Here is a 57671-nt window from a genome sequence, read left to right as displayed (position 1 = left end):
ACGAGCAAATACGGTTAAAGCGCGTCTAGATAAAGGGGAGTCATTTGTATCATTGGCCAAATCAGAGTCAGATGACCCATCAGGAGAGACGGGTGGTAGTATTGGTCGCTTTAATCCTTCTGTATTCGGTAATGACGCTACAGCTGTTGAAAAAGCTTTAGAAGGATTGAGTGTTGGTGATATCACAGCACCTATCAAGACTAGCTTTGGCTATCAGATATTTACGGTAACCGAAGACAATGGTAGTAAAATACCGACTTTAGAGAGCATGCGTGATGATTTAACAGCCAAGGCGACAGAGTATAAGCGTCAAGAAATGTATGCTGATAAAGTGACAGCAATTAATGACATGGCAGCAGATGGCTTTAGCATTGAAGACATTGCTCAACAAGAGAACGTGACATTGAAACGTCTCAAAGATTATCGCAAAGAGAACAACAAATCAGTACTGTCGCAACCTGCAGTGATCAAACAAGCTTTTGATGAGTTTACCATTCAGGATCAAGCAGTGACTGCTGGTATCGAAGTGGGTAACGGTACAGTATGGGTACAGCCAAGTAATTATCGTCCTACCAAAACGCTTGCTTTATCTGCCGCTACGCCAAGAATTACCCAGATACTACGTCAACAGAAAGCCACAGCATTGGCATTGAAAGAAGCTAAATCCTTAGTCGCGGGTATCAAAACGTCAGCTGATATTAGCAAGCAGCCAATCAGTCTTCAGTCATTGGGTGCAGTGAATCGTCAAACGACGCTATTGACAGAAAAAGAGCGTGGATTGGCTTTCAGTCAGCAAGCGGCTAATAATGGTGTAGTTGCTGTCGCGAGCGAAACTGAAACGGGTGCTACTCTGTTGGTTGGTGATCGTATTAAGACAGAGCCACAGTCGCCATTATCTGATGCACAAAGAGCGCAAACGGCTAGTATTATTCGTGATAACTTAGGTCAGGATCAGTTACAAGACTATTTAGATTATCTACGCTTGGTGTATAAAGTTGAGATTAACGAAGCTAATATGTCGAATGCGCAAGGGCGCTAAAAATCAGGAATTGAGGGTAATATGATGTAATTGCTAAATCATATTTTCTAAATACCCTTATTAAATTTGACGTACAAAAAAGCCACTATCTATAGTGGCTTTTTTAATGGCTATTGCTTTTATTATAATCATAAGAATGTAGCATTAACAGCAGTATACAATTTAGTACGGCTATTAATGCCAGTTTTCAAAGTGATACCAGACAGTTTAATGGCGGAAATGGCGCATACCAGTGAAGACCATTGCAATGCCATGCTCATTGGCTGCAGCGATGGTTTCGTCATCACGCATAGAGCCACCTGGCTGGATAATAGCAGAGATGCCTACGGCAGCAGCGTTATCGATACCATCACGGAACGGGAAGAACGCGTCTGACGCCATAACAGCACCTTCAGTCGCTAATCCAGCATGCTCTGCTTTGATAGCAGCGATACGAGCTGAGTTAACGCGGCTCATCTGACCTGCGCCAACACCGATAGTGCGTTGACCTTTGGCATAGACGATGGCATTAGATTTGACGTATTTTGCTACGTTCCAGCTGAACAGTAGATCTGCAATCTGTGCTTCAGTTGGTTGTACATCAGTAACGATTTTTAGATCATTGGCAGTAATCAAACCAAGATCTTGCTCTTGCACGAGTAGACCACCATTAACGCGTTTATAGTCTAGCTGAATATCGCGTTGATCTGGTGCTGGTAGCTCGCCGCATACCAATACACGTACGTTTTTCTTAGCCGCAGTCGCTTCAAGCACACCATCTTCGATACTAGGTGCAATGATAACTTCTACAAATTGGTTGTCGATAATGGCTTTTGCTGCTGCAAGCGTCAATGGGCGGTTAAAGGCAATGATACCACCGAAAGAAGATTCAGGATCGGTACTGAAGGCTGTGTTATAAGCAGCTACTTGGTCATTATCAACTGCCACGCCGCAAGGGTTTGCATGCTTGACGATAACGCAAGCAGGCGTACTAAAGGCTTTTATGCACTCAAGAGCTGCATCAGTATCAGCGATATTGTTATAAGACAAGGCTTTACCTTGAAGCTGCTTGGCAGTTGCTATAGAGGCTTGCTTGCTCTTTAGTGGCTGGTTTTCTATATAGAAGGCAGCGTTTTGATGTGGGTTCTCACCGTAGCGTAGGTCTTGGACTTTTTCAAGTTGTACATTGAACGTACGTGAGAAGTTTTCTGCTTCCTGGTTTTCGTTCACACGACTACCCAAGAAATTGGCAATCATACCGTCGTACTGTGCCGTATGCTCAAAAGCCTTCACTGCCAAGTCATAGCGTAGAGCTGTTGTCAATGCAGTACCATCACCTAGAGCGGTAAGGATGCGGTCATAATCAGCAGGATCAGTCACGATACCTACATGGGCGTGATTTTTGGCAGCTGAACGAACCATGGTAGGGCCGCCGATATCGATGTTTTCGATAGCATCGTTCATCGTGACATCAGCACGAGCAATCGTTTCAGCAAACGGATATAAATTCACCACCACCAAATCAATACGGTCAATGGCGTGCTCACTCATGACAGCATCGTCTTTACCACGGCGTCCTAAGATACCACCATGAATTTTAGGGTGTAGTGTTTTAACACGACCGTCCATCATTTCAGGGAAACCGGTATAGTCTGATACCTCTGTCACATCAACGTTGTTTTCTGTGAGTAACCGATAAGTACCGCCAGTAGAGAGTAAGCCAAAGCCTGCTTTAATAAGGCCCTGAGCAAATTCAACGATATTAGATTTATCGGAGACCGATAACAATGCAAGTGGGGTAGTACTCATAAAAAAACTTCCATAAAAAAAGCCTGACGTAAACGTCTGGCAAGGTGATGAAGACAATTATTGCAAACAGTATCACAATGGATAATGTCAGGAATATTAAATTGCCATGCATAATGATGGTTGTTAAAGATAAGTGCGCTCATAGAGCAAGGGCTACATTAAGTCATAAGTTTTGAGTTTTTTGCGTAAAGTGCCACGGTTTAGACCTAGGATTTGCGCACATTTGGTTTGATTGCCCCGAGTTTTTTCAAGGACGACAGATAAGAGCGGTTCTTCTATTTGTTTTAGGATGAGCTCGTATAAGTCGGTGGGTGTCTCATCGCCTAGCATCGCAAAATACTGTCGTACCACACGCTCAACATGTACTCGTAGCGGCTCATGCGTATTACTCGCATAGCTGTCTACTGACGCATTAAAGTGGTGAGTCGGCTGAGGGTGGTTTTCTTTATTATAATCGGCAGGATGCTCAGAGCTTGTAGCAAAATGATTGGCATAATGCTGTGCATGAGGCGCCATAAGATAATGTCCTTGGGATTAGGGAGAATCAAACCATAAGATATTGTGAGTATTATATCAAATTAATGTCGTCTAGCGCTGATATATTGGCAGTTATCTTAGTATTGGCGCTATTTACGAAAGCTCATTCTCAATAGTATGAATACAAACCTCTCTGACTGATAAGCATTAACTCAATGTTATAAGCTTCAATTTAGCTCAAAACTTAGTACAAAGGGCTAATGCTAACATCACGGATTTGTGTATTTGCAACGGGTATAGTAAAGAGTATCTGACGGTTACTGTCTGCAGCCAGTTGACTTTGCTTACTTAATAGATAGTCAGCTGGTGTAGCAATAAACTCGCCAATCAAAGCATCAGCACCATAGACGCTGACTTTAACATTTGGATATAGCTGAGTGCTTGCGCTTTGATTGTTTAATGTAGCACTTATATCGCTGAAATTACCCGTCGTTTTTATTTTGCTAGATCTATGATTGGCATTAGTGAGTGTCAGTGCATTTATATCGGCACTGGGTAAGCTACACGAAATAGCTGAACATATTGCTTGGAGTTTTTCAGCATGAGCAGGGTTTTTTACTAAGGTCTCTAAGTTAAAGATGACATATTGTGCAAAGAGTAATAGTGCCAATACCAAACATCCGAGTATCCACAATAACGATGCTGCTGAGCGTTTTCTGGACGTTGGTATAAATTGCTCTTGAGACTTTCTCATACGCTCGTCAATGGTTTTGTCTTCGTCTTTGAGTGGTACGCCCATATTGAGTAACAGTTGTGATAAGTCTGTATCGTCTTGTAGTATGTCTTGGTTTTTGTTTTGATCTTTAAGAAGCTTTTCGAGCCATGAGTTGTCAGTCGTATCATCGATATTAGCGTGAATATCATTAGAGACGGCTGAACTGATGCTTTTACTGGTTGTTTCAGAGGTGGTGCTTGATGGTTCATCAGATGCTGTTGAGGTATGATTGGCTTCGTTTATTTGATCTAACCACGCATCCATAATGTCTAGAGAGTCGTATTCTACAGAGGTGTCGTCTAATTCATCGGTATCCATGTCATCATAGATTAATATATCAGAGGAGATTTTTTTGGAAGGTTGTTTGTTGAGTGATGGTTTTGTGTCGTCAGAGCTCTTTTTATTGTGAATTTTAGATGTTTGTATAGAGTGCTTATTTGGAGTCGGCTTATCACTTTTAGGAATTATCGCCGTATCTACTTGAGAGGCTGATATCTTAGAAACATCAGGGTTTACAACAAGATGTTTGTTGACTAAAAAGCTTTGATGGCACTGATCGCAGATGACCATTGCATTGTCTTTATTGAGCTGATCTTGCTGTATTTGCAAGCAATTTTTGCAATGAGGGCACTGGGTCTGTATTGGCGTAGTCATAGGGTCGAATCCAAAAAAATATGGTTATCAATACCGCTTAGCCACTCAATAAAGGCTGCCTATGATGCTAATGCCATCATTCAAAAGCGTTTAAAAATCTATGAGTCATGAGCACGGATAGAGTGGCGTCAAACACAGGGTATCTGACTGCCCTCTATCGTAACAGATGTAATTAAATGTTGCTAGCCTGTAAATGTACCAGATAGACGTTGCCAATGTTGGTCTTCTTGCGCTGTAAAAGCATGTTTTGCATCAAGGGCAAAATAAGGCTGATAAGCATCAGTGACTTGGTCAGTTTGCGACTCTATCAAGCCTGCTAGTACGATTCTACCTTTTTGCGTGATTAAAGTCGCAAAATAAGGGGCTAGGCCAATTAATGGTTTTGCCAAGATATTTGCGACGATAACGTCTACTGGCAAGACAGCATTCTGTGAACAGTAATCTGTAAAATCTTCTGGTAAGAATGCTTGTAGACGGTCACCAACATCATTGCGTTCTGCATTTTGATTGGTTGCCAATACTGCTTGTGGATCGATATCAACTGCATAAACTTGGCGTGCACCCAATAGTAAAGCAGCAATGCCCAAAATACCTGAGCCACAACCATAATCAATGACCACTTTATCTTTTAAGTCTTGCTCTGTTAGCCAATCGAGACATAAGCGCGTGGTCGCATGATAGCCAGTACCAAAGGCCAGTCCAGGATCCATAATAATATTGGTCGCGTCAGGGTTCGGTGGTGTTAGCCAATTGGGTACGATCCATAGGTTATTGGCACATTCGATAGGATGGTAGTTACTCATCCACTCGCGTTCCCAGTCTTTGTCATCGACAGCACTCAGCCAAACACGGGTAGCTTGTACTTGAGCGGCGATTTCATGACTCAACTGCTCGACAGCCTGACGGTTGCCAGCATCAGTAGTTGCATCAAACAGCCCTGTTAGGATAACTTCATCCCATAGAGGCGATTCACCAGGTAATGGCTCAAACAAAGGCTGGTCACCTGCATCATCCAAGGCAATAGACAGTGCGCCTGCCTCTAGTAGTAGCGCCTCAGCCAAATCGACGTTTGCTTTTTCACATTGTAAATGTAGTTGTTGCCATGCCATAACGATAACCTTAAGCTAAATTAAATGTATATTTTGGATAAATGATGGGGTGTAGAATATAAAAAGTGAATAGATTACAAAGTTATAAACTTGGCATCTATCCACTTAGATATGTTTTGATATTAACGTAATGCTTGTTTTGCCTCACTGACGACACGTGAGTTACCTTGTGCCTGTCCTGACTGCAAAATGATTTGCCATAGCGCGCGTCTGCGATTGGCATCTTGAGAGACACTAAGACCACGGCGTGCCATTGCTTCTGCTTTACGAGGTTGGTTCTTTTTCAATGCCACTTGTGCTAAATAGAAATATACCGCTGATGATTTGGGTGCTAGGCGCTGTGCACGGGTAAAGCTGCTTTCAGCATTGGTCAATTGACCTGTTTTGAGCTGATTGATACCTGTCTGCATCAAACTGCGAAATGCTGGCAGGTTGCTATTGTTACTGGTCGCTTGTTGCGTTCGTTGCTGTGAGTTGCTTCTAGCACGTTCTAACAGTTCGCTATGTGATGGTATAGATGGCTCAGGGACTACGTACTCTTCACGAGAAGGAATAACGAAGACAGTATCAGGCTGAGTCGGTATAGGGTTGGATGGTACAAACACCGGAGACTCTTGAGTCAGTGGATTTGCCGATTCAACTGAACTATCAGGCTCGATTGGGTAATCGTTGCCATCATCCTCTTCATAGATAGGGTTCTGAGTCTCAGTAGACCTAGTAGGCGCAGACATGTCAGGCATTTGCGACGATGGGACAGTTTGAGAAGGGGCTGTCGTCATCGTAGTCGGCGCAGTCTGACAAGCGCTCAAACCCAACATGCTGATAAGTGCGCTGGTTACCAGTACAGCATTGGCTGAGGTAGGCATTTTAGGACTACCAATAATGGCTGGCTTGACTGACGTAGCGTGCTTCAGAGATAACAACATGTTGAGACCTTTTGTAATGTTTAAAAGCAATGTTAGAACCATTCAACGGCACGATCATACCAAGTATCGGCATCTTGCTCATCACTATTTTCTTGGCTATCGGTATCAACGGCTTCACCATTTGGAATCTCAAAATTGCCTTGTTGGTTTTGCAACTGTGATTGTTCGCGTGCACGGTCTTGTTGATATAGGCCAAGCGCACAACTGCTGGCTTCTTTTGGTAGATGCGCTGACAGTACTGGCAGATAACGGGCATCAGTACAACGCTCATTAGATAACTTACCTGAGTTGTTCTCCAACCATAACCATTCAATACCTTCAGGCTCTGGTAGCGACACAGGCGTCAGCTTGAGACGGTCCATATAATCAACCCAAACTGGTAATGCGCCACTACCACCGCTTAGACCGATAGGTTTGTTATCATCACGACCAACCCAAACCACACTGACGTAGTTGCCACTATAACCGGCAAACCAAGCATCTCGAAAGTCGTTTGTGGTACCTGTTTTACCCGCCAAGTTTAAATTGCTACCAAGTGATTTTGCACGTTTAGCAGAACCAGTTGCAACCACTTGCTGTAGCGCGTAATTCGTGAGGTAATTGGTCTCAGGCGGGATGCTGCGCTGAGTATTGAGTCCAGTACGTTGCAAGATACGGCCGCGATCATCTATCACCGTACGAATACTATGAATAGGGGTGCGAAAGCCGCCAGTTGCAAAGACTTGGTATACACCAAGCATATCCATCGGGCTAAGATTGACAGAGCCTAGCAGTGCTGAAGGATATGGTGGTATGTCTTCTTTTACACCCATACGCTTCAACTGTTTGGCAAAGGTATCAATTCCAAACTCCATGCCCAAGCGTACCGCCGCTTGGTTATATGATTGTGATAGCGCAGTGGTAAACGGTACATAACCATGATCACGATTGTCGTAGTTCTTTGGGTTCCATTTAGTACCATCGCTTAGATTGACTGTAATTGGCGAGTCATCTACCGAGCTTGCGAGATTGTAGCGTCCGCTTTCGAGCGCTGTCATATAAATGACTGGCTTTAACAATGAGCCGACTTGACGCTTGGCATCGACGGCACGGTTAAAGCCGGTAAACTCACTGCCACTACCAACCACAGAAACCAGCTCGCCAGTTTCAGGATTGGCACTCACTAGAGCACCTTGCAAATCTTTGGTTTTGCTGCTCTTGCGACGTAGCTCACCCAGTTTTTTATCAACGGCTTTGTCTGCTGCCAACTGCGCAATTGGGTCTAACGTACTGATAATAGTGAGACCTTCGTTTTTGAGATCATCAGAATAATAAACAGTATTCAGTTCACGTTTGACGATATCCAAAAAGTCAGGAAATTGACTCTTACCATCAACGGGTTTTTCCACGATATCAAGCGGTCGTTCAATCGCTTTATCATAGTCTTCTTGGCTAAGTGACTCTACAGCCAACATATTGCCCAAGACAATGTTACGGCGCTCTTTTGAGTCATTTGGGTTGCGACGTGGATTATAGATACTTGGGCCTTTTGCCATACCCACAAGCATGGCTTGTTGATCTAAGCGTAGCTCTTTGAGTGGTTTGCCAAAATAAAACTGTGAGGCCAAGCCAAAACCATTAATAGAGCGCTTACCATTCTGACCTAAGTAAATCTCGTTTAGATACGTCTGTAGAATTTCGTCTTTGCTGTAATGCAATTCAAGTAGTACAGCCATTAATGCTTCGTTGGCTTTGCGTTTTAGCGTACGGTCTGAGTTGAGATAGAAGTTTTTGATCAACTGCTGAGTAATGGTCGAGCCGCCCTGTCTAGAGCCGCCAGAGAAGTTATTTATTACGGCGCGTGCGATACCGCGTACAGATACCCCTTTGTGCTCGTAAAACGCACGGTCTTCCGTGGCGATCAACGCATCGATGAGCGGCTGTGGTACGTCATCTAATGAGACGACCATACGATCTTCGTTACTATCTGGGTAGATACCACCAATATTGACAGGCTCTAAGCGAATGATGCCGCTCTTGGCAGGTAAGGTACTCTGCACCGATGAAATCTTATTACCATTAATAGTCATTTTGATGACTTGCTCTTTGTCCACATCATTGGCGCTATAAGTGAAGCCACGCGTGTGGATAAAGTAGGTATTACCTGATTTATGATAAGTACCAGTGCGATCATAAGCTTTGTTGCTTTGATAATTAAGCAGTTCTAGCCAAGTTTTCATCGTATCGGTATCGACACTAGCACCTTGATATAATTCAAGTGGCTGCGAATATACTTTGGCAGGAATATCCCAGCGCTTACCCTCAAACTTATGGGTAATGGTACGATCAAGTTTGATTAAGTATAGCGCGAGCAGCACCATACCCGCGATAATAACAATTAATATAAGACTACTAAATACCAAGCCGCGCTGCTGTGAAGGTAGCGTGCTGACAATAGGCCTAGCAGACTGTGGTAACTGGGTATTTGGTAGCTTGGAATTGGATTTTTGCACTGATATCGCACCATTTTGGGATAAAAAACTGCTTCATAATGACGCAAAATGACAAATTTTTCAATCTATCATCGTCAAAGTAGGCATTCATTGGTATTAAACTATGAGCATTGAGACTGCTTACAGCACTTGCTTATAGTATAATCTTTATTAAAGTATTCACATGAATATAAACGCATCAAGAGCTTTTAATTGCTTTTATAGATGCCATATAGAATAGTCGTTCACGATAGCAATTTAATCTTGCTACAACGATGTGTTTTTTATGAATTATCCGCTGTTATTGTTGCGTGTTACTTTATGCTAGCAAAGCCAAGAGACCTTTAAAGTTGCTGTTTTATTTTGTTTTATAACCTAAGTTCTATAACCTAAGCATTGAGTACTGTTAATGATAGCAAGCTGCCCGCGAAGCGAATTTACTTGAAACGAACTTGAAACGAATAAGGTTCGAGCAAACCTGTTTAAAGGAAGTAAGCGCGATTATGTCTAGTGTCCCTCCATCAATAGCTTCTACCCCAAACCATCATTATGAAGACAACTCGATCATTGAAGGTCTAGTGCTGCCACTTGCGGGCGATTGCTTTCATTGCGGTGATCCTGTACCGCAGCCACCATTCTATGCCGAGATATTGGGTCAATCACGTGAAATGTGCTGTATGGGCTGTCAGTTGGCAGCGCAGAGTATCGTAGAGGCTGGGCTTGAGCAATATTATCTGGATCGCTCGGAGATTAGTCGTACGGCAAGCTTGCCTACTCAAATGACTCGCCTTGAGGCTTATGATCATGACGAGATAAAGCAGCAGTTTGTGTATGCGCAGGATGGTATGTCGGTGGCAGAATTGTCTGTCAATAATCTGCGTTGTGCGGCGTGTACGTGGTTGATTGAATCACGTCTCGACGAGTTAGATGGTATCAGTAAATGTCAGGTGAATTTGACCAACCAACGTATGCGGGTAATTTGGAATGAAGATAAGCTACCGATTAGCCGTATTCTGGCCGTTATCAATGAAATCGGCTATGAAGCCAAGCCTTATCGTCAAGACACGCATGAGGCCATGTTGGCACGCCATACTAATCAAATGCTGCTGCGCCTTGGCATTGCTGCGCTGGGTTCGATGCAAGCAATGATGTATGCCGTGGCGCTCTATTTTGGTGAATATAGCGATATGCTGATATTGCAGCGTGATTTTTTGCGTTGGGTCTCATTGTTCGTCAGTACGCCAGTATTCTTTTATGCTGGACTACCATTTTTTACATCAGCATGGTCAGCGGTTCGCGCCCGCCAAGTCAATATGGATGTGCCTGTCAGTATTGCGCTAATTGTGACCTTTTTCGCCAGTTTATATGCCACGATTACTGGGCAAGGGGAAACGTATTACGATTCAGTCAGTATGTTTATTTTCTTCTTATTAGCAGGCCGTTACATCGAGCATAATGCTCGCCTAAAAGCGGCGACTATGGCCAATGATTTGGTGGTGGTTGAACCGGTGTTGGTTCAAAAAGTTGCGGAAGATAAAGAAGCTGCTAAGCGTATTTTGCAACAGATTTCGCAGAATATGCTCAATCAGACGGCTAGCAGTGAAGAAGATGGAACTGCTGATATTTCACGTGATAATGTGAATGTGGACGCTATAAGCAACCAAAAATTATCAAGTGCTATGCCTAATTTTATGAAGAGCATAGATGATAATGTTCATGAGCTAACCGCACGTATCGCCCAAGACTGGCAGCAATCACGCAATCAGCGATTCTCTTTATCAAAACAAGAATCAAAACCAGAGTCAACAACAGACGTCAGCGTCGAAGATAAAAGTAGTACACAAGACAAAAAAATGGTGACCGCTCACAGCTTGCAAGTGGGTGACATCATCATGGTAGAAGCTGGATCTGAAATTATCAGTGATGGTATTTTGCTCAGTCCAACCGCTACAGTCTCGCAAAGCCTGCTAACGGGCGAGGGCGACTTGATTATTAAATCTCAAGGCGACTATATCGTTGGTGGTGCGCAAAATGACAGTCAGCCATTTGAGATGCTGGTCACCGCACTACCAGAAGACAGCCAGATAGGCTTGATAGATAGACTTATGAACCGCGCCATGAGTGAAAAGCCAAAACTGGCACAGCAAGCAGATAAGCTGGCACGCTGGTTCGTGGCACGGATTTTAGTACTGTCTGTCTTGGTGTTTATTGGTTGGTATATCGTTGATCCGAGCCAAGCCGTTTGGGCTACCGTCGCAGTATTGGTCGCAACTTGTCCTTGTGCATTGTCTTTGGCGACACCGATTGCGCTTACGGTATCGACGAATCGGTTGGCGAGCTATGGGTTTTTGACCACGCGTGGACATACGCTACAAACGCTTGCTGAAATCACGCATGTGGCTTTTGACAAGACAGGCACGCTGACTTATGGTAAGCCGAACCTACTCAATATCGAATTAACTGATCTTCTGAGTCAAAAAGAGACAGAAGGTTTAGCATTATCAGACCAAAAAGATAAAGTCTTAGCCATCGCCGCTGCTTTAGAAGTGGGTAGTCGCCATCCGATTGCCCATGCATTGCTGACTGCTGCTTATCAACTGCACCTGCCAGCCACGCAAGCATTACAGCATTATCCAGCGGGTGGGGTAGAAGCAATGATCGATGGTGTGTTATATCGAATTGGTCATGTAGATTTTGCCTTAGACAATACCAATGATGCTAGTGCAAATAATGATATAACCATTGATTTAGTAGCGCAGCGTGCTAGCTCAGCGGTGGTGTTATCTTGTCAAAATAACGATTCAGACGATTGGCAGGCGTTGGCGTGTTTTTACTTTAATGACAAGGTGCGTGACAGTGCTAAGTCGATGCTTGATACGCTGAAAGCGCTAGGCATTGAGTCTGTAATGCTGACTGGTGATCCAAGTCCACAAGCGTTAGTAATGGCGAAAGGTTTGGGTATGAAGTCTGCCTATAATGGTCTATCGCCAACCGATAAGGTTAATCATATTCGAAAATTGCAGTCTGAAGGTGCAGTAGTGCTGATGGTTGGTGACGGTATCAATGATGCACCTGTACTCGCAGCAGCAGATGTCTCGACCTCAATTGCTGGCGCGGCAGATTTAGCTCAAGTATCGAGCGATAGTATTATCTTAAATGGTCACATTGAAGCCATTACTGCGGCCAAACGTATCGCTGATAAGACAGAACGCATCATCAAACAAAACTTCCGCTGGGCACTGGTATATAACAGTATTGTGTTGATACCAGCAGCTTTAGGCTATGTACCACCATGGCTCGCTGCTATTGGTATGTCACTCAGCTCATTGTTTGTGGTCTTAAATGCCTTGCGTTTGAAGCGTGCTTAGGGTAATTGCAGTCATACCATAATGAAGACCTAAACGCTTTAAGTTGTTTCTGTTCGCATGCAGCAACTCTATAAGCGTTGTACCTATTATTTGACTCATATCGTTTATCTTATGCATGTCGATTAAGAAAATAGCAGACATAAAAAAACCCTCATCAAATTGATGAGGGTTTTGGCAAATGCCATAATCGAATTAATAATAATTCAAAAAATTTACTACTAAAATGTGGCTCTCCAACCTGGGCTCGAACCAGGGACACACGGATTAACAGTCCGTTGCTCTACCAACTGAGCTATTGGAGAATAGGTTGTAAGTATTAAATACGCTTACAACGAGCTTAGAAAGTCTCTAACGAGTTCTTGCTAAGTGGGGCGTATTCTAGCAAAGATAAAAAATACGTCAAGCTTTTTTTGCATAATTTTCAAAGTTTATTCTTTTAAGTAGGTAATAAGGCATTATTCGAGGTGGTTTCCCAAAGATTAGTCATTGATAGGCGAATAAAAAAGACACCACATACTCTCTATGTGGCATCTCCTCTAAGCGCTATTTTAATCTATCAATATATTTCTGAGCTTATCGTCTTTGAAATTTATTCAGCAACGTCTAAATCAGCCACTGCTTGCTCGATACGTGATAAGGCATCTTTTAGCGTGGCTTCATCCGTGGCGTAAGAGATACGCATGTAACCACCAAGGCCGAATGCATCACCAGGCACGACTGCCACGCCAACCTTGTCTAATAACCATGCTGAGAACTCCGTGCATGACGACAGGCCAGCCGCTTTGATTAGCGGTACGATATTTGGATATACATAGAATGCGCCATCAGGGCGCAGGCAAGTAATACCTTTAATGGCATTTAGACCATTCACCACCAAATCACAGCGCTGTTCAAATGCCGCTACCATTGGTTCTAATACGCTTTGGTCGCCGCTGATAGCCGCTTCTGCAGCGACTTGGCTGATAGAAGCTGGACATGAGGTGGATTGTGATTGCACCTTTTTCATGGCACCGATTAGTTTAGCAGTGCCACCCGCATAGCCGATACGCCAGCCTGTCATCGCATACGCTTTCGAGACACCGTTCAAGATGATCGCACGGTCTTTTAACTCAGGTGCTGCATTTAAGATATTGTAGAACTTGTCGCCCGTCCAGCGGATATGCTCGTACATATCATCTGAGGCTACATAGACTTGTGGATGTTTTTTCAAGACTTCAGCGATGGCTTTTAGCTCATCTAACGTATAAATCATACCCGTTGGGTTAGACGGACTATTCAATACCAACATTTTAGTTTTATCGGTGATAGCTGCTTCTAACTGGTCGGCAGTAATTTTGAAGTCTTGCTCAGCAGGGCATTTGACAATGACGGGTACACCTTCTGCGATGATGACCATGTCAGGGTAGCTGACCCAGTAAGGCGCAGGAATGATAACTTCGTCACCTGGATTGATAAAGGCTTGAGCAAGGTTAAAGAATGATTGCTTACCACCAGCCGATACTAGGATTTCGTTTGGCTCATAGCTGATGTCATTGTCACGCTTAAATTTTTCAATAATAGCTTTTTTTAGCTCTGGTGTGCCATCAACAGCAGTGTACTTGGTAAAGCCATTATTAATGGCGTCAATCGCTGCTTTTTTGATGTGCTCTGGTGTATCAAAATCAGGTTCGCCAGCGCCTAAGCCGATAATATCTTTGCCCGCAGCTTTCATCTCTTTGGCTTTATTGGTAATGGCCATAGTCGGTGACGGTTTGATGTTGTTGACGCGGTTAGACAATTGTATCTCGCTCATGAGGTATCCTTTTTGTATTAGAGTAGAGTGGGTGAACAGCTGATATTGATTGTATAACGTGCTCCATGCAACCAGTACACGATATTGTGGGCGTGTCGAATATGAGGTGGTTTTTTAAACCGTTGAGACTATAAATAATACTCAATAATAAATGTGCTTCGACTGTAATATTGTAGCATCTAGGTATTTTGCTGTCCCAAGACACCAAGACGTATATTCAACTCAAACCACATCTGATTAATAGTTATTTAAATAAACTAATAGTGGTTAAATTTTGCCAAATAGCTGTTTAACGGCTCTATGTTATTCGAACTGTGTTGTCTGCGCTGATTCTCTCGATTAACTACCATCTATCGAATTTTCACCAATCTTTTATAGAATGAGAGAAATATCTTAATAATAGGAATTAATGTCATTATTCATAGCATTATCATTGGCTAGATAAACCGAGTGTATTTGTACTTCTATGCCCATTTTAATTGCGAAGACACAACAATAAACCTGTATCGACACACTATAATTATTTAGATTTCTTAAATAAAATAGGCATTAGCTTAATGAAATGCGATTAATGTTATCTACCAAAAAACAATAACAACTGAGTATGTAACATCTGGCTAAGCACTGACTTATACATTATAAAAGAAATAATAAAGGATACTGACAATGACAAACTTTCCCAAGAAACAACATATTCTCATTACTGGCGCAACGTCAGGTATCGGCAACCAATTAGCCAAAGATTATTTGTTAGACGACCATCATGTCTACGCTGTTGGCCGTGATGATACCGCATTGGCTGAGCTAAAATCATTGGGGGCTGAGACCATTGATTTAGACCTTATGGATCGAGAAAAAGTAATAGAAGCTTTTGAGAAGATTGATGTGATTGACTTAGCGATTTGCGGGGCTGGTATGTGCGAGTATTTAGACATGCCAAACTTTGATAGTGCGTCATTCATGAAAGTGATGTCCGTCAATATGGGGACATTATCGCACGCTATCGAAGGCGTTTTACCTAAGTTAATCGCCTCAAAAGGTCGCTTGATTGGTATTGGTTCAGCGTCCGCTTATGTGCCTTTTGCCCGTGCCGAGGCTTATGGCAGCTCAAAGGCGGCCATTCATTATCTAATGAAGACTCTACAAATTAGCTTAGCGCCACATGATGTATCAGTCAGCTTAGTCGTGCCTGGTTTTGTCGAAACACCAATGACCAAACAAAATGACTTCCCTATGCCATTTATCCAGACGCCAGCGCAGGCAAGCCAAGCCATCCGAGATGGTATAGCGAGCGGGCACGATGTGATTGAATTCCCGAAGAAGCTAACCTTGCCATTGAAGGCGTTGGGTACATTACCAGATCTAGTGTGGCAGCAAGTCAGTGGAAAGCTTAATAAAACATAACTGATACTAGGGCGTGTCTTCAATTCACCCGATAGTCATCTAGATGGGCTAAAAATGGCTAAATCTTGCCAAACATCGTCAAATAGCTAGTTAATATCCCGATATTATCTGCGCTATTTTTCTTGTTTGACGGCAATTTATCTCATTTTTATCACCATTTTTGAAATGAAGACACGCCCTAAAGAGTCGTTCAAAATAAATCGCTAAAAACAAGTCGTTAAAAACAGATCGTTAAAAACCTACAAAGGAACGCATGTATGTCGTTTATCCGCCGTAAACGTAAGAACACAGAAATAGTCTCTAACGAAGCCAGCAACGTTTTGAAAAGTGCGTCTAGCGTCCAAGCCAAAAAGCGTATCGCTATTATTGGTTCGGGTGTGTCAGGATTGACTTGTGCTCATTACCTCGTGGCACAACATGACGTAACAGTGTTCGAAGCCAATGATTACATCGGCGGGCATGTGAATACGATTGATGTGGCACTCCAAGATGGCAAAAAAGCAAAAACGGGCAATGTGGAAACCAGTGCGATAGACACGGGATTCATTGTTTTTAACGAGCGTACCTATCCTAACTTTTTTCGGTTGTTATACGACTTAAAAGTACCGTTCCAGTCGACAGACATGAGCTTTTCGGTAAAAAACATTGCACGTCATTTTGAATACAACGGTCATACGCTTAACACTTTATTGTCACAGCGTAAAAACGTGCTCAATCCAAAATTTTGGCGATTTATTAAAGATATTATACAGTTCAACAAGCATATCAAGCAGCTACGCCAAGATTACGAAGTGGCACGTGCTCAAGGGCAAGATGTCAGCGTCTTCACCGAGCAAACACTTGGTAATTACCTTACACAGAAAAACTACGGCAATCTATTCACAGACAACTATCTGCTGCCAATGGTTTCAGCTATTTGGTCAACCAGTCTGGATGAAGTACAAGATTTTCCATTGGTGTTTTTTGCGCAGTTCTTTGATAACCACGGCTTGCTCGATGTGGTCAATCGTCCGCAGTGGTTCACGATTAAAGGCGGCTCAAAACAGTACGTCAATAAGTTAGTGCCACGCTTTATCAAAGCGGGCGGCGAGGTACGAGTAAACAGCCCAGTACAGTCGGTAGTTCGTGATGGTGAGCAAGTATTATTGACGGTTCAAGACAAAGGTAACACTGATAACAAGATCGAAAATTTTGTATTTGACGAAGTTGTCTTTGCTTGTCATGCAGATACTGCGCTGAAGATTTTAAAAGATGCCAGTACAGAAGAGTCTGAAGTGCTAGGGCATTTCCGCTTTACCAAAAATACCGCCGTACTTCATACCGATATCAGCGTTCTACCTAAGAAACCGTTGGCATGGGCAAGTTGGAACTACCTCATTGATGAAACAGCATCGGGCAGCACGACGGAGATTGAGCAAGCTGCTGAAAGCGTACAAAGCCCTGCTAAGCCCGTACTGACGTATCATATGAATATCCTGCAGCGACTCACCAAACAGCATAATTATCTAGTGACGCTTAATCCAGAAACGGTTGATAAAAATATCGATGACAAGCAAATCATTGAAAGCATTGATTATAGCCATCCAGTATTTGATCTCGCGATGATTGACGCACAAACCAAATGGTCGAGCATCTCTGGTAACGGCTTGCATACGCATTTTTGCGGTGCCTATTGGTTCAATGGTTTTCATGAAGATGGTGTGCGCAGCGGTCTACGTGTCTGTCAGGCATTGGGTCATGATATTACGATAAAAGACGACGTTGACCCGGCTCACTTGCCTGATGCTGATAGTGCACACACGCCATTCCGTTACAAAGACATGCCGGTAAAGGCGGATACCAAGTCACGTAAACTTAATAAGCGTGAAGTCATCAGAGCGACCACCAATCAGGAGTTGGTTGAGTATGCCGAGCGTTTACAGTCTACCGTCATAGATGGTGGACAGAAGAAAAAACGTGGCTTATTTGGTTATCGTAACTCGAAGTAATTTTAGAATTAAAATAGAAAACACCACTAAAGAGAGTGCTATGTCTAACGAAGACTACTCGTCTAACAACGCCTTACCACATCAGTTGTTCTATGGAACAACATGGCACAGCCGATTACTGCCAAGTGTAAATAAATTTGTCTACCCGTATCGCTATTGGGGCGTGAATATCAGCGCACTAGCTGCAGGGCAGGTACTTCCTGAAGTAAGCAAAAATATTTTTGCCAAAAATAGTCTAATAAAGAAATCACCATTCAAACGACTTTTAGCAAAAGGATTGCCATTATTTTCAGCAAATAAAAAAGCCTTGCAGCAGTTTTGCCCAGATGATTATTTGCAGAAATTAGAGGGTTTAAGCGGCAATGAAGATAACGACAACGACGGTACCAATGGCAATATTGATTTGAATCCTACTCAAGCACTCAGCCATCGTCTGCGTGATGCTTTCGTTGAGTATTCAGGTGGCGCACCGACTGGCGATATGATCGGTTTGCTAGTCTGTCGTAATGCAGGCTTGTACTTCAGCCCAGTCAATTTTTATTTAGGATTTGATGCGCAGCAGGCGCCAACGCATCTGCTAGCTGAAGTAACCAATACGCCATGGGATAAGCGTCATTGTTATGGGTTTTTACTCGATGGTGAGGAGACGGAGTTCTGTCATGATAAAAATTTTCATGTCTCACCTTTTAATCCCATCGATCAGCTTTATCGCTGGCAGGTTAAGGTAAAAAAACAGCCGGATAACTGTTTGCAGGTTCGTATCGCTATTAATATCAGTGATGAGCGTGGTGAAGTGCTAAAAACAGGCATAAAAATGTCAGGTGTACCAATGACTGACGCCTCTATCCGAAAAAGCTTACGACAAAATCCAGTGATGAATCTGACTTCTTTGACTCGTATCTATTGGCATGCTTTTAAACTTTATGCCGTCAAAAAAGTCCCTTATATTAATTATGATGAAAAGCTAGCAGACAGCCAACAGCAAAAATAAAACAGCTCAAAAGACAGCTATTAGCAATTCAAAGCCATTAGCTATTTATAGTCATTAGAAATCCCAAAATTTCATGAATGTTAGACCAACCAAAAAAGCATTTAGACAAGGATAAATACACGATGCCAGCCAGACTGACCGATCGAGCACCTGTTTCAACATTAGAGAAATTAACTGCACAGATGAGTAAAGTGGTCAATGAGAGCGCTGTCTTAAAACCTGTCAGTGGCGGGGTTAATAAAGTGGCAAGAAAGTTGATATTTCGCGCGTTGCAGCATATACAGTTTGGCAGCCTTACCGTCATCGAATCTTTCGGTAATCAAGCACCTAAGACTAGCTGTTTCGGCAGTGAGTCTACTACTGTAGCCAGCAGCTCGGCAGTGGGTCGTCACTCTTTGCATGTCACCTTGACCATCCATGATCCTGCTGTCTATCGTCAACTATTACTTGGCGGCTCTATTGCGCTAGCAGATAGCTATATCAACGGCGAGTGGGATACGGATGATTTGACGGGTTTGATTCGGTTAGCGGCTCGTAACTTGGCTGTATTGAATAAACTGGAGAATCGCTTTGCAGGTGTCAGTAAAGCCTTTGAAAAAGCAAAGCATCAACTGCGTAGCAATGATAAGTCTGGCTCCAAGTCAAATATTTTAGCCCATTATGATTTGGGCAATGACATGTATCAGCGTTTTTTAGATGACACGATGATGTACTCATCAGCGGTATATAGTACGCCCGATGTGTCTCTTAGCGATGCCCAACAGCATAAACTGGCGCTCATTTGTCAGCGTCTACAATTGACTGCTGATGATCATGTGATTGAAATCGGTACCGGTTGGGGTGGTTTTGCTATTTATGCTGCCAAACATTATGGCTGTAAAGTCACCACAACAACTATCTCTGATGCGCAGTATGGCGAGGCACAGCGCCGAGTCGAAGCAGCTGGGCTGTCTGATAAAGTAACGTTACTCAAGCAAGATTATCGTGAGCTGACAGGTCAGTACGACAAGTTAGTAAGTATCGAGATGATTGAAGCCGTCGGGCACGAATACTTGCCGACGTTCTTTGCTAAATGTAACAGTTTGCTCAAGCCAACAGGGCTGATGGTGTTACAAGCAATCACTTTTAACGATCAAAATTATCAAGACTATGTAGGGTCAGTGGATTTCATCCAAACGCATATATTCCCAGGTGGCTGTCTGCTTTCAAACCAAGAGTTGACTACTCAATTCACAGAGCAGACCGACATGGTTATCAAGCAGCTTCATGACTACGGCTTTGATTATGCGCATACGCTCAGAGATTGGCGTTTAGCATTTATGTCGCAGCGTGAAGAGATAGTTGAGCTTGGTTATGATGAAGCGTTTATCCGCCTGTGGAACTTTTACTTTTGCTACTGTGAAGGGGGATTTTTAGAGCGGACTATCGGAGTGGTGCAGTTGACAGCAGTGAAGCCAAACAACATCGATATAATGCATTTCTCTGATTTGCCAGCTGCCGTCTTAAATCATAAAACAGTTTTGAACGATGAGACAGTCTTTAATAATGAAAGCATGGCAGACACCGCGACTGTGTAAATGTTTTGATATGGATATGGTTTCGTTTTAGCGCTCGTAAGGTCTTATAACGCATTAACCGTTTGAGACCTACGTGCTGAGATGTTTTATATTGTTTGAGTAGCGCGTCTGTCAAGGAACCCAGGATATCGTGTCACCGCTAACGCCTCATCGACATTATAATTTTCTACGTTTTTATTCATTTTATAAGAGGTAATATCATGGGTTACGTTTTCATTTATCTCGCCGCTGTGGTTATCTTTTTAGGTGTCGATGCTGTTTGGCTGACGACCATGAAAGGAGCCTTTTATGAGTCGCGTATCGGTCATCTATTGGCTGATGAGCCAAACATGATGGCTGCTGGCGTGTTCTATATGTTTTATATATTGGCGCTTTGTATCTTAGTGCTGTATCCGCAAATCAAATCAGGCGCTTCAATTGGTCATATTTTCTTGCTTGGTGGTTTGATTGGACTGATGGCATATGGAACGTATGATTTTACTAACTTGGCACTGTATAAAGGCTTTACCTTAGATACCGCATTAGTAGACTTTGCTTGGGGTGGGATTTTGACGGGTTCAGTCAGCGCTACTGTTGCATGGTTGGCTTATCGCTTTCATTGGCTCAGCTAAATATTATTAGGTCATCAAATCTGTCATACTGGCATGCAAATATATACAAATAAAAATTTCTAAAAATAAGGATTATCATGCCGCAATCTAACACCAGCACATCTGCTCAAAAAGCTCCTTTGAATAGTGAGCTATATATGTCGATACTCATGACACCTGATATGGCAAATTTTATTGGGAATGTGCATGGTGGTGATTTGTTAAAGATGCTTGATCAGGTGGCTTATGCCTGTGCCAGTCGCTATAGCGGTAACTATGTAGTGACACTGTCTGTCGACCAGGTGATGTTTCGAGAGCCTATCTATGTGGGTGAACTGGTGACCTTTGCTGCCAGCGTCAACTATGTGGGCAATACGTCGATGGAGATTGGCATTCGTGTCGAAGCAGAAGACGTACGTGCTCGTACTGTTCGTCATACCAATAGTTGTTACTTTACGATGGTCGCTATCGATGATAAGGGTAAGCCAACAGCAGTGCCACCACTTGAGATTAAAAACAACCTGCAACAGTGCCGTGCTGATGCTGCGTTAGATCGTAAAAATTTGCGTATGCAAAGCTCGCATCGTCCAAGCTGTGAGTTAAAAGAGATGGTTGGTTAGTGAGCATGAGTATTAAAGTAATAGGAATATAGGTAGGGGGTTAATTTACTGTTCCTATGTTCCTATGTATGTATCTGATTATCGTAAAATGATTACCCTGAGTCGATTATCTCGTTGAGTATCAAATATCTATGTTTAACACGTTTGTATCGAGGCTACTATGAATCTGAAGCCGCCAAAAGCCAATTCGCAAGACACTCCTATCGCTCAACCAACAACACGAATCGCACGTGGTGTTGGTATGGATATAGTGGACTCTAATAATGCCACTAGTGAAGGTGAGCAACACTCTGGCTCATTGACGACAGTACTGATTGCTGTTGGGGCCAATCTTATCATTGCCATTGCAAAAACAGTCGCGGCAGTTATGACAGGTTCTGCTTCTATGATAGCGGAGTCCGCGCATTCTTGGGCAGATGCAGGCAACGGTACCTTGCTCATTGTCGCAGAAAAAAAGGCAGTCAAACCTGCGGATAGCAGCCATCCATTGGGTTACGGCAAGGAATCTTATGTCTGGTCGATGATTGCCGCCTTTGGTGTGTTTATGGCAGGCTCTATCGTCTCCATCTATACGGGTATCACCGAATGGAATGCGGCGGAGAGTGAGACCAACTATACCATCGGTTTTATTATATTAGCGGTCGCGTTTGTGCTCGAAGGTTTTTCGTTAGGGCAGGCTTATTTACAAAGTAAAAAACATGGTGAAGCAATTAATGTCAGTGCCATCGGTTATGTGATCAATACATCTAACCCAACGTTACGTGGTGTGTTCTTTGAGGACTTGGCCGCTGTCATTGGCTTGGCGGTTGCTGCTGCTTCGATGGGCATGCATGCTTATACTGGACAGCCATTTTGGGATGCATTAGGCTCTATTATCGTTGGCATATTGTTGGGCGCTGTAGCCATATTTTTGATTAGCCGTAACCGTGACTTTCTGGTTGGCTACAAAGTATCAGAGCAGATACATGGCTATGCGTTAAGTGAGTTACTGAGTCATGCAGATATTGATAGTGTCTCGTACTTACATCTAGAGTGGGTAGGACCCAAAAAAATATTTATGGTGGCGGCAGTAGACATCGCCGGTAATCAAAAAGAGAGAGAAATCGCTCATAAGTTTGAAGCTATCGAAAACCAATTTCGAAAAGACCCATTGTTTCAAGAAGTTATCTTGACACTATCCGTACCAGATGCAGATGTTTTGCTCTTGCCAGACAGTCCGCTAGAAACTTAATCCATACTCATAAAGCGATCACCATATGAAAACTATGCTAAAGAATACTGTATTTGCTGTCTCGTTGAGCATTAGCGCTGTTGGCTTAATGACCGTGCCTACTTTATCTGCACAAGCAGCTGTGCCAACGAACGAGTCTCTATTAAAACTCATCAAGGTCACTAAGGTCGTTGAGATGATGAATGACATGTCTAGTGACAGTGGCATCACAGATCAAGTGACGCAGTCGATGTTATCTTCGCTACCTATTAATAATTTGAGTACAGATCAGCGCCAACGTTTAGAAGGTATTGTCAGTAAATATAGTAAAGAGATGACAGACAATAGCGACAGGGACAGCGTGAATCAACAAGTTATCAAGGTTTATATGGAGACAGCGAAACAGCACTTTGACCAAGCAGAGGTTGATGCACAGATAGCATTTTATAGTAGTAAAGCAGGTCAAAGTATTATTGATAAACAGCCTGCTATGATGAAAGATTATATGTCAAAAGTGATGCCTATCGTTATGGAGTCTACGATGGAAAAGGTGCAAGATATTATGCCAAGAATGGCTGCAGATATTAAAGCCCTTAAACTTGAAGAGTAATGTAGAGCGTTATTAGCCTAGACTCATTCATTCCAAAAATCGTTCATATAAAAGTCTATAAGCATAAAAAAGGTCGCCAATTACGGCGACCTTTTTTATGTCTTAAACTTACGTCTCAAACGCTCAGTAAGTTATCTGCTTGTTACTTGCTAGGGTTACTTATTAAGGTTACTTACTAGGGGCATTCGCACCGATGAACCATGCATCTTTGTCAATGATACGACTGGCTTCTGTAAACAAATCAGCAGTATCTTCGTCACCTGCATCGCCAGCAGTAGCGATTGCTTTACGCAATGTTTCGGCTACTTTCTTGTAGCGGCTAGTCAACTCGCGGACATGTTGATCGACTTCAGTGATATCAGTTGGGTAATCGTCTAGGATAGACTCTTTTACCACACGACTGGCCAAACCGTTTGGCTGACCGCCCAAAATGACAATACGTTCGGCAATAGTATCTGACACTTCAAGGATACGGTCCGATGTATCATCTAATAACTGATGCACACCGATAAAGCCAGTACCTTGTAGATTCCAATGACACTGCTTACCATCTAGCGTTAAATCGATGACGTTGGCTAAATTTGCATTTAACAGCTCTACCATGTTTTTGGCTGTTTCGTCTGATATTCCACTTGCGTAACGTTCTCTCATATCTTACTCCATTATGTATTTTGTTTTATTGAATTAAATATTTAGCTTATTGTTATTTGATAGATTGTATCGGTACTGCTTGTTGATTCGTTATAAATAATAGCAGCTTAAATCGTTATTGGAACCCTCAAGCGTTAGGCTTTGTTAGGTGGTCGTGTAAGGAGTTTGTTAACCATGAAAAGCTTTGTAAATATAGCCAAAATCATGTGAGTTTTTTATAACTGTCTTAGATTTTTTGCCAAAACAGGCGTATACAATATCGGTCTTATGCACCCATATATAAGCTAGTACTGGTATCCACTAGCATTGTATTCAGCCCATGATTGTCCTTTAAAAACCGACACTCAGACCCCATATTGTTATAAACCTTACCTCATTATAAGAATTAGGAAGAAAGCCATTATGCGTATGCCTGAACCGCGTTCATCGCGTCAGTTAAATCAATTGGCCACTCAGCTCCAAGGCGAAGCTGAAATTAGTGGTGTCAATGCGTCAGGGACGCAAATATCAAGTCGTGCCTTTGAGATGGTCACGGATTTTGAGCCGGCAGGGGATCAGCCACAAGCAATTAAAAAGCTAGTCAACGGTATTAACTCGGGTATGGATGAGCAGTTGCTATTGGGTGTGACGGGTTCTGGTAAGACGTATACCATGGCGAAGGTCATCTCTGAGACACAGCGCCCAACCATTATCATGGCGCATAATAAAACCCTTGCTGCTCAGCTATATGGTGAATTTAAGTCATTCTTTCCTAACAATGCGGTTGAATACTTCGTCAGTTATTATGACTACTATCAGCCTGAAGCTTACGTGGCGGCGAGTGACACTTTTATCGAAAAAGACAGTGCCATTAACGATCACATCGATCAGATGCGTCTATCAGCCACGCGTGCTCTATTAGAGCGTCGTGATGCGATTATCGTGGCGTCAGTATCTTGTATATATGGCTTGGGGGATCCCGAAAGCTATCTAAAAATGCTATTGCATGTGGTCGTGGGTGACAACATAGATCGTACGGCGACGATTAAGCGCCTAGTTGAAATGCAGTATATGCGTAACGAGTTGGATTTTGGGCGTGGTACGTATCGCTTGCGTGGTGAGCTGCTAGATATCTATCCGGCTGAGTCTGAGCAGTTGGCCATACGTGTGCATTTATTTGACAATGAAGTGGAGAAAATCACTTGGTTCGATCCATTGACGGGCAAGACGGTACGTAGCGTGCCACGTATTACCATTTATCCAAAATCGCATTATGTGACGCCGCGTAATAAGCTAGAAGCTGCTAGCCATACCATTCGCGAAGAGTTAGAGCCACGACTGGAATATTTCCGTGAGAATAATAAGCTGATTGAAGCACAGCGTCTCAAAGAGCGTACCCAGTATGATCTTGAGATGATACAGCAACTCGGCTACTGTAACGGCATCGAAAACTATTCGCAGCATTTGTCTGGTCGTCCGTCAGGGGAAGCGCCGCCGACGTTGTTTGATTATATTCCAGAAGACGCACTGTTGTTCCTTGATGAGTCACACGTGACCGTCTCACAAATTGGCGCCATGTATAAAGGCGATAGATCACGTAAAGAGAACTTGGTCAATTACGGTTTCCGCCTACCAAGCGCAATGAACAACCGCCCGATGAAGTTTGAAGAGTGGGAGCGTATCAAGCCGAAAACCATTTATGTGAGTGCCACGCCAGCCTTATATGAGTTAGAGCACAGCGAGCAAGTCGTTGAGCAAGTCGTGCGCCCAACGGGTTTGATTGATCCAGAGATTGAGATACGTCCCGTATTGACGCAAGTTGATGATGTGCTATCAGAGATTACCAAACGCCGCGAAAAAGATGAGCGTGTATTGATTACCACGTTGACCAAGCGTATGTCAGAAGATTTGACCAGCTACCTAAAAGAATACGATGTCAAAGTCGCATATTTGCACTCTGATATCGATACTGTCGAGCGTATGCAAATCATTCACGAGTTGCGTACGGGCGTGCATGATGTACTGGTCGGTATCAATCTATTGCGTGAAGGTTTGGATATGCCTGAGGTGTCGTTGGTAGCGATATTTGATGCCGATAAAGAAGGGTTTTTGCGTTCTGAGCGTGCTTTGATTCAGACCATTGGACGCGCCGCGCGTCATATCAATGGTAAAGCTATTCTGTATGCAGATCGCATCACTAATAGTATGCAGAAGGCTATAGACGAGACGGACCGCCGCCGTGAAAAACAAGTGGCGTTTAACCTAGAGCATAACATCACGCCGAAGGGTGCGCGTCGTAGTATCACGGATAAAATTGATACGGGTGACGATCAGAATACCAATGACAATCAAGTTATTCCAATCAAGAGCAATCTGCCGGATGTCGATATCAGTATTTTGCGCAGCCCTGATTTGCTTGCCAAAGAAATCAGCCGTCTTGAAAAGCTCATGAAACAGATGTCTCGTGATTTGAAGTTTGAAGATGCAGCGAAGACGCGTGACAAAGTATTAGAGTTAAAAGCACATTTAATTTAAGGTGTGTTTTGGCTTTTGCTCAATAATATAAATGATGAGTTGCATATTCTGTGGCTCATTTTTTTATGCATCATTTGATATCAGAATCCTTGTAATAATAATCGATGCCACTTACCATATCAGCACTTATGCAAGTGAGTCTTTCCATCCATAAATCATATCATTCCAAATAATGAGAGCAGTGACTAACAGTCGTAAGAACTTTCAGTCGCAAGCATTTTGTCTAATAGACTTTGCGAGTCTAATACTGACACTGCGAATTCAATATTTGGTATGAGTATTAACTAGGCGTATTTATATTGTGCTTACCAATAATTTAATAGAATTAAACTCTAACGAAAACTCACTAGGTATGGCAAACTCTGCCAAGCAAGCCGTTATCGATTCTTTAAACTTCGGGTTTCGTTATCCGGACGAACAACGTGCTGCCCTTATCAGCCGAATTGCTGATATAAACGGCGTTACGGAAAACCAAATCTCTCTAGGCTGCGGCTCTAGCGAAAACATCCGTACGGTTGTACAGATGCTGAAAAACAAAGCCTTTAGGGAAGGCAAAAACTTTCAAATAGTCGTACCGCATCCAACGTTTGCCTATGCTGAATTATATGCGACTTCTATTAATGTGCCTGTGGTAAAAGTTCCGTTAACGCCTGAAAGCTATTCTCTTGATTTACAAAAAATACAAAAAGTGGCTGATGACTTTGACGGAATAAGCTTGTTTTATCTCTGCAATCCTAATAATCCTACTGCGACGATTACCGCAACCGATAAGCTGAAAGATTGGGTAGTGGCGGCACCAGACCATCATTACTTCTTATTGGATGAGGCCTATTCGGAATACGTCACTGACTCAAGCTTTGAAAGTGGTGTTACTTGGATAAAGAAGCAATACTCAGACAATATCGTCGTGGTGCGGACATTTTCGAAACTGTGTGCGCTCGCGGGCATGCGTGTCGGTTATGCAGTCGCTAGCCCTAAAATGGTTGCTAAACTAGAGTCATTTATATCAATTGATAATACCAACTTATCTGGTGCTGTGGCAGCGTTAGCGACATTAGATGATGAGAAGTTTTTGGCATTGAGCTTGCAAACTGCCAACCAGTCCCGTCAGCTAGTCGAGCAGACATTAGATGAGCTTGGTCTGCGTTACTTACCATCGCAGGCCAGCTTTATATTCCATGAAATAAAAGGTGACGTACAGACCTATATCGATAGAATGCGCGAGCATGGCATTGCCGTCGGTCGTGAGTTTGCGCCTATTACTGGTTTCAATCGCTTGACGCTTGGCAGACCTGATGAAATGGCAGTATTCGTCGAGGTACTCAAATCATTTCGTGAGAAAGGTTGGGTGTGATTTTCATTGGGTTAAGCGGTTAGTTTACATCTAGTTTTTACCAACCTTAAACGCAGTTTTACACATTACCCCTTAACAAACATCCGTCCTTCTAATAGGATAAGCAAACACAGTGTATAGCTGTTTTTGACTTATCAAGATCAAAAAATATCGAATAACAAGGACATAATTATAATGGACGTTAAAGCATTATTTAAAAAGGGCATAGAAAAACAGTTACTAGATGTAGATGACTATATATTTAAGCCTGAGCTAATAGAGATGACGGTTGAGGAAGGGGAATTGACCTGTGTGCTAAATAGCGATGGTAGTGTCAATATTTTTTATACTAAGGCAGGAATTACTGATGTCAGAGCCGCGGCTCGAAAGCATCCTTTTACTTCTTTTGCGACTGAGCTACATCATGGAATTTATGATGATGTCATCGACGATGTCGTAGGTAACGTAACTGATATTATAGACAGTCATTCTAAGTATTTCCGTCGCAGTAAAGTCTTGCCTCTTACGCCTGCATTAGGAGGCAGTGATGCCGTTATTACAGAGGCTGATAAATACTAGGTACTGGCTTTAACTGATTTTGATCATTCAATTGTTATTATGATTTATAACATTGATAAGAAAAGGGCTAGGTTATTGATGATAACCTAGCCCTTTTTTATTCGTCTACATATCGTTAATAAATGATTTATTTAACGAGACTGGTATAGCAGCTTTGTAGTGATTTAGCGACCACGTTAGCAACCAATTCAGTGCGATAGCTTGAGTCTATTGCTGCATTACCCAATTCAATCATGGTTACTTGTTGAGGGGCTTGCTCACTGACGCAGCCACAGACGTTGGTTTTAACAGTTTCTTGCTGCGCATCAGTCATCGCAACACTAGCAACGCGCCATGCATTTTGTTTTTCGATTTCGCTGCGGCATTGCGTATCAATGGCTGATGTAAATATATTCATACCAATACTACTTGCAGTCGTCATGGCTGTGCCAGCGCCCGTAGTCGTGCTAGTACCTGTTGATGTACAGCCAGCTAGAGCAAGAGTGGCAAGCATAGCGGTCGAAGCTAGAAGTTTTTTCACAGAGTTTTCCTTTAAGGTTTTATGATTTTTCAAGATTAATGTTTGATATGAATTAGGGAGTGTTGACTATTCAGCAATATCACTGACAGTATCTATCTGCGAATGTTCAACACGACTTAATGTTTGCTAGTCGGAATTAGTCTTCTCTTTAGCAAGTCGTATATTATCAGCAAAATACGTTAATAACACTATCAATGCTTACTTAAGGAAAATCAAGCCACTTTTTATGTTAATCCAGCCACGCATAAGGATGGTAATAAGCGTAGACTTTGTAACCAATATATCCAGTAATCATTAGTAAACTACCGACGACAAATTTGATTTTGGAATATAGTAAAAAATACTGATCTAAATAGATTTTAACTAGAGGTAAAATCTCATATGAATCGTAAGTTACTTATCTTATGTGTCTTAATTGCTTTGATACCTAGCCTGTTTTTTATAAGAAGCATATATGTAATGTCTGACCATCATATACAGCAATGTCATTGGAAAAGCTCTGGATCAAAAGTCATGGGAGATGCATTTAGTTTTGATAACTATATTCGGCTTGAAGGTAATGTAATTTACTTAGGTAAGCAACCAACAGCACAAATAATGCTTAGAAAGTATCGTCCATATGCTGATAACATCATTATAGTTAGCGATATAGATTATTCTGAGTTGGAGATATATTATGAAAAAGGCTGTTATTAAATAGCGAAATCAAACGCATATATGCGCTGCTAAGTTGACATAAAAAAACCAGCAAAGACAAATAGTCTAAGCTGGTTTTTGATACTACTTAATGATTAATTTTATACATTCTTGCCATGCTGCTTTTGCTGAATCTCTTTAGCTAATTTGTAGCATTCATTGATATGGTCATTAGCAATTTTTTTGAAAATCATATAACCCATGGTTGCTGCAACCATTTGACCACCCAATGGAATAAATTTTGTCACTTGCTTGGCAGCGATACGACCACCGAAGCCTTGTACTGTCTTTTTCACGATACCACGTGTCGCCATTAGACCTGCGAAATCAACAGTACGGTCTTTTAAAGCGCCCCAATGAACGGCTCGTGACTCTAAATCAACAGCTGACTGACGATCTTCAATTAAACCAAAGCGCTCACTGATATCAGGCAATAGCTGGGTAAGCATGCCAGCATCCACAGCGACATCAAAGAAAGGCACAGGAACGATGGCAACACCAGCAGAGTACTTAGCGCGTTTTTTGACCAGCTTTTGACATTCTTTTTTTGTTTGTTCGAGGTCTAAGCTAGGATCTATCGTATTTGGTAGTTTTTCAGCGTTTGGTGTGGTTTTCATAAAGGTTCCTTATAAGTAATTGAAGTAAGTAATTAAAACAAAGCACTCTAAAATATCGAATTATAGTTTTAATGAATAACAAGTATCTCAGTTGCTATCTATTTTATGGATTTATAAGAGGCATACAATCATTGCTTTGTAGCAAAATGCATAAAAATACAGTCACTATGCACCGTTTTTGTAAACTGGCTGTCTTATAAAGTATAAATATAGTCTAAGAATGACCTGTAATATATAGCTGCTTAAATAGGATTGATAGTAATGCAATAACAAGAGAAATGATAAACCGTTCCGCTCGAAATGACCATTGTGACCTTTTGCTAAAGCCAGTAGAATACACCCATGCTAAATTTAACCCCCCGTTATACTAGCACTCGCATCGACGAGTTGCCCACCGCGCTGCAGCCACTTGCTGCTCAATCATTAACGCTTGCCCACCTATATGCTGGTCGAGGTATCACTGAGCCCGATGAGCTTGAGACAGGACTATCAGGTCTACTGCCTGCAGAGATGCTACATGGCGTTACTGAGGCAGTGCGCTTGTTAGATATTGCCATTGATGATGGTCAACGTATCCTGATTGTGGGCGACTTTGACTGTGATGGCGCAACCAGTACCGCACTGATGATGCGCGCGCTCACAAAGATGGGCGCAGTCGTTGATTTTTTAGTACCTGATCGCTTTAAATACGGCTATGGTCTGACGCCAGAGATTGTCGAGTTGGGTATAGAGACTTATCGACCCGATATGATAGTGACGGTGGATAATGGTATATCAAGTCATGAGGGTGTGGCTCGTGCACAGGCCGATGGCATCACTGTCATTATCACTGACCATCATCTGACGACCAAACAGACGCCACCTGCTGAAGCTGTGGTCAATCCCAATCAGCTTGGTTGTGACTTTACCAGTAAGGCGCTGGTTGGGGTGGGCGTGGCATTCTATGTGCTGGGACGCTTAGCCAAGCTGCGCCGAGAGGCTGGCAAGTCCACCGTACAAGTCAGTCAATATTTGGATTTGGTGGCGCTTGGCACGATTGCTGATGTTGGAGTGTTAGACAAAAATAATCGTATCTTAGTACATCATGGGTTGAATGCTATTCGTCAGGGTCGCTGTTGCCTAGGTATCTTAGCGTTACTTGAGCAGGCAGGCCGTGACCCTAAGCAGTTGCATGCACAGGACTTTGGTTTTGTTCTAGGCCCACGTATCAATGCAGCTGGGCGTATGGACAATATGCGCATCGGTATTGAGTGCTTATTAACGGAAGACTGGAGTACGGCACAGAGATTGGCGCAAGAGCTTGAGCAGTTGAACCGTACCCGTCGTCAGGTAGAAGGTGAGATGCGGACGCAAGCAGATAATATTGTGGAAGCTTTGGCAGTGGAGACAGATAACGATATAGATGCAGCCAGTGATGTCATCATCCAAAGTAAGCCTGAGAAGAAAGCTGTTAATGGTGCTAAAAGAAGCATTGTGCTATATCAAGACGATTGGCATCAAGGCGTGATTGGTATTGTTGCGGGACGATTAAAAGAAAGTAATTATTTGCCTACCATTGTCTTCGCGCCAGCAGATACGGCTCGGACAGGTGACGAGGACGCTATAAAGGGCTCCGCACGGTCTATCGCTGGCGTGCATGTTCGTGATGCGATTGAGCAAGTAGCTGAGCGTTATCCTGAGTTGATTACTCACTTTGGTGGTCATGCGATGGCAGCAGGTTTAACGATTAAGCGTGGCAACTTTGATGGGTTTGTGACAGCTTTTGATGAAGTCATGGCAGAGATGAATGATGACGTTTTCGCTGAGCAGAAATTCACAGATGGGGCATTGCAGGCGAGTGACTTTAGCTTATGGTTTGCTGAGCACTTAGCGGATGCTAGTATTTGGGGTCATGGCTTTGCACCACCGATATTTGATGGAATATTCGAAGTGCTAAGTTTTAAGGTTTTAAAAGACAAGCATCTAAAACTGTCGTTGCGCTATCCGGATGTGCAATATCCAATTGAAGCGATTTACTTTAATTTCGATAGCGATGTATGGGATTACCGTGCCGAACAAGTACATTTATTATTTCAGCTAGACATCAACGAATGGAATGGCAAACAAAGCCTACAGCTGATGGTCAAAGACTTGGCACTGGTCGAAAAAACCTAAAACAATGAGCCTATCGAAAGCATTGCGTCTTAATACTTCCATTCCAGTGTTGGAAATTGCCAATCGTAGCGTATTGCCATCATGCGTAAGGTAAAAATCGTACTCATGGTGGCGATATCAGTAATCCAATCTGTCACGCCTAAATTGCGTAAGACAAAGTAAAGGATACCGCCAGTCAGGGCTGCAGTAATATAAATCTCTTGCTGTAGTACCAGTGGAATCTCATTGCAGATCATATCGCGGATGATACCGCCGACGATAATGGTAATAACCCCAAGTAACAATGCCACGGGTACATTCGTGCCCATGCTATCGGCAACCTTGATACCGATTAAGGTAAACGCTGCCAGTCCAATGGTATCTGAGAGTTTGAGAAACTTATCAACGCGTCTAGAGTTGGGATGAAAAAATATCTGCATCACGAGTGACGATATCGTAATAACCGTCAAGTAGCTCATGTCTACCATCCAAAATAATGGATGACGATCCAAAATCACATCACGGACCGTACCGCCGCCAATGGCAGTCACGATTGATACCAATAAGCAGCCAAAGACATCAAAGTTCTTGTGCTTGGCCAGTATCGTGCCTGAAACGCTGCAAGCGATGATGCCGATCATATCAAACACAAATATCAGCGAGCGTGGATCAAACGTAGTAATTAGTGCTTTAGGATCCACAGAGATGGCCAACATGAGCAAGTCTCACTAGTTTCTGATGATGATAAATCGATATGATGAGTGCTAAATCTATAGCCACTCTTACTTTAAGTGGCCAAGCGACTAAGCAGCTAGGCGACTAAGCGGATAGAAGGCAAGTGCCAATCAAACTTAAGCGCCAACATACGTACTGCAAAGATGATAAACAGCATGATAAACTCATTAATACCAGAGGACACGCCGAATTGTTGCAAAATCAAATAAGCCACAGAGCCTGCAATGCTAGCCGTGATATAAATCTCACGCTGCAGCACTAAGGGAATCTCATTACAGATAATATCACGGAGCATACCGCCAATCATGGCCGTCCATACACCCATCATAATAGCAATAATAGGCGACATATCTTGTGTCAACGCGATTTTGAAACCAATCACGCTAAAGGCAGCCAGCCCAATGGCATCGAACAGCTTTAATGCCTTATCAATCTTATGATATAGATGAAAGAATATTTGTAAAATGAGGGATGTCACGGTGATGACAATCACATAATTGAGGTCAGTCATCCAAAACAGCGGGTGACGGTCTAGCGCCATATCACGCAATGTACCACCGCCAATCGCATTGACCATCGCCACTAAGATACAGCCAGAAATATCGAAGCCTTTATGTTGAGCAAGCAACGTGCCTGCTATCGCGCAAGCAATCACGCCAACCATATCTAATAAATACAACAAAATATCAGGAAAAACTAAACTATGAGACATAATTATATTATCAAGTAGTGACCGTCAAAATAGATAGCTTGGGCTGGTTTTGAAGGTGTTTATATCAATGATGAGTATATAGTTAGTATGGTTTTAGATGGTGATTTAACCATCCTTCGCAAATAGGATAAGGCCTATTATAATCAGCCCGATACCTATCAATCCCATCGACGATGGCAGGCTGCTATTGAGTAATAACATACCACCAATCAATGCAAATATCACCTCGCTGGCCTGTGTGGAATCTACACCAGCGACTTCGCTTGAAGTAACGGCTTGCTCGCGCGCATACAGAAATATAGTCGTTGCCGCAACCCCCGCCAATAAAGCCACGAGTAGAGTATTGAAAATCTGCGACATGCTTGGTAATTCAGGGCGAACTATCATGCCTAAAACCAGCCAGAATGGCAAACTCCCGACAGTCATTAACCATACTTTATTAAATGCGTTTTTCAAGAGTGAAGTTTCAATAGCGGGGATTTTTGCAATTAAGCGTGGTAGTAAAGAGGGTGGTGAGTGAGCTGAGACAGTATCTGTCGTATGGGTGATATTAGTAGTATCAGCTGCATAGTGAGCATCAATTGCAGACAGAAAGGGGCGCTCAGAGTCTAATATCTGGTTAGTATTTTGAGCGGTGAGGGGCAGTTTAGTATTGTGATTTTTGGCATTATAAGACACTTGCCAAACTAGCTGATTACCAATAGGGTAACTAAAGGCAGCAATTAATGCAGGCAGAGCACCATAAAGCAGCATGTCGGCCATTGGTATAGCATTTACATCGGCCACCTCAGCTGCGTGTAATCCTTCGCTCACATTGACTAATACAACACCGATAAAAACCAGCAACGCATACGCAATGAATTTTTTATCAAAACGCTGTCCAAATGCTAGCAATACTAGCAGACTTGCCACTACCGTAAACATAAAGGTTGCTGCAACTACCCAACCTGAGACATGATCTGCCGCGTAGCATATGCCAGTATAGAATAGTCCGAAACCAACACTGCCCGTCACACACCAAAAGCCCCAGTGTTGACGGAAAATGGTCGCCAGCTTTCTAATACGTCCAAAGCCGTGCTGCATGACGATAATGGCAGTGAGAATCAACCACATAAAGACATAGCGTAGACTGGCTGACCAAAACCAATGACCACCAGCTGTACTCATCAGCTCGTTTAAAATAAACGTGGTGCTAAAAAATGCACCTGCCAACAAGCCCAATAAAATGAGTTTGACCATACCTACGCCTGTATCCTTGGCTTGTTACTTATATTAAATGTCCATATAGAGGATTGTTATTTGCCCTTGGCATCAGCCCAAATGATTTTGTGCAGTTGCAACTGAAAGCGTACGGGTAGCGCATCCACCAACATCCACTCTGCAAGCTCACGTGCTAGTACGGGTACTTCAGGACTAGGCAAGTTTTTACTAGTATCTTCACTGATGTCATCTGCGACGTTGAACATCGGAGAAAACCATACTGTACCGACTAACTCGTGTAGCTTATGCTTGGTTAACATAGCTTTTGCCCAGTCGTAATCGGTACGATTCATGATGACGAATTTTATTTGATCGTGCTGAGTGAGATAGTCGAGGTTAGACCATAGATTTTTATCGACTTCGCCTGAGCTTGGTGTTTTAAGATCCATCACTTTGCTGACAGCTGACGGTACATTCTCTACCGTGAGTGCCCCTGCAGTCTCAAGCGATATCTCATAGCCATCACTGAGCAACCGTTTCATCAGCTCGATGGCATTCGGCTGCGCTAATGGCTCTCCACCAGTCAAGCAGATGCGCTTGCATGGATAGCCTTTGATGGTCTCGATGATAGTTTCTAATGACTGACGCTCGCCACCTGTAAATGCATATTCGGTATCGCAATACACACAGCGCAGTGGACAGCCGGTTAGGCGCACAAATATCGTTGGCAAGCCTGAGGTGATGGCTTCGCCTTGCAAGGAATAAAAAATCTCTGTCAGACGTAACCCTGCTTCAGGATCAGTGACAGGGATGGCGGCGGTGCGTAATAGTGATTCACTCATAATATGTCAAATACAGTTAAAGATTGATAAGGCGATTAGGCATCTATCAATCGTAATAAAAAGGCGGGTTCTGATATGGGGATTTTGCGTTTGGATAAAGCCAAACTAAAGAAAAGGATTATAACGCACCACCCTCTATTAAGCTGCAAAAAAGACGCTGAAGTTTTCTTCAGCGTCTTTAATAAAGATGATCTGTCGCTGTCCGTACTGTTTGGGTACGAGACTATAAGTATCAGAAATACTAGGCTAAGCGTAATAGCTCATTGACTGATGTTTTTGCACGAGTTTGCGCATCTACTTTTTTCACGATGATAGCAGCATACAAGCTGTGAGTACCATCTTCTGACGGTAAGCTACCTGGTACGACAACTGAGCCAGCTGGTACACGGCCACGATGAATCTCGCCAGTTTCGCGATCATAGATGCGGGTAGATTGACCGATGAACACACCCATAGAGATGACAGAACCTTCTTCAACGATTACGCCTTCAACGATTTCAGAGCGTGCACCGATGAAGCAGTTGTCTTCGATGATGGTAGGGTTGGCTTGTAATGGTTCTAATACACCGCCGATGCCAACGCCGCCTGATAAATGCACGTTTTTACCGATTTGGGCACATGAACCAACTGTCGCCCACGTATCTACCATAGCGCCTTGATCGACATAAGCACCGATGTTGACATATGATGGCATCAATACAGCACCAGCTGCGATGAACGAGCCTTTACGAGCTACGGCTGGTGGTACCACACGTACGCCAGCTTCTTTAAACTGCGCTTCTGTCCAATCAGCAAATTTAGTCGGCACTTTGTCATAAAACTGCACATGCTCACCAGCTGCCTGAACGTAGTTATCGTTTAAGCGGAAAGACAGTAGTACCGCCTTTTTTGCCCATTGGTTGACGATCCATTCACCGTCTTTCTTTTCTGCAACACGTAGGCTACCGTTATCTAGTTGCTCAAGCACTTGCTCGACAGCATCACGTACGTCTTGTGGCATAGTGCTTGGGCTATATTCGTTACGGTTTTCAAAAGCTTGTTCGATGGTTTGTTGTAATGACATAAAAAATCCTAACGTTAGTTAAAGGTAATTAAAAAATAAATCGTACTTATAGTTAAATGTTTGCTTAGTTTTGGACTAAGATTTTACTTGCCGTATTGTCGCTAATTTAACAACTTTTAGCAAACGAGTTCACGGTGAACCTCGGCATTAAGCTTAATTATCCGACGTATTACTCTCAATCCACTCCAAGATATCTTGATAGACGATTTCATGATCTTTTTCGTGTAGTGGCTCATGGCGCATATTAGGGTAGAGTTGAATATCTACGTTACTAAAATTTTTCTTATTTAAGCGAGTAACGATTTTTCGGATACCGTGACCCATATCTCCAATGGGGTCATCTTCACCACTGATAAATAGCATCGGGAAGTTTTTAGCGATGGTTGTCGCCCAGTTTTTATTCAAGCCTGTTTCCATTAGAGAAAACAGCGTCATAAAGCCGTTATTGGTAAAGTCAAAGCCCGTCAATGGATCTGCTTCGTAGATTTCGATGGCGGCAGGGTCTTCAGTTAACCATGCAAATTCTGATGAAGAGATGCGATCTTCAAGCTTGCTATTAAGAACTTTATTCATCACCTTCGCAAACACAGGGTTTTGTTTTCTTGAGGCGACTTTTGCCAATATTTTATTGACGGGCAGTAGCACTTTAGTCAATGGGTTGGCGTCGGCTGTGCCCATTAAAATAGCACCAGCAAAGGTACCTGCATGATGCTTGAGGACGTTGCGAATAATGAACGAACCCATTGAATGACCTAAGACAAAATGCGGCACGTCAGGATGGCGATTTTTTAAGGTATCGGCCATGATAATCACGTCTTTCAACAATGATTGCACTGGATGCTCATCTCCAAAAAACCCTAAATCTGCTTCTGTTTTCACCGTTTTCCCATGACCCAAATGATCATAAGTTGCCACCGCGATGCCATGATCTGCCAAAAACTGTGCAAAGTCGCTATAGCGGCCACTGTGTTCCGCCATGCCATGTACAATCAATAAAGTGGCACTGATATCGACATCTTTATTACTGGGTTCAAAAAACTCATGGTGCAAATAGTGAGTATTGTCGGAGGAGAGAATATGGTCGTTACTGGTACTCATGTAGTATTCCTTGACGGGTTTTCATTATTTGTAATTTTGATGAATAAAATCTGATAAATAAAGAGACAGTGTATCTGAAGCATGCCAATAGTGACTATAAATGATATGCCAAAAAATCAAATAATTATAGGGCTTTAACGGGTTTGTTTTATTGAACGTGGATACATTTTACCTGCTTTTACTAGGTTAAGTGACCCACACAGACAGATTATTTTTAATGGTACAGTCGATCCTCTATAAAAGAGCGACAGCGTTAACCTCGCCTGAAGTATCACAGTTACATCTGCAATCGGCTGCCTTGACTCTCTTATAAACTGAATCAACTGGACAGCTAAGGGTAAGCAGGTGCTAGTAGGTAACATGCTTGCTTTAACATCATAAATATTATCGAGACTGAATAATCAAGTACCACTGTTTAATGTGCATGGTTTAAGCCATTGATGTTGTCATCGCACGTTTACAACAGACCATTCTCAAACCCGTTGCATTTCCATGTTATTTTTAAACAGAATGTCAAAGCCATGCTAATAACTTAAGCCATGCTTACCATTCAAAAATTATCGGAGGTTCTTTTTATATTGAACTGACTATACCACTGACTGATACGAAGTAGCCTATGACGAACCTGTCTAAAAAATATTACTACTAGCAGGAGCAGGTTATGCCCACATTGGGATGTTACTTGGTTGGCTCGGTATGGACATCATCGACTGATTTAGAAACGATAGATAATGGATGGGTCAGTCTACAAGGATGTTGGGTATGGTATCTCAAACAAAAAATTGATAGACGATTTGTAAAGTCCTATGACATGTAATGTTTATTTAAAAGCACAGTATGTCATCTATATATGGATGTGTAATCAACATGGTGAGTTGTGAGCGCTTATTCATAATAAGCTACCATTCATTAGAAAAAAGACAAAGTTAGGAATTTATAAATGAGGTAGTATGAATATGAAATAGTCATAAAAGCAATTGTTTACGTATCGGCATTGCTTTTTTATGTTCACGTTATTATTTTCTTTAGCTGTACAACTAAAAGGATTTTGTACCACTATGAAATCGACTATCGAATTGCTTGAGCATACGGACTTTCCTGCTATTAAACGTCAAACATTAACCATATTACAGGTCAACATGGGGTACTTGTGCAATATGTCGTGCGTGCATTGCCATGTGGCCGCCAGTCCTTATCGAACTGAGATGATGTCACGAGAATTGGTTGAGCTGATACCTAAGGTGCTACAAGCGCAGAATATTGACACGCTTGATCTGACGGGCGGTGCGCCTGAGATGCATGAGGACTTTAAGTATTTAGTAAAAGCAGCTCGTGCACTCGGCGTCACAGTAATAGATCGCTGCAATTTGACCATTCTCATGGAAGAGGGTTATGAGGACATGGCGCAGTTTTTAGCAGACAATCAGGTAGAAGTGGTGGCCTCATTGCCATGCTATTCACTAGAAAATGTAGATAAACAGCGTGGCAAAGGTGCATTTGATGACAGTATATTGGGATTGCAAAAGCTTAACAGCTTGGGCTATGGCAAGCCTGATTCAAGCCTGACACTGAATTTGGTCTTCAATCCACAAGGTGCGACGCTGCCACCCAATCAGCAGCAGCTTGAAGCCGACTATAAGCGGGAGCTAAAAGAGCATTTCGATATAGAGTTTAATCAACTTTTTGCACTGACTAATATGCCGATCCAGCGTTTTGGGGCAGTGCTATTGGCCAAAGATCAATTTCACCCCTATATGACACTGCTCAAAGACAACTATATCACTGCCAATTTAGCTGGGGTTATGTGCCGCTCAACCATTAGCGTCAATTGGCTGGGCGAACTATTTGACTGTGATTTTAATCAACAGTTAGAGATACCCGTACCCAATAAATCGCGTCGACATCTAAACGATCTGTTGACCCAAAACCCTTCTGGTGATGACATTGCTATTGCTGATCATTGTTATGGCTGCACCGCAGGACAGGGCAGTAGCTGCGGTGGCGCGTTAGAGGAAGAGGAGATAGATCACCCAGCAGAAGATACGATTATTTAATAATTCATCTCAAATTATCACACGTTGAAACTCAACAAAAATAAATAAAATTTTTTTGTCAGTAAATACTATTGAAGCAGACAAAAATTAAATAGCAAAACATCATCGATTCAAATGGAGCCAATCTTATGTCAGTATCTAACTTTTTAGTCAAAAACCTAGTGGTACAGCCCGTGATTGTGACAGCAATTCTATTATCCAGTGTTGCCGCTTATGCTGATTTTAACCATCAAAGCTGGGATAGTTTGCTTAACAAGCATGTCACCATGACCAACGGCGGTAAAGCTTCGGTCGTCAACTATGCTGGCATGAAAGCAGATAGTAGCAAGCTCACAAGCTATTTGGATGCCACGAGTAAGGTGTCTCAGTCTGAGTTTAATCGTTGGAACAAAAACGAGCAGTTGGCATTTTTAATCAATGTCTACAATGCGGGTACTGTCGATTTGGTATTGACTAAATATCCTAATATCAAATCTATCAAAGACATTGGTGGGACATTCGGCTCGCCATGGAAGCAAAAATTTATTCCATTATTGGGTAAGACCCGTTCACTAGATGAGATCGAGCACACCTTGATCCGTGGCTCTAAGCGCTACAATGATCCGCGCATTCACTTCGCGGTTAACTGTGCCAGTATTGGCTGCCCTGCATTACAAGATGATGCTTTCACTGGCAAAGGTTTGGACGGGCAATTAGAGCAAGCGACCTCGAAATTTTTGGCAGACAGTAGCCGCAATCGTCTAAAGGGCAGCACCTTGAGTGTATCGCCAATCTTCAAATGGTATAAAGAAGATTTTGCAACCAATTGGCGTAGTACAAACGATTTGGAAGGATTTTTGGGTCGTTACTCTTCATCATTGGGATTAAGCAAATCCCAAACCGCTGACTTGAAGCAAGGTAAAATAAAAATCAGTTATACCGATTACAATTGGAACTTAAATAAAAAGTAATGTAAGAAAGCATCCATCATCTATTATTAGAATTTGTCATAGACCATGATAGCTGTAGTTAATGGTCGCTTGTTTCATTATAAAGGTGGCTCTACTGAACACGTCCATCATCATTCCATTGCTCAATGAAGCGGACAATATGCCGCAGCTCATTGCTCATATTAACGCTCTACATCCACCGCCATCACAAGTGATAGTGGTGGATGGTGGCTCGGTGGATGATTCTGTTGGCATCGCTAGACGTTTATTAAACGATTTATCCAGTGTGGCACAGAGTGCTATAGATTGGCAGTTGATTGAATCCTTAGCAGGACGTGCTCGGCAGATGAATGCTGGTGCAAAGCAGGCGACAGAGGATGTTTTGCTATTTTTACATGCTGATACCGAGTTACCAGTTGATGCGATAGATAACATTCAGCAGGCAATGACACGGTTTGACTGGGGGCGTTTTGATGTGCGCTTAGGCAGCCGTGATCCGTTATTAAAAGTAGTGGGTGCAATGATCAATAAACGCTCACGCCTAGTGAGTATCGCAACAGGTGATCAAGCCATTTTTATCAAAAGGTCTTTGTTTGAGCGAGTGAATGGTTATGCTGATCAGCCGCTTATGGAAGACGTCGAGCTGTGCATTCGCCTAAAAAGCATTGCACCGCCTGCTTGTCTAAAAAGTAAAGTGACAACCTCAGCGCGGCGTTGGCAGCAACACGGCACGTGGCGCACGATTTTTTTGATGTGGCATTTGCGCTTTGATTATTGGCGCGGCGTATCCCCTGAAATATTAAGGCAGCGCTACTATCGTTGAGTCCAAATGACTTCGATATAAGGAAGCCGAGAGCAAGCTATACATTTGCACTCGGTTGCTTTGAGTCTCTTTTAAACCGAATCAGCTATATAAACATTAATACCCCTTAGATTAAGGATGCACCCTAGCATGACTGAGCATTCAAGCCCTCATACAACCCGCACGATAACTGATATACAAGCACAACACCTAGACACCTGTGTCATATTGTTTGCCAAATATCCGGCGCGTGATATGGCAAAAACTCGCTTGCAGCCAGCTCTAGGCGTAGAGGGTGCTGCCCGTATGGCAAGACAATTGCTGTTGCATAGTGTGGAGCAAGCGGTCGCTACTAGTTTTGCCGTTGAGTTATGTGTCAGTCCAGCAGCGACAGACCCTTGCTGGCAAACCCTTAATTTGCCTGACTCATTGCAATGGTCGACTCAAGCGGATGGCGACTTGGGCACGCGTTTAATCACAGCAAGTCAAGATGCGCTGAAAAAACACCAAAAAATCGTATTGATAGGCTCTGACTGTCCCAGTCTGACGGCAGAGCGTATTCAAACTGCGGTACAGCAGCTCGATAACTATGATGCGGTTATGATTCCAGCGTCAGATGGTGGCTATGTGCTACTCGGGTTGAAGCAGGTGGATGGCAGTCTGTTTTCAGATATCATTTGGAGTACAGCTAGCGTAGCCGCTGTAACGCAGCAGCGTCTGGCCGATTTGGGCTGGGCATTGGCATTGCTAGCACCGTTACATGACATTGATGAGCCTGAGGACTTAGCACATCTACCATTAGATTGGCCTAAGTTTGCTCTATAGTTATGATCATATGAACCACTAGATGACGGTCAGTACCCGCTTGTCATGGATGTATTTATACCGTATCGCTTTACTTTTATGATGTTTACTAAGATTTTAACCAGGTTTTACTCTCAATAAGGACATTGTTATGCATGATGTTGTGCAAAATTACTATGGTAAAGAGTTACAAGGCACTGCCGATCTAAAAACCTCAGCGTGTTGTGATGTGAGCAATATGCCGGAGTGGCTCAAGCCATTACTGGCCAATATCCACGATGAAGTACTGAGTCGTTATTATGGCTGCGGTCTGGTGTGTCCTGCGCTGCTTGAGGGTTGCCGAATTTTGGACTTGGGCAGTGGCTCAGGCCGAGATGTCTATGCATTAGCGCAATTGGTAGGCGAGAGTGGGCATGTGGTCGGCGTCGATATGACCGATGAGCAGCTAGCGGTCGCCAAAGAGCATCAGCAATATCACATCGACAAGTTTGGTTATGACAATGTGACTTTTTTGCATGGCTATATCGAAAAGCTAGATGAGCTCAATCTTGCAGATGGTAGCTTCGATATTATTGTCTCAAACTGCGTGATCAATCTCTCACCAGACAAAGCGGCCGTCATGGCCAGTGTGCAGCGCTTACTTAAGCCTGGCGGCGAGTTTTATTTTTCTGATGTGTATGCTGACCGCCGTATTCCGCAACATCTGATCAATGATCCAGTCTTGTATGGTGAATGCTTGAGCGGTGCATTGTACTGGAAAGACTTTACCCGTTTGTCACGAGACGCAGGATTTTTAGACGTACGTTTGGTCGAGGATCGCCCACTTGAGATTACTGATCCTGCCTTGGCGGCAAAAATTGGCGATATCCAGTTTTTCTCTGCCACTTATCGTTTGTTTAAGATTGCAGCGCTCGAAGATGCTTGCGAAGATCATGGTCAAGCGGTTATATACAAAGGATCTATTTCTCAGTCACCGCATCGTTTTGATCTTGATAAACATCATGCTATCGAAGCCGGTCGCGTATTCCCAGTCTGTGGCAATACGTTTAGGATGCTAAAAGAATCTCGCTTTGCACCGCATTTTGAGTTCATCGGTGATGACAGTCGTCACTATGGTATTTTTGCCGGCTGCGGTGAGCTGATGCCATTTAACCAGTCTGTGATGTCAACCTCTGGATTGGGCGGTTGTTGTTAAAAATAAGAGATTGACATTAGCAAAGGCCATTAATTTACTTAATGGCCTTTTTTATGAGTCATTCGTTGTTGATGTTTGTATATTGGCAGACGCTATAGAAATAGCGTTTGAGTATTTAACCGATTGATTTTCGGTTAAGTACTTATTTATCGACATGTCTATTAATTTTTAGGAAGTAATGACGCCAATCGAGTTTTGGTTGCGTCATCCATCGTATCTACTGATGTCACCAGTGCCTGAGCAAGCGCATTATGTGCAATTGAGTCAGGTGATTCAGCAGCAATCAAAGCGACTGCTTCCTTAATCACTTTTTGGGCATTGTCTGCATTTTTCATGAGATTTTTTATCGCATAGTCTGCACTGACGGCTTCTTCAGTCGGATGCCAACAATCAAAATCTGTCACCAGTGCCAAGGTAGCATAAGCAATACTGGCTTCACGTGCCAATTTGGCTTCTGGCATATTAGTCATACCGATGATATCCGCCTGCATCTGACGATACCACTCTGACTCCGCACGAGTTGAGAACTGTGGTCCTTCGATACAGATATAGGTCGCCTTTGAATGACAGGCTCCTTCTATAACATCTGCGTGGTCATAAGCACGTGTTAGGATGTCTGCTAGGGCAGGGCAAAGTGGGTCGGCCATCGATACATGAGCGACTGCGCCCGCGCCGAAGAACGTACTTACTCGCTGCTTGGTCATATCAATCATTTGATCTGGAATGACCATATCTAGTGGCTTAAGTGATTCTCGTAGAGAGCCTACTGCTGACAAGGACACGATGTAGCGCACCCCAAGCGTTTTTAACGCATAAATATTGGCACGATAAGGCACTTCAGACGGCGTCAGTCTATGACCTTGACCATGCCGTGTCAAAAAAGCGACCGTCACTCCCTCTAGCTCGCCCAAGACAATATTATCAGATGTATTACCGTAAGGCGTCTGTATCGTCACGCTGCGTTTGTTGATCAATGATGACATTTGATAGAGACCACTGCCGCCAATGATAGCGATATCAGCAGATAACGTTGTCAGTGTTTCTGTGTTAGGTATTGTCATAAGGGCTGTCCGAATGTGTTAATAAAAGACAATGGTGCAGACTAGTGCAGTGTAATGTTCATAAACCTAAGAGATAGATTAGACAAAATATAGCAGAAATTGAGTAGTAATAGAAAGCAATCGAAAATAAGTACTGGGTCAAATTCTATGTGTTACCCACAACAAGATATTGTCACAATTGAAGTAGGTGCTGCCTCAAATAGGCAGTATGTGTCATCCATATCTGGTTTTGATAAAGGTTTGTAATACCCTTAAATCTTGCTTGGATAGTTGATGATCGAAACTTAGTTTTACATAGAGAAACTGTGTATATATTCAGATTTGATAATAAAACGCCAGCATACCTTCAAGCAGCTTAAAGTATAAGGTGTTGAAAGCAAAAGAGAAAACAGTCTGTGGTTTATTTATTGTAAAAATTGCTATATTATTACAAGTCTGTAACGCATTAATAAGCATAAGTTAATGCGACCCTATGTGTTAAATTGATTATTTCAAGGATGAATTCCATGCTCAATTCTTTAAAGTCTCCGTTATTATTGTCAGCGATGCTAAGCGCCACGTTAGGCTTAGCTGCATGTTCAGAAAGTAGTGACACTACAGCCACAGATAGTACCGCAACGGATAGTGCTGCGACGGACACTGCCGCTGATAAGCTAGATACAAAATTCCTTACCATCGCTACTGGTGGTGCTTCTGGCCCTTATAACATCATTGGTACGTCATTATCTGAACTTTATGTCAAAACATTTGGGGTCAACTCAAAGACTCAAACCACGGGTGCATCAGTCGAAAACGTTAACCTGTTGACCCAAGGCAAAGTAGACATGGTATTGGCACTCAGTGACGTAGTCACGGATGCAGTCGAAGGTAAAAATAACTTTGAGAAGCCAATCACTAACATCCAACAGATTGCCGTCTTGTATCCTAATGTCGTGCAAATCGTCACGTCAAAAAAATCTGGTATCAAAACTATTGAAGATTTGAGAGGCAAGCGTATTGCTGTGGGCGATCAAGGCTCCGGTACTGAAGTAAATGCTCGCACTTTATTAGAAGGGTTTGGTATCACGTATGACGATGTCACCGTTGACTATTTGGGCTTTGCAGAAGCCGCTGATGGCATGAAAGCAGGTAAAATTGAAGCAGCCTTCTTTAGTAGTGGTCTTCCAAACTCATCTTTAATGGAGCTTGAGCAGGGCTTAGACTTACAAATTGTCAGCATCGACCAAGACAAGCTAAAAGAAATCATCGCGACCAAGCCTTATTTCAAAACCTTTGAGATTCCTGCTGGCACGTATGGTAATGAAGCTGCTATCCCAACTGCAGCAATAATGAATGCGCTATTGGTTAGCTCTGATCTATCTGAAGCTGATGGTTATAAGTTAACCAAAACGTTATTTGATAATTTGGAAAGTCTAAAAACGGCTCACCAAGCGGCTAACGATATCAGCTTAGAGACGGCACGTGATGGCATGGTCGCTCCAATTCATCCTGGCGCTAAAAAGTACTATGACGAACAAGCAGCCAAATAATTCATTGTGGTTATCAACTGGCGCAGCATTTATTGCCGCGCTGGTTTTTTTTACGTTATGGATGGGGGTTATTCTCCAGCCTGTCGTTGAAGTGCGTGTCGCAGGAGTAGAAGGGGCTGATGATAAGGTTTGTTACTTTGTCGAGCCTGACTTTCAACTGCGCTGGATACATTCTGTAGAAAAACAATGGTGGGAAGAGCAGTATCAACGCATAGACGGCAGCAGCACAGAAGCCGCTGAGCTGCTACTGACCACAACCTATTTTGAAGCTTTCGGTGCAGGCACTCCTTCCACCGAAATGCTTGCTCCTGTACAAAAACCTGGCTATCTGGGCTACCAAATCAATGAGAGTTTACCTAATCTCAATTGGGTGGTATCCAGACTGACCAAAGGTGAGATTGATTATGGCGACCATCGTGTTTTAATTCACCAGTTGGTGCCAGATTATTCTGAAGTAACGATCATGCCGAAAATGTATGGTTTCATCGATAGATTTAACAAGGACTTTTGTCATGACCTCCCAAGTGACGGACCACGGTAGTATAAATACCCTGCCAGACACTCATGTTGATAAAGATGCTGAGGCAGAGGCGATTAATAAAGCGGTATTGGAAAAATATGACCGAGAGTCAATCACCCGTCATATTACCCAAGGACCAGTAAAGTATTTGATCGCTGGGGTTTGTATACTCTATTCACTGTTTCACCTCTATATTACCTTTAATCCGATGCCAGCATTGCTACAGCGTTCTGTACACGTAGGCGTTGGTTTTGCATTGATTTTCTTGATTTTCCCTGCCAGTAAAAAAAGCAGCCGCCAGCGCGTGGCATGGTATGACTGGATTTGGTTTGCGCTGTCGTTATCTGGCATGGGCTATCTAATATATGAGTATCAAGATATTGTGACCTCGCGTGGCGGTATGGCCAACCAAGTCGATGTGATATTTTCATTGATTACCGTGGTCTGTGTGCTAGAGGGTAGTCGCCGTATCACTGGTTGGATTTTGCCGATATTGGCAGGGATATTTTTGGCGTATCCGTTTGTCAGTCATTTGGACTTTATGCCTGACAGGCTTTTGACTCGTCCTTATGATATGGGTGATATCTTTGGTCAATTATTCCTAAAAACTGAAGGCTTATACTCTGTTGCGATTGGCGCATCGGTAACGTTTATTTTTCTATTCATTCTCTTTGGTGCGTTCTTAGCACGCTCGGGAATGGGGCAGCTGTTCAATGATTTGGCATTGGCCATTGCGGGTCATAAGAAAGGCGGGCCTGCAAAAGTAGCGGTTATCTCTAGTGGCTTTATGGGTAGTATCAATGGCTCTGCGTTATCGAACGTGGTCAGTACGGGTGCCTTCACCATTCCGTTGATGAAAAAGGTCGGCTATCATAAAGATTTTGCCGGTGCAGTTGAGGCAAGTGCCTCAGTTGGCGGGCAGATATTACCGCCAATTATGGGTGCGAGTGCATTCATTATGGCGGAGACAACAGGCTTACCTTATAGCACGATTGCGTTGGCTGCATTATTGCCCGCGATTTTGTATTATTTGGGTGTGATTGCACAGGTACATTTCCGCGCTGGACGCCGTGATCTAAAAGGCATCGCTAAAGAAAATTTGCCAGCGGTAAAAGAAGTATTAAAAGCCCGTGGTCATATGCTACTACCGATTGTATTTTTGGTTTTCTTATTAATCAAAAATGTCCCTGTTGGCTATGCAGCGGCTTATACCATTGGGTTCACCGTTGTGATCAGTATGTTGCGTGCTGAGACTCGCATGGGGTTGTCTGATATCTTAGGCGCACTAGAAGATGGTGCTCGCCAGTCGCTAGCGGTAATGGCAGCGTGTGCAGTCGTCGGTATTATCATCGGGGTCGTGAGTTTGACCAGCTTTGGTACGGTCATGACCTCATCTATTGTCACATTAGGCGCAGGATCATTATTCTTTACGCTCATCTTAACCATGTTGGCATCAATGGTTTTAGGTATGGGATTACCGTCTATTCCTGCCTATATCATTACGGCGACAATGGCGGCTCCAGCATTAGCTGGCTTTGATATTCCAATTTTATCAGCGCATATGTTTGTTTTCTATTTTGGTATCTTTGCCAATATTACACCGCCTGTCTGTCTAGCAGCCTTTGCGGGTGCGGGTATATCCGGTGGTGATCCGATGAAGACAGGTTTCTTGTCATTGAAACTGGCACTGGCCGGATTTATCGTGCCGTTTATGTTTATCTATAACCCAACGATGCTAATGATCGATCCAACAGGTTTGGCAGTCACGGCGAAAGATTTCCCACTGCCTCCTATTGTAGATATCATTACTGTGGTAGTAACGTCAATCACTGGTGTGATTGCACTAAGCGCTGCGCTTGAGGGATATTTCAGAGGCGGAATGAATACACTCACCCGTGTCATTTTGGTTATTGGCGCATTGTTGTTGATTTATCCTGAGATCATCACTGGTGTTGCAGGCGCCGTCATTGTGCTTGGTATTGCTGTGTTTAATATTAAGACGAGTGAAGCACCGACACCGACGTTAAGTGTCTAGTATCAACCCCAAAAAGTTGATTAGTTGTGTCAAACTCGTTTAGTCTACAATACGTAGTACTTGCACTTGTTTTCCTTACTACTCAAATTTTTGTGAATGATATGAATGTCTAAGTTTTAGGCATTCATATTTTTTACTTTAGGGCGTGTTGAACATTGGGAATAAAAAAGGGTGAATAACAAATTTGTTATTCACCCTTTTTCTATGCTCAGTAGCTTTTCTTAGCGAAGGCTTTCACATCCGCTGTCTTGTCAGATTAGCAGCCAAGTTTGCCTTCTGCTGCCAATGCCTTTTTACTACGGATTGGTGCAGGGCAGTCTTCGCCGTAGTACTGACGATCTGCAAAGTAGCTTGAGCGTACCATTGGGCCTGCCCAGATATTAAAGAAGCCGATTTTTTTACCGTAGTCCATATAGCGTTGGAACTCATCTGGATGGACATAACGATCAACAGGTGCATGGTTTTTACTAGGTTGTAGATACTGACCAACTGTAATCATGTCCACGTTATGTGCTTTTAGATCATCAAGTAGCGCATAAATCTCTTCTTCAGTCTCACCAAGGCCAACCATAAAGCCACATTTGGTCGCGATATCTGGACGACGCTCTTTATATAGTTTGAGCAAGTCAAGTGAATGCTGATAATCAGAACCCGGACGGAATGCTTTGTATAAACGCGGTACCGTTTCAATATTATGGTTAAACACGTCTGGCGGTGTTTCCGTTAGCAAATCCAACGCAATATCCATGCGACCACGGAAATCGGGTACCAATATTTCAATTAAGCAGTTCGGGCTAACCGCACGTGATTCGTTGAGTACTTCAACGAAATGCATGGCACCACCATCTTTTAGATCATCACGATCCACAGAAGTAATGACTGCATACTTGAGTTTAAGACCTTCAATTGTCTCAGCAGTATGGCGTGGTTCATCAGCATCTAGCTCATTTGGACGACCATGGCCCACATCACAGAACGGGCAGCGACGCGTACAGATATCACCCATGATCATAAAGGTCGCCGTACCATCAGCGAAGCACTGTGGCAGGTTAGGGCAGGCTGCTTCTTCACAGACGGTATAAAGCTTTTGCTCACGCAACGTGGCTTTGATACGGGCTACTTCAGCAGGTGATGACATTTTTACCCGAATCCAATCTGGCTTTTTCTTAGCCTCAATGGTCGGAATCACTTTAATTGGGATACGGGCAACTTTGTCATAGCCTCGTAGCTTTTCGCCTTGAATGGCTTTTTTTGGTTTGGCTTTAGCAGCAGGTACATGCGTTTGTACGGCAGTTGTCATAATGGAATTATCTCTTAACCCTTTATACTATAAGGGTTTATGGAATTATCAGAATGTTTTATTAATGGCGATATTATAGCAGAAATTTGGCAGTCAATTTTGGAACAATATCGTTAAGATTACTACGATTGCTCTGACAACCATAGTTTTAAATATCTATGTTAATCTCTAACTCATTCAGTACATCTATAGCGGCGCGAAACGCTTCTTGGGTGGCGGGTGCACCGCAGTAGGGCAAGCTATGCATTAATACTTCTCGAATCTCAGCGACACTGGCACCATTATTGATCGCGCCTCGAATATGACCTTTTAACTCAGTTGGGCTTTTTTGGGCAATCAAAAAAGCAATCGTGATTAATGAGCGATATTTGCGCGGCAGTACTGAGTCATCTTGCCATGTGCTGCCCCAAGCGTGTTCAATGATCCAGTCTTGTAGCGGCTGGGTAAATCCTGTGGCAGCATCAAGTGAGCGTTTGACATGTTGCTCACCCATGACCTCAGTGCGTACTTTTAGCCCATTGTCATAGTTGGTGCTATCGTCCATATCGGCATCCTTAGTATTTATTGAAGGTATCTCTTACAGAGTTGCATAACAGTCATATGGCGACTGCGCGTGCATAAAGCAAGTAATCATTATTAACAATAATCAATGGGACATCACTGATAATGGGGCATGCAACGCTATTGTAGAGAGCACTATTTTTATAATAAATGTTCGATATGGCCTTACTATCCGCCTTTTACTGGCTGAGCCATTAACATTTAGAGCGTTTTAAGCTATGATTGCACCAATAATTATTCCCTATAGTATATCGACGCAGGCAGTCATGCTGACTACCCACGTAATGTGCTAAACCCCAACTAACGAGGACGACTATTGTGTTAGAAGCTTATCGTAAACATGTCGAAGAACGTGCTGAGCTAGGAACGGTTCCGCTACCACTGAACGAAAAACAAGTAGTAGAGTTGGTTGAACTCCTAAAAATGCCACCTACAGGTGAAGATGCGTTTTTGATGAACCTGCTAGAAAATCGTATCCCTGCTGGTGTTGACCAAGCAGCATATGTTAAAGCAGCATTTTTGGCCGCTATCTTGAAAGGTGAAACCTCATCACCACTTATCAGCAAGCAAAAAGCGGTTCAAATCTTAGGCACCATGCAAGGTGGCTATAACGTTCAGCCATTGGTTGCAGCACTAGATGACGCGGAAGTGGCACAAGATGCAGCTGAAGCACTGAAAAAGACGTTGCTAGTATTTGACGCGTTCAATGACGTGACTGAAAAAGCAGAAGCGGGCAACACCATCGCAAAAGAAGTGGTTCAGTCTTGGGCTGACGCAGAATGGTTCTTGAACCGTGCTGAAGTACCGAAAAAAACCACGTATACGACATTCAAAATCACTGGTGAGACCAACACCGATGACTTGTCACCTGCGCAAGATGCGTGGAGCCGTCCTGATATTCCATTGCATTCACTAGCCATGCACAAAAACTCTCGTGACGGCATCACTGCTGATGACGAAGGCGTTGTTGGCCCAATGAAGCAAATCGAAGAACTGAAGAAAAAAGGCCATCAATTGGCTTATGTTGGTGATGTCGTCGGTACGGGTTCTAGCCGTAAGTCTGCGACCAACTCAGTACTTTGGCTAATGGGCGATGATATCCCTAACGTGCCAAACAAACGTGGCGGCGGTCTAGTATTGGGTAACAACATTGCACCTATCTTCTTTAACACGATGGAAGATTCTGGTGCATTACCAATCGAAAAAGTGAATGTTGATAACCTAAACATGGGCGATGTATTTGACATCTATCCGTACGAAGGCAAAATCACTAAGCATGATTCTGATGAAGTACTATCAACGTTTGCACTAAACTCGCCAACATTGCTTGACGAAGTACGTGCTGGTGGCCGTATTCCATTGATCGTTGGTCGTGGTCTGACTAACCGTGCTCGTGAGTACATGGGTCTTGGACATTCAGACATCTTTGCGAAGCCAGAAGAGCCAGTAGACACTGGTAAAGGCTTCACGCTAGCGCAAAAAATGGTTGGTAAAGCTTGTGGCCTGACAGGCGTACGTCCTGGTATGTACTGTGAGCCTAAAATGACAACTGTTGGTAGCCAGGATACGACTGGTCCGATGACGCGTGATGAGCTAAAAGATTTGGCTTGCCTAGGTTTCCAAGCGGATCTAGTGATGCAGTCATTCTGTCATACGGCGGCTTATCCAAAGCCAGTTGATGTTGAAACTCAGCACACCCTACCTGACTTTATCATGAACCGTGGCGGCGTCAGCTTACGTCCAGGTGATGGTATCATTCACTCATGGTTGAACCGTATGCTACTTCCAGATACCGTTGGTACTGGTGGTGACTCGCATACTCGTTTCCCAATGGGTATCTCATTCCCAGCGGGTTCTGGTCTAGTGGCATTTGCTGCAGCGACTGGTGTGATGCCACTTGATATGCCTGAATCTGTCCGTGTTCGTTTTGTTGGTGAGCGTCAAGCTGGTATCACGCTACGTGACTTAGTACATGCGATTCCTTATCAAGCGATCAAAGAAGGGTACTTGACGGTTGATAAGAAAGGCAAAATCAACGAGTTCAACGGCCGTATTCTTGAGATTGAAGGTCTAGAAGACTTGACTGCTGAGCAAGCGTTCGAGTTGTCTGATGCCTCAGCTGAGCGTAGTGCTGCTGGTTGTACCATCACGCTATCTGAAGCGTCAGTGACTGAGTACCTAAACTCAAACATCACGCTGCTTAAGTGGATGATCTCAGAAGGCTATGGCGATGCACGTACCATCAGTCGTCGTATCGAGCAGATGCAAGATTGGCTAGCGAACCCAAGCCTATTGCGTGCTGATGAAGATGCTGAGTACACGATCGATATGACTATCGATATGTCTGATATCAAAGAGCCTATCCTATGCTGCCCGAATGATCCAGATGATGCTAAAACATTAGCTGACGTCGCTGGTGATACCATTGATGAAGTATTCATTGGTTCATGTATGACCAACATCGGTCATTTCCGTGCCGCTGGTAAACTGCTAAAAGACGTACCAGCAGGAAGCCTAAAGACTCGTCTATGGATTGCGCCACCAACTAAGATGGATGCGCGTCAATTGATGGAAGAGGGTTACTACAATATCTATGCACAAGCCGGCGCTCGTACTGAGATGCCAGGTTGTTCATTATGTATGGGTAACCAAGCACGTATCGCTCCGAAGTCTACCGCCGTATCTACCTCTACGCGTAACTTCCCGAACCGTCTAGGTCAAGGCGCTAACGTATACCTAGCTTCTGCAGAGCTTGCAGCAGTAGCAGCGGTACTTGGTAAATTGCCAACCAATGACGAATATCAGCAGTATGCTGGTATGCTAGACAGCATGGGCGAGGAAGTGTATCAATACATGAACTTCGACCGTATGTCAGAATACACTGAAGAAGCTGATAAAATTAATGTCGCCCAGTTGACCTAGTTTTTGATGTTGTAAGGCTTCTGTCTAAATTGAGAAGTCTTACATTTAGAACAAAAAAGCCCCGTATCTCATGATGCGGGGCTTTTTGTTGGGTGGAGTGGTAGTGCGTAAGGTAATGCTTTACATGCCTTACAATCAAGCATATAAGAATCTATAGTGTAGTTTCCAAATAATAAGCTGTCCAAAAAATAGCAGACAATAATGGTGAAGTTTTGGCAGCTAAACATCAGCTAGGCATAAAAATGCAAATATTATCTAACTGCTAAAAAAAGCGAACGAAGGCGAACGTAATTTATCAACGTTAAATAATAAAATCTTGAGCTTTCATAGAAGAGTAAAGGTATTGGAAACGTATTTCTAAAGTTGCTTAAGAAGCTTGAGATATTCTTAGGAGAGTCAGAGTGTATGTCAGATGCATAGATAGAGCAGGACAGTATAGAACGCCAGATACAACAAAACCCCTGATATCAGGGGCTTTAGCTGTTCTATAAGATAGTATAGGACTATATAATGGTACCCGGAGCCGGACTTGAACCGGCACGCTATTGCTAGCGAGGGATTTTAAATCCCTTGTGTCTACCAATTTCACCACCCGGGCAAAACTTGTTTTATCTAATATGTAAGCTAGCTGATAGACCATCTAGTTACTAGATAAGTGCTCGCTATTATAGTCAGTTATGATAATAATGCAAGCTTAAATTAACGTAAAGTTAATAAATAATTGGAGGCTGGAGTCGGAATCGAACCGGCGTTAACGGAGTTGCAGTCCGCTGCATGACCACTCTGCCATCCAGCCAATCAAGGTGGCCTATATTAGCAAAACTATAATAAATTACAAGCCCTTTTTTCATTAAAAACAGGTTATTTACTACCTTATCTATAAATAACCCTAATTTAGAGTTATTTATACGATTAATAGGCTTTAAGATGCTATCACCAAGCCAGTGCTCAGTGATGTTTTCTAAAAATAATGGCGATGAGACGCTAAACGATATCCTTGTTATCACGTTTTGCTTTTTTAATATCACGATAAGTGGCGGTGCAAATTAATATCAGCACGCCTAGCGTAATCACTGGCCAAATCAAAATATATGAGCCGTAAATAAAGACGTTATCCATACTATCTCCTTATAGTCTCTTTTAATAGTCATCGGATGATCAGTTTGATGACGCTACGACAAACTAACCAACCATTGTTTACATCAAATAATCTTCATTTAAGACAATTTAAGTTTGTGGTGTATTAGGCTTATCATCGTAGTCACCCACACGCTGCTTGATTAAGTCAAAGTCAAAATGTTCGTTACCCATCAGGCTGACTATCACACAGACGATAGTACTGGCACCGTAAGCGGTCAGTGAGGCCAGTAAGACCATGTATTGACGTAGGAAGCCAGTGGCAAAGATTAGCATCAGTACGAGCGTGATAGCAGCGGCTCCCATACCAATCTTACGACCTAAGAATCCAAAGACCATCAGGCCAATCACGACAGCACCACCGACACTGGCGAGTATCTCGAAGAATAGGGCAGTGAAACCCGTAATTGGTAGTAATTCAAAGCGTACAACACAGAATAGGAGAAGTCCGATGATGACGGCTGAAGTAAAGGCGGTATTGGTGACGCGATTCCAGAAGACACTGGCAATGACAGGAAAGACGATTGCCCCCCATAATGCGCCAACGAAGACTAGCATCACTAAAATATCGAGCTTAAAGCTGGCAAAAATCAGTCCAGCTGCTGTCGCGACAATCATCGTACCACGACCAACGAGCATCATAGTTTTTGGTTTAATATGACCTTTTTTGGCAATGTTTTTGCCGTAGACATCTGCCATCATAATCGTCGATAGTGCTGATAAATCGGAATCAGCGGTGGAAGACAATGAACCAATCACTAAAATAAAGAATAAAGCGATAAAGACGGGATGCAGGTAGGTGCTGACCATCTGTGGAATCAGGTTATTCATGTTGCCATCGAGTGGTTCGATACTGATGGTGACGGCCATCAATCCAATCATGCCTAGCCCAATGACAATGCCAGCGTAGCCGACGGTGGCTGTGACAAAGGTGGCCTTAATCTTGGTTTTATCAATCGCAAATAATCGTTGGGTAATGGTTTGGTTACCGATCGCATAGGCCAATACCGCAACGAAATAGGGCGCGCCTTGCTGAAAGAATGCTTCAGAAGAAAAGAAGTTTTGTTGCTCCAATGTCAGATTTGACAGTCCTTCAACCATGACTTCAGGCCCACCCATCGCAAATAGTACTGCTGGGATAATGACAACACCAATGGCCATCAACGCGACCAATTGGGCAAAGTCGGTAAATACAGATGCACGGAAGCCTGACGTCAACGTATAGCTCAATACCCCGATACCCGCGATCATCACACCGGTTTGGAACGATAAAGGTGATAAGACTGACACCAGTGCTCCAGCAGCAGTGAAGTTGACCATCAAGCTAATTAAGCTGCCCATAATATTAGATATTGCTAAAATTAATTGGCTTGATGAACCATGGCGGGCATGGATGAGTTCGCCTAATGTATGACCATTGGGGGCAAGCTCACGAAAGCGCATACCAAAAGGATAGATGAATAAAATCATCAACGCGCCCCAAAACCCATAATGTATCGGTCCTGACACGCCGTATTTATAGCCAGAGGTAGCAGCAGCGTAAAATGAAGCCGCCCAAATCCAAGTGGCGGTCATACTGGCCGCACCCATACCAAAGCCAACACCGTGGCCTGCGACCATAAACCCAGAAGTTGTCTCTTTGTCCTTCTTTATCAACAAAGAAAGCAGGTAAGTGCCGCCATAAAAAGCTAGTAGTAATAAAATAATGGTTAATGATGAAAATTGGAACAATGACTCAGTTTTCAAACTTATACCTCGCAATTGTTTTAAGTAAATAAAGTTTATTAAAATTATCTATTCCAAACTATTGAGCATACGACATGGCCTAAAAAGCCCTCATACTGGATGTATGTGGCTAATGTAGACAGCAAAAATACCAACTGTAGTGTTGAGCAAGTACTAAGTGTCGTGCCGCTGTTTTATGACTCACATCGTGTTAAATCAAAATGACAGGGGCTACTCTCAATAGGCGTCAGTTCATGGATAAACCATGACGCTATTAATAGGCATACACAAAGGTAGCTGAGTGCTAAAGAAAGCTCATATGATGAGCGTCTATAGCAGAATTACGAATGAGCACTAAGCCATGAGGGCATGACCTGAGCTCGGTTTAGACAGCCTTATCAGCTGTAATAAGCAATAGTTAAGAGATTTTTACTCAACTATCGCATTGATGCATCACCTGTAATTTAAATACCAAATCCAGTACTGTGTGAATAATCAGCACAGTGAACTTGGTATTAATAAATAAAACTACAGATCTGTTAAGTGTATGTAACATGTTCGTGAGGTTAGGGTAACCTATTATGTCGTCAACCTCAAATGTTATGCGAGATTAATAGAGCATTTTCTCAATTCAATTGCTTACCATCTAAATGGGCTAAAAGTAGCTAAATCTTGTCAAATGACATCAGAAATCTAGTTAATATCTCGATATTATCTGCGGTATTTTTATCGTTTGACGGCAACTTATCTTATTTTTATTAATATCTTTAAAATATAGACACGGCTTACCTTGAGCGTCGGAACGCCCAAGGTAAGCCATCAATAGATAGTCTAGGTTTAGTGAAAGGGGTGGTATTGGGAGTTGTTACGAGAAGCTAATATGAGTAAATTTAAGATGATGCCTATTTATTAGTTCTATGAATTAGCCTTTATTACAGAATACGTGATGATGGATCAAATGCCTGAGTAGTAGGTCACTCTATCGTTACGTAAGAATCCTGCTAATCCCAATCCA

47 protein-coding genes and 3 tRNA genes (2 of these 50 cut by a window edge) are annotated in these 57671 nt (G+C 43.0%); 25 read left to right on the top strand and 25 right to left on the bottom strand.

From position 1 onward, the window contains the following. A protein-coding gene (locus ACZW67_RS02175) for a SurA N-terminal domain-containing protein (protein ID WP_465181986.1) crosses the window boundary here: on the top strand, nucleotides 1–1039 show its 3' portion. 836 nt of this gene lie to the left of the window's left edge; 1039 of the gene's 1875 nt are visible here — the last part of the coding sequence; its start codon lies off the left edge, out of view; it ends in the stop codon at nucleotides 1037–1039. 207 nt (nucleotides 1040–1246) lie between these two features. On the opposite strand, the gene purH is transcribed toward ACZW67_RS02175, so the two are convergent. The 6 genes from purH to mrcB all read right to left on the bottom strand — a co-directional run bounded on the left by purH (nucleotide 1247) and on the right by mrcB (nucleotide 9260). Next, complete coding sequence (purH, locus tag ACZW67_RS02170; RefSeq protein WP_465181985.1) at nucleotides 1247–2827, bottom strand: bifunctional phosphoribosylaminoimidazolecarboxamide formyltransferase/IMP cyclohydrolase; 1581 nt, start codon at nucleotides 2825–2827, stop codon at nucleotides 1247–1249. Nucleotides 2828–2980: 153 nt separating this feature from the next. After that, nucleotides 2981–3343 (bottom strand): DNA-binding transcriptional regulator Fis, encoded by a 363-nt coding sequence (gene fis / locus ACZW67_RS02165; RefSeq protein WP_465181984.1) that lies wholly within the window; start codon nucleotides 3341–3343, stop codon nucleotides 2981–2983. Between the two features lie 205 nt (nucleotides 3344–3548). Beyond that, a complete protein-coding gene (locus tag ACZW67_RS02160) occupies nucleotides 3549–4733 on the bottom strand; it encodes a DUF3426 domain-containing protein (protein ID WP_465181983.1) in 1185 nt (394 codons plus the stop codon). A gap of 182 nt (nucleotides 4734–4915) precedes the next feature. After that, nucleotides 4916–5842 (bottom strand): 50S ribosomal protein L11 methyltransferase, encoded by a 927-nt coding sequence (gene prmA / locus ACZW67_RS02155; protein ID WP_465181982.1) that lies wholly within the window; start codon nucleotides 5840–5842, stop codon nucleotides 4916–4918. Between the two features lie 122 nt (nucleotides 5843–5964). Then, on the bottom strand, nucleotides 5965–6768 hold the full coding sequence (locus tag ACZW67_RS02150) for a tetratricopeptide repeat protein (protein ID WP_465181981.1): 804 nt from the start codon (nucleotides 6766–6768) through the stop codon (nucleotides 5965–5967). A gap of 32 nt (nucleotides 6769–6800) precedes the next feature. After that, a complete protein-coding gene (mrcB, locus tag ACZW67_RS02145; protein WP_465181980.1) occupies nucleotides 6801–9260 on the bottom strand; it encodes a penicillin-binding protein 1B in 2460 nt (819 codons plus the stop codon). A gap of 482 nt (nucleotides 9261–9742) precedes the next feature. Here mrcB and ACZW67_RS02140 point away from each other — a divergent pair, with 482 nt between their 5' ends. Next, nucleotides 9743–12607 carry a heavy metal translocating P-type ATPase gene (locus ACZW67_RS02140; protein ID WP_465181979.1) on the top strand — a complete coding sequence of 955 codons (2865 nt, stop codon included), beginning with the start codon at nucleotides 9743–9745 and terminating at the stop codon, nucleotides 12605–12607. Between the two features lie 226 nt (nucleotides 12608–12833). Here the strand turns inward: ACZW67_RS02140 and ACZW67_RS02135 are convergent. Both ACZW67_RS02135 and ACZW67_RS02130 read right to left on the bottom strand, forming a co-directional pair. After that, nucleotides 12834–12909: transfer RNA gene (locus tag ACZW67_RS02135), tRNA-Asn, on the bottom strand. A gap of 287 nt (nucleotides 12910–13196) precedes the next feature. Then, a complete protein-coding gene (locus ACZW67_RS02130; RefSeq protein ID WP_465181978.1) occupies nucleotides 13197–14399 on the bottom strand; it encodes a pyridoxal phosphate-dependent aminotransferase in 1203 nt (400 codons plus the stop codon). Nucleotides 14400–15065: 666 nt separating this feature from the next. On the opposite strand from ACZW67_RS02130, the gene ACZW67_RS02125 reads away from it, so the two are divergent. The 8 genes from ACZW67_RS02125 to ACZW67_RS02090 all read left to right on the top strand — a co-directional run bounded on the left by ACZW67_RS02125 (nucleotide 15066) and on the right by ACZW67_RS02090 (nucleotide 23389). Continuing rightward, nucleotides 15066–15803 carry an SDR family NAD(P)-dependent oxidoreductase gene (locus ACZW67_RS02125; protein ID WP_465181977.1) on the top strand — a complete coding sequence of 246 codons (738 nt, stop codon included), beginning with the start codon at nucleotides 15066–15068 and terminating at the stop codon, nucleotides 15801–15803. 257 nt (nucleotides 15804–16060) lie between these two features. Further along, a complete protein-coding gene (locus ACZW67_RS02120) occupies nucleotides 16061–17791 on the top strand; it encodes an NAD(P)/FAD-dependent oxidoreductase (protein ID WP_465181976.1) in 1731 nt (576 codons plus the stop codon). Nucleotides 17792–17831: 40 nt separating this feature from the next. Further along, nucleotides 17832–18782, top strand: coding sequence for a DUF1365 domain-containing protein (locus ACZW67_RS02115; protein WP_465181975.1), 951 nt, complete (start codon nucleotides 17832–17834; stop codon nucleotides 18780–18782). Nucleotides 18783–18904: 122 nt separating this feature from the next. Then, nucleotides 18905–20359: a class I SAM-dependent methyltransferase gene (locus ACZW67_RS02110; RefSeq protein ID WP_465181974.1), complete on the top strand. Its 1455-nt coding sequence runs from the start codon at nucleotides 18905–18907 to the stop codon at nucleotides 20357–20359. Between the two features lie 200 nt (nucleotides 20360–20559). Then, nucleotides 20560–20970 carry a DUF2177 family protein gene (locus ACZW67_RS02105; RefSeq protein WP_465181973.1) on the top strand — a complete coding sequence of 137 codons (411 nt, stop codon included), beginning with the start codon at nucleotides 20560–20562 and terminating at the stop codon, nucleotides 20968–20970. Nucleotides 20971–21047: 77 nt separating this feature from the next. Next, a complete protein-coding gene (locus ACZW67_RS02100) occupies nucleotides 21048–21569 on the top strand; it encodes an acyl-CoA thioesterase (protein WP_465181972.1) in 522 nt (173 codons plus the stop codon). A 160-nt stretch (nucleotides 21570–21729) separates the two neighbouring features. Continuing rightward, the gene (locus ACZW67_RS02095) at nucleotides 21730–22800 is read left to right on the top strand and encodes a cation diffusion facilitator family transporter (protein WP_465181971.1); all 1071 of its coding nucleotides are present in this window, start codon (nucleotides 21730–21732) and stop codon (nucleotides 22798–22800) included. A gap of 25 nt (nucleotides 22801–22825) precedes the next feature. Then, nucleotides 22826–23389 carry a DUF2059 domain-containing protein gene (locus ACZW67_RS02090; RefSeq protein ID WP_465181970.1) on the top strand — a complete coding sequence of 188 codons (564 nt, stop codon included), beginning with the start codon at nucleotides 22826–22828 and terminating at the stop codon, nucleotides 23387–23389. Between the two features lie 168 nt (nucleotides 23390–23557). Here the strand turns inward: ACZW67_RS02090 and dps are convergent, their stop codons facing one another. Then, nucleotides 23558–24040 (bottom strand): DNA starvation/stationary phase protection protein Dps, encoded by a 483-nt coding sequence (gene dps, locus ACZW67_RS02085; RefSeq protein ID WP_110922451.1) that lies wholly within the window; start codon nucleotides 24038–24040, stop codon nucleotides 23558–23560. A 402-nt stretch (nucleotides 24041–24442) separates the two neighbouring features. On the opposite strand from dps, the gene uvrB reads away from it, so the two are divergent. The 3 genes from uvrB (at nucleotide 24443) to ACZW67_RS02070 (ending at nucleotide 28466) form a co-directional block, all read left to right on the top strand. Further along, a complete protein-coding gene (gene uvrB, locus ACZW67_RS02080; RefSeq protein WP_465181969.1) occupies nucleotides 24443–26554 on the top strand; it encodes an excinuclease ABC subunit UvrB in 2112 nt (703 codons plus the stop codon). Nucleotides 26555–26855: 301 nt separating this feature from the next. After that, nucleotides 26856–27908, top strand: coding sequence for a pyridoxal phosphate-dependent aminotransferase (locus tag ACZW67_RS02075; protein ID WP_465181968.1), 1053 nt, complete (start codon nucleotides 26856–26858; stop codon nucleotides 27906–27908). Nucleotides 27909–28082: 174 nt separating this feature from the next. Continuing rightward, a complete protein-coding gene (locus ACZW67_RS02070) occupies nucleotides 28083–28466 on the top strand; it encodes a hypothetical protein (RefSeq protein ID WP_465181967.1) in 384 nt (127 codons plus the stop codon). Nucleotides 28467–28593: 127 nt separating this feature from the next. Here the strand turns inward: ACZW67_RS02070 and ACZW67_RS02065 are convergent, their stop codons facing one another. Continuing rightward, nucleotides 28594–28986 carry a hypothetical protein gene (locus ACZW67_RS02065; protein ID WP_465181966.1) on the bottom strand — a complete coding sequence of 131 codons (393 nt, stop codon included), beginning with the start codon at nucleotides 28984–28986 and terminating at the stop codon, nucleotides 28594–28596. A gap of 381 nt (nucleotides 28987–29367) precedes the next feature. Between ACZW67_RS02065 and ACZW67_RS02060 the strand changes: the two genes are divergently transcribed. Then, nucleotides 29368–29682: a hypothetical protein gene (locus ACZW67_RS02060; RefSeq protein WP_465181965.1), complete on the top strand. Its 315-nt coding sequence runs from the start codon at nucleotides 29368–29370 to the stop codon at nucleotides 29680–29682. 101 nt (nucleotides 29683–29783) lie between these two features. Here the strand turns inward: ACZW67_RS02060 and ACZW67_RS02055 are convergent, their stop codons facing one another. Beyond that, on the bottom strand, nucleotides 29784–30299 hold the full coding sequence (locus tag ACZW67_RS02055; protein ID WP_110922458.1) for a hypothetical protein: 516 nt from the start codon (nucleotides 30297–30299) through the stop codon (nucleotides 29784–29786). Between the two features lie 342 nt (nucleotides 30300–30641). Here ACZW67_RS02055 and recJ point away from each other — a divergent pair, with 342 nt between their 5' ends. Further along, nucleotides 30642–32453 carry a single-stranded-DNA-specific exonuclease RecJ gene (gene recJ / locus ACZW67_RS02050; protein WP_465181964.1) on the top strand — a complete coding sequence of 604 codons (1812 nt, stop codon included), beginning with the start codon at nucleotides 30642–30644 and terminating at the stop codon, nucleotides 32451–32453. Nucleotides 32454–32482: 29 nt separating this feature from the next. Here recJ and ACZW67_RS02045 read toward each other — a convergent pair whose 3' ends face one another. From ACZW67_RS02045 to ACZW67_RS02020, 6 genes are all read right to left on the bottom strand, one after another. Continuing rightward, nucleotides 32483–33148 carry a trimeric intracellular cation channel family protein gene (locus ACZW67_RS02045; protein ID WP_110922460.1) on the bottom strand — a complete coding sequence of 222 codons (666 nt, stop codon included), beginning with the start codon at nucleotides 33146–33148 and terminating at the stop codon, nucleotides 32483–32485. 95 nt (nucleotides 33149–33243) lie between these two features. Further along, nucleotides 33244–33879 (bottom strand): trimeric intracellular cation channel family protein, encoded by a 636-nt coding sequence (locus ACZW67_RS02040; RefSeq protein ID WP_197216437.1) that lies wholly within the window; start codon nucleotides 33877–33879, stop codon nucleotides 33244–33246. 105 nt (nucleotides 33880–33984) lie between these two features. Continuing rightward, nucleotides 33985–35118: a multidrug resistance efflux transporter family protein gene (locus tag ACZW67_RS02035; protein WP_465181963.1), complete on the bottom strand. Its 1134-nt coding sequence runs from the start codon at nucleotides 35116–35118 to the stop codon at nucleotides 33985–33987. Nucleotides 35119–35174: 56 nt separating this feature from the next. Continuing rightward, nucleotides 35175–35921, bottom strand: coding sequence for a radical SAM protein (locus tag ACZW67_RS02030; protein ID WP_465181962.1), 747 nt, complete (start codon nucleotides 35919–35921; stop codon nucleotides 35175–35177). Between the two features lie 241 nt (nucleotides 35922–36162). After that, nucleotides 36163–36984: a 2,3,4,5-tetrahydropyridine-2,6-dicarboxylate N-succinyltransferase gene (gene dapD / locus ACZW67_RS02025; protein ID WP_110922464.1), complete on the bottom strand. Its 822-nt coding sequence runs from the start codon at nucleotides 36982–36984 to the stop codon at nucleotides 36163–36165. 153 nt (nucleotides 36985–37137) lie between these two features. After that, nucleotides 37138–38082 (bottom strand): alpha/beta fold hydrolase, encoded by a 945-nt coding sequence (locus ACZW67_RS02020; protein ID WP_201590338.1) that lies wholly within the window; start codon nucleotides 38080–38082, stop codon nucleotides 37138–37140. 661 nt (nucleotides 38083–38743) lie between these two features. On the opposite strand from ACZW67_RS02020, the gene ACZW67_RS02015 reads away from it, so the two are divergent. The 6 genes from ACZW67_RS02015 (at nucleotide 38744) to ACZW67_RS01990 (ending at nucleotide 43866) form a co-directional block, all read left to right on the top strand. Continuing rightward, nucleotides 38744–38899, top strand: a complete 156-nt coding sequence (locus ACZW67_RS02015) for a hypothetical protein (RefSeq protein WP_352258508.1) — start codon at nucleotides 38744–38746, stop codon at nucleotides 38897–38899. A 241-nt stretch (nucleotides 38900–39140) separates the two neighbouring features. Beyond that, nucleotides 39141–40136, top strand: a complete 996-nt coding sequence (arsS, locus tag ACZW67_RS02010; RefSeq protein WP_465181961.1) for an arsenosugar biosynthesis radical SAM (seleno)protein ArsS — start codon at nucleotides 39141–39143, stop codon at nucleotides 40134–40136. 128 nt (nucleotides 40137–40264) lie between these two features. Beyond that, nucleotides 40265–41086, top strand: coding sequence for a DUF547 domain-containing protein (locus ACZW67_RS02005; protein WP_465181960.1), 822 nt, complete (start codon nucleotides 40265–40267; stop codon nucleotides 41084–41086). 61 nt (nucleotides 41087–41147) lie between these two features. After that, on the top strand, nucleotides 41148–41888 hold the full coding sequence (locus ACZW67_RS02000; protein WP_465181959.1) for a TIGR04283 family arsenosugar biosynthesis glycosyltransferase: 741 nt from the start codon (nucleotides 41148–41150) through the stop codon (nucleotides 41886–41888). Between the two features lie 129 nt (nucleotides 41889–42017). Further along, nucleotides 42018–42692 (top strand): TIGR04282 family arsenosugar biosynthesis glycosyltransferase, encoded by a 675-nt coding sequence (locus ACZW67_RS01995; protein WP_465181958.1) that lies wholly within the window; start codon nucleotides 42018–42020, stop codon nucleotides 42690–42692. 130 nt (nucleotides 42693–42822) lie between these two features. Continuing rightward, nucleotides 42823–43866 (top strand): methyltransferase domain-containing protein, encoded by a 1044-nt coding sequence (locus ACZW67_RS01990; protein ID WP_465181957.1) that lies wholly within the window; start codon nucleotides 42823–42825, stop codon nucleotides 43864–43866. Nucleotides 43867–44027: 161 nt separating this feature from the next. Here the strand turns inward: ACZW67_RS01990 and mtnP are convergent, their stop codons facing one another. Then, a complete protein-coding gene (mtnP, locus tag ACZW67_RS01985) occupies nucleotides 44028–44927 on the bottom strand; it encodes an S-methyl-5'-thioadenosine phosphorylase (RefSeq protein ID WP_465181956.1) in 900 nt (299 codons plus the stop codon). A 506-nt stretch (nucleotides 44928–45433) separates the two neighbouring features. On the opposite strand from mtnP, the gene ACZW67_RS01980 reads away from it, so the two are divergent. Genes ACZW67_RS01980 through ACZW67_RS01970 form a run of 3 tightly spaced genes read left to right on the top strand, consistent with a single transcriptional unit; the run spans nucleotide 45434 to nucleotide 49011 of the window. Further along, the gene (locus ACZW67_RS01980; RefSeq protein ID WP_465181955.1) at nucleotides 45434–46456 is read left to right on the top strand and encodes a TAXI family TRAP transporter solute-binding subunit; all 1023 of its coding nucleotides are present in this window, start codon (nucleotides 45434–45436) and stop codon (nucleotides 46454–46456) included. Next, nucleotides 46434–46997, top strand: a complete 564-nt coding sequence (locus ACZW67_RS01975) for a DUF1850 domain-containing protein (protein ID WP_465181954.1) — start codon at nucleotides 46434–46436, stop codon at nucleotides 46995–46997. The genes ACZW67_RS01980 and ACZW67_RS01975 overlap by 23 nt, the downstream gene beginning before the upstream one ends. After that, nucleotides 46969–49011: a TRAP transporter permease gene (locus ACZW67_RS01970; protein ID WP_465181953.1), complete on the top strand. Its 2043-nt coding sequence runs from the start codon at nucleotides 46969–46971 to the stop codon at nucleotides 49009–49011. Before ACZW67_RS01975 ends, ACZW67_RS01970 begins: the two co-directional genes overlap by 29 nt. A 256-nt stretch (nucleotides 49012–49267) precedes the next feature. Here ACZW67_RS01970 and lipA read toward each other — a convergent pair whose 3' ends face one another. Both lipA and ACZW67_RS01960 read right to left on the bottom strand, forming a co-directional pair. Next, on the bottom strand, nucleotides 49268–50311 hold the full coding sequence (lipA, locus tag ACZW67_RS01965; protein WP_465181952.1) for a lipoyl synthase: 1044 nt from the start codon (nucleotides 50309–50311) through the stop codon (nucleotides 49268–49270). A gap of 148 nt (nucleotides 50312–50459) precedes the next feature. Beyond that, complete coding sequence (locus tag ACZW67_RS01960) at nucleotides 50460–50855, bottom strand: carboxymuconolactone decarboxylase family protein (RefSeq protein ID WP_464753892.1); 396 nt, start codon at nucleotides 50853–50855, stop codon at nucleotides 50460–50462. A gap of 335 nt (nucleotides 50856–51190) precedes the next feature. Here ACZW67_RS01960 and acnB point away from each other — a divergent pair, with 335 nt between their 5' ends. Then, the gene (gene acnB, locus ACZW67_RS01955) at nucleotides 51191–53794 is read left to right on the top strand and encodes a bifunctional aconitate hydratase 2/2-methylisocitrate dehydratase (protein WP_465181951.1); all 2604 of its coding nucleotides are present in this window, start codon (nucleotides 51191–51193) and stop codon (nucleotides 53792–53794) included. A gap of 511 nt (nucleotides 53795–54305) precedes the next feature. Here acnB and ACZW67_RS01950 read toward each other — a convergent pair. The 5 genes from ACZW67_RS01950 to fdhD all read right to left on the bottom strand — a co-directional run. Beyond that, nucleotides 54306–54392, bottom strand: a tRNA-Leu gene (locus ACZW67_RS01950). 124 nt (nucleotides 54393–54516) lie between these two features. Further along, nucleotides 54517–54590 (bottom strand) — tRNA-Cys (locus ACZW67_RS01945). Nucleotides 54591–54778: 188 nt separating this feature from the next. Beyond that, nucleotides 54779–54913: a putative transporter small subunit gene (locus ACZW67_RS01940; protein WP_220034714.1), complete on the bottom strand. Its 135-nt coding sequence runs from the start codon at nucleotides 54911–54913 to the stop codon at nucleotides 54779–54781. 108 nt (nucleotides 54914–55021) lie between these two features. Beyond that, complete coding sequence (locus ACZW67_RS01935) at nucleotides 55022–56662, bottom strand: sodium:solute symporter family protein (protein WP_465182018.1); 1641 nt, start codon at nucleotides 56660–56662, stop codon at nucleotides 55022–55024. 948 nt (nucleotides 56663–57610) lie between these two features. Then, nucleotides 57611–57671: the end of a formate dehydrogenase accessory sulfurtransferase FdhD gene (gene fdhD / locus ACZW67_RS01930; protein WP_465182017.1), read on the bottom strand. 881 nt of this gene lie beyond the right edge of the window; only the last 61 of its 942 coding nucleotides appear in the window; its start codon lies beyond the right edge, outside the window; the stop codon is at nucleotides 57611–57613.

The organism is Psychrobacter sp. TPE 89C, from assembly GCF_055522395.1.
The sequence above is the reverse complement of the archived record's forward strand: the minus strand, read 5'-3'. Positions and strand labels throughout refer to the sequence as shown.

What these genes read in the sequence shown, in the direction of transcription:
- ACZW67_RS02090 (WP_465181970.1), top strand. Translation starts at nt 22,826, where the DNA reads ATGAAAACTATGCTAAAGAATACTGTATTTGCTGTCTCGTTGAGCATT.
- ACZW67_RS01990 (WP_465181957.1), top strand. Translation starts at nt 42,823, where the DNA reads ATGCATGATGTTGTGCAAAATTACTATGGTAAAGAGTTACAAGGCACT.
- ACZW67_RS01980 (WP_465181955.1), top strand. Translation starts at nt 45,434, where the DNA reads ATGCTCAATTCTTTAAAGTCTCCGTTATTATTGTCAGCGATGCTAAGC.
- ACZW67_RS02140 (WP_465181979.1), top strand. Translation starts at nt 9,743, where the DNA reads ATGTCTAGTGTCCCTCCATCAATAGCTTCTACCCCAAACCATCATTAT.
- ACZW67_RS02015 (WP_352258508.1), top strand. Translation starts at nt 38,744, where the DNA reads ATGCCCACATTGGGATGTTACTTGGTTGGCTCGGTATGGACATCATCG.
- ACZW67_RS02120 (WP_465181976.1), top strand. Translation starts at nt 16,061, where the DNA reads ATGTCGTTTATCCGCCGTAAACGTAAGAACACAGAAATAGTCTCTAAC.
- ACZW67_RS01970 (WP_465181953.1), top strand. Translation starts at nt 46,969, where the DNA reads ATGACCTCCCAAGTGACGGACCACGGTAGTATAAATACCCTGCCAGAC.
- ACZW67_RS02150 (WP_465181981.1), bottom strand. Translation starts at nt 6,768, where the DNA reads ATGTTGTTATCTCTGAAGCACGCTACGTCAGTCAAGCCAGCCATTATT.
- fis (WP_465181984.1), bottom strand. Translation starts at nt 3,343, where the DNA reads ATGGCGCCTCATGCACAGCATTATGCCAATCATTTTGCTACAAGCTCT.
- ACZW67_RS02040 (WP_197216437.1), bottom strand. Translation starts at nt 33,879, where the DNA reads ATGTCTCATAGTTTAGTTTTTCCTGATATTTTGTTGTATTTATTAGAT.
- ACZW67_RS02095 (WP_465181971.1), top strand. Translation starts at nt 21,730, where the DNA reads ATGAATCTGAAGCCGCCAAAAGCCAATTCGCAAGACACTCCTATCGCT.
- ACZW67_RS02160 (WP_465181983.1), bottom strand. Translation starts at nt 4,733, where the DNA reads ATGACTACGCCAATACAGACCCAGTGCCCTCATTGCAAAAATTGCTTG.
- ACZW67_RS01995 (WP_465181958.1), top strand. Translation starts at nt 42,018, where the DNA reads ATGACTGAGCATTCAAGCCCTCATACAACCCGCACGATAACTGATATA.
- ACZW67_RS02105 (WP_465181973.1), top strand. Translation starts at nt 20,560, where the DNA reads ATGGGTTACGTTTTCATTTATCTCGCCGCTGTGGTTATCTTTTTAGGT.
- mtnP (WP_465181956.1), bottom strand. Translation starts at nt 44,927, where the DNA reads ATGACAATACCTAACACAGAAACACTGACAACGTTATCTGCTGATATC.
- ACZW67_RS02045 (WP_110922460.1), bottom strand. Translation starts at nt 33,148, where the DNA reads ATGTTGGCCATCTCTGTGGATCCTAAAGCACTAATTACTACGTTTGAT.
- lipA (WP_465181952.1), bottom strand. Translation starts at nt 50,311, where the DNA reads ATGACAACTGCCGTACAAACGCATGTACCTGCTGCTAAAGCCAAACCA.
- ACZW67_RS02100 (WP_465181972.1), top strand. Translation starts at nt 21,048, where the DNA reads ATGCCGCAATCTAACACCAGCACATCTGCTCAAAAAGCTCCTTTGAAT.
- ACZW67_RS02030 (WP_465181962.1), bottom strand. Translation starts at nt 35,921, where the DNA reads ATGAGTGAATCACTATTACGCACCGCCGCCATCCCTGTCACTGATCCT.
- ACZW67_RS02070 (WP_465181967.1), top strand. Translation starts at nt 28,083, where the DNA reads ATGGACGTTAAAGCATTATTTAAAAAGGGCATAGAAAAACAGTTACTA.
- purH (WP_465181985.1), bottom strand. Translation starts at nt 2,827, where the DNA reads ATGAGTACTACCCCACTTGCATTGTTATCGGTCTCCGATAAATCTAAT.
- recJ (WP_465181964.1), top strand. Translation starts at nt 30,642, where the DNA reads ATGCTAAATTTAACCCCCCGTTATACTAGCACTCGCATCGACGAGTTG.
- ACZW67_RS02125 (WP_465181977.1), top strand. Translation starts at nt 15,066, where the DNA reads ATGACAAACTTTCCCAAGAAACAACATATTCTCATTACTGGCGCAACG.
- arsS (WP_465181961.1), top strand. Translation starts at nt 39,141, where the DNA reads ATGAAATCGACTATCGAATTGCTTGAGCATACGGACTTTCCTGCTATT.
- ACZW67_RS02130 (WP_465181978.1), bottom strand. Translation starts at nt 14,399, where the DNA reads ATGAGCGAGATACAATTGTCTAACCGCGTCAACAACATCAAACCGTCA.
- ACZW67_RS02110 (WP_465181974.1), top strand. Translation starts at nt 18,905, where the DNA reads ATGCCAGCCAGACTGACCGATCGAGCACCTGTTTCAACATTAGAGAAA.
- ACZW67_RS02005 (WP_465181960.1), top strand. Translation starts at nt 40,265, where the DNA reads ATGTCAGTATCTAACTTTTTAGTCAAAAACCTAGTGGTACAGCCCGTG.
- uvrB (WP_465181969.1), top strand. Translation starts at nt 24,443, where the DNA reads ATGCGTATGCCTGAACCGCGTTCATCGCGTCAGTTAAATCAATTGGCC.
- ACZW67_RS02055 (WP_110922458.1), bottom strand. Translation starts at nt 30,299, where the DNA reads ATGAAAACCACACCAAACGCTGAAAAACTACCAAATACGATAGATCCT.
- ACZW67_RS01940 (WP_220034714.1), bottom strand. Translation starts at nt 54,913, where the DNA reads ATGGATAACGTCTTTATTTACGGCTCATATATTTTGATTTGGCCAGTG.
- ACZW67_RS02000 (WP_465181959.1), top strand. Translation starts at nt 41,148, where the DNA reads ATGGTCGCTTGTTTCATTATAAAGGTGGCTCTACTGAACACGTCCATC.
- prmA (WP_465181982.1), bottom strand. Translation starts at nt 5,842, where the DNA reads ATGGCATGGCAACAACTACATTTACAATGTGAAAAAGCAAACGTCGAT.
- dapD (WP_110922464.1), bottom strand. Translation starts at nt 36,984, where the DNA reads ATGTCATTACAACAAACCATCGAACAAGCTTTTGAAAACCGTAACGAA.
- ACZW67_RS02020 (WP_201590338.1), bottom strand. Translation starts at nt 38,082, where the DNA reads ATGAGTACCAGTAACGACCATATTCTCTCCTCCGACAATACTCACTAT.
- ACZW67_RS01960 (WP_464753892.1), bottom strand. Translation starts at nt 50,855, where the DNA reads ATGGACGATAGCACCAACTATGACAATGGGCTAAAAGTACGCACTGAG.
- ACZW67_RS02035 (WP_465181963.1), bottom strand. Translation starts at nt 35,118, where the DNA reads ATGGTCAAACTCATTTTATTGGGCTTGTTGGCAGGTGCATTTTTTAGC.
- ACZW67_RS01975 (WP_465181954.1), top strand. Translation starts at nt 46,434, where the DNA reads ATGACGAACAAGCAGCCAAATAATTCATTGTGGTTATCAACTGGCGCA.
- ACZW67_RS02115 (WP_465181975.1), top strand. Translation starts at nt 17,832, where the DNA reads ATGTCTAACGAAGACTACTCGTCTAACAACGCCTTACCACATCAGTTG.
- ACZW67_RS02060 (WP_465181965.1), top strand. Translation starts at nt 29,368, where the DNA reads ATGAATCGTAAGTTACTTATCTTATGTGTCTTAATTGCTTTGATACCT.
- dps (WP_110922451.1), bottom strand. Translation starts at nt 24,040, where the DNA reads ATGAGAGAACGTTACGCAAGTGGAATATCAGACGAAACAGCCAAAAAC.